This is a genomic window from Hymenobacter coalescens, assembly GCF_054783195.1.
Genome location: NZ_BAAGRA010000018.1, coordinates 57,672 through 115,342, shown reverse-complemented (window position 1 = coordinate 115,342; position 57,671 = coordinate 57,672). Strand labels below are relative to the sequence as shown.

The 57,671-nt window shown below is 57.8% G+C and carries 39 protein-coding genes (2 of these 39 cut by a window edge); 22 read left to right on the top strand and 17 right to left on the bottom strand.

Annotation, left to right across the window (positions count from 1 at the left end):
* The 9 genes from ACYVKQ_RS16500 to ACYVKQ_RS16460 all read left to right on the top strand — a co-directional run.
* Positions 1-1,448, top strand: partial view of a hypothetical protein gene (locus ACYVKQ_RS16500; protein WP_460676448.1) — the final stretch only. 2,020 nt of this gene lie to the left of the window's left edge; only the last 1,448 of its 3,468 coding nucleotides appear in the window; its start codon lies off the left edge, out of view; its stop codon occupies positions 1,446-1,448.
* 17 nt (positions 1,449-1,465) lie between these two features.
* The gene (locus ACYVKQ_RS16495) at positions 1,466-3,814 is read left to right on the top strand and encodes a sensor histidine kinase (protein WP_460676447.1); all 2,349 of its coding nucleotides are present in this window, start codon (positions 1,466-1,468) and stop codon (positions 3,812-3,814) included.
* A 15-nt stretch (positions 3,815-3,829) separates the two neighbouring features.
* The gene (locus ACYVKQ_RS16490; protein ID WP_460676446.1) at positions 3,830-5,812 is read left to right on the top strand and encodes a hypothetical protein; all 1,983 of its coding nucleotides are present in this window, start codon (positions 3,830-3,832) and stop codon (positions 5,810-5,812) included.
* Positions 5,802-6,635 carry a phosphoadenosine phosphosulfate reductase family protein gene (locus ACYVKQ_RS16485; RefSeq protein WP_460676445.1) on the top strand — a complete coding sequence of 278 codons (834 nt, stop codon included), beginning with the start codon at positions 5,802-5,804 and terminating at the stop codon, positions 6,633-6,635. Before ACYVKQ_RS16490 ends, ACYVKQ_RS16485 begins: the two co-directional genes overlap by 11 nt.
* 105 nt (positions 6,636-6,740) lie before the next feature.
* Positions 6,741-8,576 carry a hypothetical protein gene (locus ACYVKQ_RS16480; protein WP_460676444.1) on the top strand — a complete coding sequence of 612 codons (1,836 nt, stop codon included), beginning with the start codon at positions 6,741-6,743 and terminating at the stop codon, positions 8,574-8,576.
* A gap of 62 nt (positions 8,577-8,638) precedes the next feature.
* Positions 8,639-10,207: a hypothetical protein gene (locus ACYVKQ_RS16475; protein WP_460676443.1), complete on the top strand. Its 1,569-nt coding sequence runs from the start codon at positions 8,639-8,641 to the stop codon at positions 10,205-10,207.
* 12 nt (positions 10,208-10,219) lie between these two features.
* On the top strand, positions 10,220-15,535 hold the full coding sequence (locus ACYVKQ_RS16470) for an FtsK/SpoIIIE domain-containing protein (protein ID WP_460676442.1): 5,316 nt from the start codon (positions 10,220-10,222) through the stop codon (positions 15,533-15,535).
* A gap of 148 nt (positions 15,536-15,683) precedes the next feature.
* Positions 15,684-16,934, top strand: a complete 1,251-nt coding sequence (locus tag ACYVKQ_RS16465) for a phospholipase D-like domain-containing protein (protein ID WP_460676441.1) — start codon at positions 15,684-15,686, stop codon at positions 16,932-16,934.
* 235 nt (positions 16,935-17,169) lie between these two features.
* A complete protein-coding gene (locus ACYVKQ_RS16460; protein ID WP_460676440.1) occupies positions 17,170-18,123 on the top strand; it encodes an HNH endonuclease in 954 nt (317 codons plus the stop codon).
* Here the strand turns inward: ACYVKQ_RS16460 and ACYVKQ_RS16455 are convergent.
* Together ACYVKQ_RS16455 and ACYVKQ_RS16450 are read right to left on the bottom strand one after the other, a co-directional pair.
* Positions 18,056-18,436 (bottom strand): hypothetical protein, encoded by a 381-nt coding sequence (locus ACYVKQ_RS16455; protein WP_460676439.1) that lies wholly within the window; start codon positions 18,434-18,436, stop codon positions 18,056-18,058. The two genes, ACYVKQ_RS16460 and ACYVKQ_RS16455, sit on opposite strands and share 68 nt — an antisense overlap.
* A gap of 13 nt (positions 18,437-18,449) precedes the next feature.
* On the bottom strand, positions 18,450-19,034 hold the full coding sequence (locus ACYVKQ_RS16450) for a recombinase family protein (protein ID WP_460676438.1): 585 nt from the start codon (positions 19,032-19,034) through the stop codon (positions 18,450-18,452).
* A gap of 156 nt (positions 19,035-19,190) precedes the next feature.
* On the opposite strand from ACYVKQ_RS16450, the gene ACYVKQ_RS16445 reads away from it, so the two are divergent.
* Positions 19,191-22,217 (top strand): Tn3 family transposase, encoded by a 3,027-nt coding sequence (locus tag ACYVKQ_RS16445; RefSeq protein ID WP_460676437.1) that lies wholly within the window; start codon positions 19,191-19,193, stop codon positions 22,215-22,217.
* Between the two features lie 565 nt (positions 22,218-22,782).
* Here the strand turns inward: ACYVKQ_RS16445 and ACYVKQ_RS16440 are convergent.
* Together ACYVKQ_RS16440 and ACYVKQ_RS16435 are read right to left on the bottom strand one after the other, a co-directional pair.
* Entirely contained in the window at positions 22,783-23,640 is an 858-nt protein-coding gene (locus tag ACYVKQ_RS16440; RefSeq protein ID WP_460676436.1) for a hypothetical protein, read from the bottom strand.
* Between the two features lie 23 nt (positions 23,641-23,663).
* On the bottom strand, positions 23,664-25,664 hold the full coding sequence (locus ACYVKQ_RS16435) for a hypothetical protein (protein ID WP_460676435.1): 2,001 nt from the start codon (positions 25,662-25,664) through the stop codon (positions 23,664-23,666).
* Positions 25,665-25,819: 155 nt separating this feature from the next.
* On the opposite strand from ACYVKQ_RS16435, the gene ACYVKQ_RS16430 reads away from it, so the two are divergent.
* The 3 genes from ACYVKQ_RS16430 to ACYVKQ_RS16420 are packed head-to-tail and all read left to right on the top strand — an operon-like array spanning position 25,820 to position 34,626.
* On the top strand, positions 25,820-29,989 hold the full coding sequence (locus ACYVKQ_RS16430) for a DEAD/DEAH box helicase (RefSeq protein ID WP_460676452.1): 4,170 nt from the start codon (positions 25,820-25,822) through the stop codon (positions 29,987-29,989).
* A complete protein-coding gene (locus tag ACYVKQ_RS16425) occupies positions 29,989-33,858 on the top strand; it encodes a UvrD-helicase domain-containing protein (RefSeq protein ID WP_460676434.1) in 3,870 nt (1,289 codons plus the stop codon). Before ACYVKQ_RS16430 ends, ACYVKQ_RS16425 begins: the two co-directional genes overlap by 1 nt.
* 57 nt (positions 33,859-33,915) lie before the next feature.
* Positions 33,916-34,626 carry a hypothetical protein gene (locus ACYVKQ_RS16420; RefSeq protein WP_460676433.1) on the top strand — a complete coding sequence of 237 codons (711 nt, stop codon included), beginning with the start codon at positions 33,916-33,918 and terminating at the stop codon, positions 34,624-34,626.
* A gap of 82 nt (positions 34,627-34,708) precedes the next feature.
* Here ACYVKQ_RS16420 and ACYVKQ_RS16415 read toward each other — a convergent pair whose 3' ends face one another.
* The 5 genes from ACYVKQ_RS16415 to ACYVKQ_RS16395 all read right to left on the bottom strand — a co-directional run bounded on the left by ACYVKQ_RS16415 (position 34,709) and on the right by ACYVKQ_RS16395 (position 40,327).
* Positions 34,709-36,088, bottom strand: a complete 1,380-nt coding sequence (locus ACYVKQ_RS16415; RefSeq protein WP_460676432.1) for a Fic/DOC family protein — start codon at positions 36,086-36,088, stop codon at positions 34,709-34,711.
* Positions 36,088-36,360: an antitoxin VbhA family protein gene (locus ACYVKQ_RS16410; RefSeq protein ID WP_460676431.1), complete on the bottom strand. Its 273-nt coding sequence runs from the start codon at positions 36,358-36,360 to the stop codon at positions 36,088-36,090. The genes ACYVKQ_RS16415 and ACYVKQ_RS16410 overlap by 1 nt, the downstream gene beginning before the upstream one ends.
* A gap of 79 nt (positions 36,361-36,439) precedes the next feature.
* Positions 36,440-38,695: a TraM recognition domain-containing protein gene (locus tag ACYVKQ_RS16405; protein WP_460676430.1), complete on the bottom strand. Its 2,256-nt coding sequence runs from the start codon at positions 38,693-38,695 to the stop codon at positions 36,440-36,442.
* Positions 38,696-38,727: 32 nt separating this feature from the next.
* A complete protein-coding gene (locus ACYVKQ_RS16400; RefSeq protein ID WP_460676429.1) occupies positions 38,728-39,762 on the bottom strand; it encodes a DUF5712 family protein in 1,035 nt (344 codons plus the stop codon).
* 49 nt (positions 39,763-39,811) lie between these two features.
* Entirely contained in the window at positions 39,812-40,327 is a 516-nt protein-coding gene (locus ACYVKQ_RS16395) for a BfmA/BtgA family mobilization protein (RefSeq protein WP_460676428.1), read from the bottom strand.
* 880 nt (positions 40,328-41,207) lie between these two features.
* Here ACYVKQ_RS16395 and ACYVKQ_RS16390 point away from each other — a divergent pair.
* The 5 genes from ACYVKQ_RS16390 to ACYVKQ_RS16370 all read left to right on the top strand — a co-directional run bounded on the left by ACYVKQ_RS16390 (position 41,208) and on the right by ACYVKQ_RS16370 (position 46,111).
* Positions 41,208-41,975, top strand: a complete 768-nt coding sequence (locus ACYVKQ_RS16390; RefSeq protein ID WP_111480663.1) for a ParA family protein — start codon at positions 41,208-41,210, stop codon at positions 41,973-41,975.
* Between the two features lie 344 nt (positions 41,976-42,319).
* The gene (locus ACYVKQ_RS16385) at positions 42,320-42,463 is read left to right on the top strand and encodes a hypothetical protein (RefSeq protein WP_165822279.1); all 144 of its coding nucleotides are present in this window, start codon (positions 42,320-42,322) and stop codon (positions 42,461-42,463) included.
* A gap of 911 nt (positions 42,464-43,374) precedes the next feature.
* On the top strand, positions 43,375-44,325 hold the full coding sequence (locus ACYVKQ_RS16380; RefSeq protein ID WP_460676427.1) for a RepB family plasmid replication initiator protein: 951 nt from the start codon (positions 43,375-43,377) through the stop codon (positions 44,323-44,325).
* Between the two features lie 213 nt (positions 44,326-44,538).
* Complete coding sequence (locus ACYVKQ_RS16375; RefSeq protein ID WP_243636100.1) at positions 44,539-44,829, top strand: helix-turn-helix domain-containing protein; 291 nt, start codon at positions 44,539-44,541, stop codon at positions 44,827-44,829.
* 4 nt (positions 44,830-44,833) lie between these two features.
* Positions 44,834-46,111: a type II toxin-antitoxin system HipA family toxin gene (locus ACYVKQ_RS16370; protein WP_460676426.1), complete on the top strand. Its 1,278-nt coding sequence runs from the start codon at positions 44,834-44,836 to the stop codon at positions 46,109-46,111.
* 73 nt (positions 46,112-46,184) lie between these two features.
* On the opposite strand, the gene ACYVKQ_RS16365 is transcribed toward ACYVKQ_RS16370, so the two are convergent.
* Complete coding sequence (locus tag ACYVKQ_RS16365; protein ID WP_111480659.1) at positions 46,185-46,460, bottom strand: hypothetical protein; 276 nt, start codon at positions 46,458-46,460, stop codon at positions 46,185-46,187.
* Positions 46,461-46,827: 367 nt separating this feature from the next.
* Here ACYVKQ_RS16365 and ACYVKQ_RS16360 point away from each other — a divergent pair, with 367 nt between their 5' ends.
* Positions 46,828-48,162: a hypothetical protein gene (locus ACYVKQ_RS16360; protein WP_460676425.1), complete on the top strand. Its 1,335-nt coding sequence runs from the start codon at positions 46,828-46,830 to the stop codon at positions 48,160-48,162.
* A gap of 755 nt (positions 48,163-48,917) precedes the next feature.
* On the opposite strand, the gene ACYVKQ_RS16355 is transcribed toward ACYVKQ_RS16360, so the two are convergent.
* The 6 genes from ACYVKQ_RS16355 to ACYVKQ_RS16330 all read right to left on the bottom strand — a co-directional run bounded on the left by ACYVKQ_RS16355 (position 48,918) and on the right by ACYVKQ_RS16330 (position 55,234).
* Complete coding sequence (locus ACYVKQ_RS16355) at positions 48,918-49,169, bottom strand: hypothetical protein (RefSeq protein ID WP_460676424.1); 252 nt, start codon at positions 49,167-49,169, stop codon at positions 48,918-48,920.
* A 4-nt stretch (positions 49,170-49,173) separates the two neighbouring features.
* Positions 49,174-49,383, bottom strand: a complete 210-nt coding sequence (locus tag ACYVKQ_RS16350; RefSeq protein ID WP_460676423.1) for an IS3 family transposase — start codon at positions 49,381-49,383, stop codon at positions 49,174-49,176.
* Positions 49,343-52,411 carry a Tn3 family transposase gene (locus ACYVKQ_RS16345; RefSeq protein WP_460676422.1) on the bottom strand — a complete coding sequence of 1,023 codons (3,069 nt, stop codon included), beginning with the start codon at positions 52,409-52,411 and terminating at the stop codon, positions 49,343-49,345. The genes ACYVKQ_RS16350 and ACYVKQ_RS16345 overlap by 41 nt, the downstream gene beginning before the upstream one ends.
* Before the next feature lie 4 nt (positions 52,412-52,415).
* Entirely contained in the window at positions 52,416-52,970 is a 555-nt protein-coding gene (locus ACYVKQ_RS16340) for a recombinase family protein (RefSeq protein ID WP_460676421.1), read from the bottom strand.
* Between the two features lie 1,167 nt (positions 52,971-54,137).
* Positions 54,138-54,542 carry a hypothetical protein gene (locus ACYVKQ_RS16335; protein WP_460676420.1) on the bottom strand — a complete coding sequence of 135 codons (405 nt, stop codon included), beginning with the start codon at positions 54,540-54,542 and terminating at the stop codon, positions 54,138-54,140.
* Positions 54,543-54,925: 383 nt separating this feature from the next.
* Positions 54,926-55,234, bottom strand: a complete 309-nt coding sequence (locus tag ACYVKQ_RS16330) for a winged helix-turn-helix transcriptional regulator (RefSeq protein WP_345226607.1) — start codon at positions 55,232-55,234, stop codon at positions 54,926-54,928.
* A gap of 394 nt (positions 55,235-55,628) precedes the next feature.
* On the opposite strand from ACYVKQ_RS16330, the gene ACYVKQ_RS16325 reads away from it, so the two are divergent.
* Both ACYVKQ_RS16325 and ACYVKQ_RS16320 read left to right on the top strand, forming a co-directional pair.
* Positions 55,629-56,285 (top strand): carboxypeptidase-like regulatory domain-containing protein, encoded by a 657-nt coding sequence (locus tag ACYVKQ_RS16325; RefSeq protein ID WP_460676419.1) that lies wholly within the window; start codon positions 55,629-55,631, stop codon positions 56,283-56,285.
* Positions 56,286-56,409: 124 nt separating this feature from the next.
* Complete coding sequence (locus tag ACYVKQ_RS16320) at positions 56,410-56,790, top strand: hypothetical protein (protein ID WP_345226611.1); 381 nt, start codon at positions 56,410-56,412, stop codon at positions 56,788-56,790.
* 99 nt (positions 56,791-56,889) lie between these two features.
* On the opposite strand, the gene ACYVKQ_RS16315 is transcribed toward ACYVKQ_RS16320, so the two are convergent.
* Entirely contained in the window at positions 56,890-57,204 is a 315-nt protein-coding gene (locus ACYVKQ_RS16315) for a hypothetical protein (RefSeq protein ID WP_460676418.1), read from the bottom strand.
* A 353-nt stretch (positions 57,205-57,557) separates the two neighbouring features.
* On the opposite strand from ACYVKQ_RS16315, the gene ACYVKQ_RS16310 reads away from it, so the two are divergent.
* A protein-coding gene (locus tag ACYVKQ_RS16310) for a hypothetical protein (protein WP_345226614.1) crosses the window boundary here: on the top strand, positions 57,558-57,671 show its 5' portion. Its footprint extends 252 nt past the window's final position; 114 of the gene's 366 nt are visible here — the first part of the coding sequence; its start codon is at positions 57,558-57,560; its stop codon lies off the right edge, out of view.

The following is a 57,671-nucleotide window of genomic DNA, read 5'->3' as shown; positions in this document are numbered from 1 at the left end:
GCGACGAAGTTTTCAACGAATCTCCCCGCGTTCATAATGAGTTAATTAATCGCCGGATACTGTCTTCAGCTGGGGCAGCGGCGCGTTTGCGTCTAAGCGAGAAGCTGTTCGAATCAGCCAACCGGCCATTGCTTGGGATGGACCCTGAAAAGCACCCCCCGGAAATGTCCATGTACTTGTCGGTGCTCCAGGAAGCGGGGCTACACCGGCAAGTCGAGGGCGAAAATCGGTGGGTGGTTACTCTACCCGACCAGCAATACGATGATGAACACTGCCGGGTATTGCCGGCAATGCACCGCATTCACGAGGTGTTGCTGGAGGAACCTGACGCCCGCGTGCCAGTTACCGTAGTATTCGATGCGCTACGCCAAGCTCCCTACGGGGTGCGAGATGGATTAAGCCCACTTCTGTTGGCCGTGTTTGCGGTTATCCACGAACAGGAATTGGCCTTTTACGAGGATGGTTCTTTCATTCCGCGGGTCACGGGCACCAACTTCCTGCGCCTAATAAAAGCGCCAGAGACATTCGAAGTACAGTATCATCCCATCACGGGAGTGCGCAACGACTTGTTCCAACGATTGATTCAGGAGCTGGGCCTGCGCACGACAGACAGCGATCGGGTGGACTTGCTTGATGTCGTAAAACCACTGTTAGTATTCACCGCTACTCTGCCGGATTACGCCCTTAAAACGACACACCTGCTGCCCAAAACTCGTGCAATCCGATCCATTCTCGTGGTCACGGGTGACCCGGCAAAGCTAGTTTTCCATGACTTGCCTAAAGCGTGCGGACTGCCACCCATAGATGCGCACGCCACCAATGACGACCCGACGCAGTTCGCTCGCATCGAGCAGTTTGCTACTGCGTTGAAAGGAGCAGTCGACGAGCTACGAGCGGCCTATCCTAACTTACTGGAAACTCTTCGGAGGCAGTTGCTGAAGGGATTGCAGCAAAGCGTTAGCTTTGAACAGGTCCGGCCGGCGCTGGCCAAGCGAGCCAAGGCGTTGGCTAATTTTGTTACGGAGCCACGGTTGAAGAGCTTCTGCTTGCGCTTGGCCGACACGAGCTTGGCGGAAACGCAATGGTTGGAGTCATTGGGCAACCTTGTGTGCGCGGTGCCGCCGGCCAAATGGCGTGATGCCGATGAGTACAAGTTTGAACAAGAAATTCATAAGCTCAGCGCGCAGTTTCTACGAGTAGAGGCCGTCGTGTTCAACGAATTGGGCCCGCTGCAGGACGGAGAATCGGTTCGTGTGGCGCTGACCCACCCCGATGGAGAGGAACGCGACCAGGTAATCCACCTTGCTCCTGAACAAATAACCGAAATGCAAGGCTTGCAAGAGCAATTGCGCGACTTACTGGCGAACCACGGTCAGGTGGGTATGGCAGCGGCTAGCCACGTGCTATGGGAAATGATGACCCCAGTCGTGGCCACCCCGCAAGTATAGTCTGTTAATCAACTGTAATGTCATTTAAAATTACCGCACGGACACTATTACACCTCGGAGCTGAGTTAATCAGCTCCGATGCCGTTGCATTCTACGAGTTGATTAAAAACGCCTTTGACGCGCGCTCCCCGCGGGTTGATGTGTACGCATATATCCACTTTGCACCGGAGGAACTGTTCAAGGCCCTGACCAAAATAACCGCGCTGCAGAGTAAAAAAGGTTCTGTCGAGCAAGCCGCGTCCATCCAGCAAGAGATGCTAGCCAGCTTGCAGTATACCACGACCCAAGCCACGGCATTAGCTTCCGCTATTCGTAACGCAGAGTCTCTGGAACAGTTGTACTCGACTCTTGAACAGGCCAACTATCTCGAGTTTCGCGACCGGGGAGAGGGCATGTCCCTGGAAGAGCTGTCCGAGGTGTATTTAACCATCGGTACCCGTTCGCGGCGTCGCCAGCGCGAATTCCCTCCGGAACTGAATGCCGAAGGCGCTCCCCGGCCCATTCTCGGGGAGAAAGGCTTGGGTCGACTGTCCGTGATGCGCTTAGGCGAAGGGCTCCTTGTGGAAACTAGCAAGCGCGGTGAAGTTCATTACAATGAATTGGCCATCGACTGGGGTCGGTTTTCGCATGACTCTGATGCGCTCTTGGATTCAATTGACATAGAACCAACTATTGGCAAACCCAAGCCCGACCCAACACAGTCTGGTACGACTATTAAGGTTTACAAGCTACACGCCACATGGACCCGGGAGAAATTGGAAGCTATTGCCCGGGAAGAACTAAGTAAGTTTCTGGACCCGTTTTCGAAACAAAACCGCACATTCATCAAGCTGTGGTTTAACGACGGAGCGATTGTCATTCCAAACATCGAACGGATTCTGTTTGAAAAGGCGCATGCGTATGTAGAAGCCAATTTTTCCTTCACTGAAGGAGAAGCCCGTTTGACAGGCTCCATTGATTACCGTCTGGCAAACAAGCAAAAGAATTTCGCCTTGACGGGGACTCACTTGCTTTCGGCCACTGGCACCACCCCAGAAGAGCTAACGGCGCTGGGCCCATTTGCCATTAGCTTTCACTGGTACAATCGGGCGGTGGTGGAAGCCATGGACGGCATTGGCACCGTGACGGACGTCCGCAACCTTATTCGCCGGTGGGCAGGTGGTTTGATGGTATTTCGCGATGGATTCCGGGTTAATCCCTACGGGGGGCCCGATGACGACTGGCTGCGCCTGGACCAGAAGGCGCTGGGGGCTCAGGGTTACAAAGTCAACCGGCGCCAGATAATTGGCAAGGTAGATATTTCTGCGTTTGATAATCCGGCCTTGCTGGACCAAACCAACCGGGAGGGCTTGCGTGACTGTCCCGAGAAAAGCACCTTGATACGGCTACTTCAGTACATCATGTGGTCCGAATTCAAAGCCTTTTTGGACAAGGTGGACAAAGACCGTTTGACAAATGAGCCGCTTAACCTGAGTGATTTGGAAGTGCGCCTGGAGGCAAGTGAGCGTAAGTTGACTGAGAACCTGCAATTGCTGGTTCACAAGCACCCGGAAATCAAGGACGAAGAGGGTACACTACAAGCCATTCGGGAAGCTTTTGGTAAAAGCCGCCGCTTGTTTAGCGACGCTCGAACCGTATTCGAATCCTATGAGCAGCGTCGTGATGAAACGTTGCACTTGGCCGCACTCGGCCTCATGGTCGACATCATTGCCCATGAACTCAACCGGTCGACGGAGCACGCGCTGACCACACTTGGCACCTTCGATAAAAACGACTTGCCGGCCCGGGCCAGTGCCTTAGTAAAAACCTTGCAGTTGCAGCTAAAGACACTGCAAACACGCTTGAAAGTACTGGACCCACTGGGACCAACAGGGCGAAACCGCAAAGACAAATTTGACCTGCGCCAACTAGTTCACGACACGGTTTCGGCTCACGAAGCACAGTTTACCCGCCACCACATTCAATGGGCTGTCGAAGCAGATTTTAATGGTCCCTGGACCATCAAAGCCGTGCCAGGCATGTTTGTTCAGATTTTGGAAAACTGCATTGCCAACTCGGTTTACTGGCTCAGCATGGAGCAAAAACTACGTCCCGCCTTCTCGGCGCAGCTAACCGTCAGGCTAGACAAGTCATCCAACTCTTTACTGTTCACGGATAATGGGCCGGGTATTCCCAAAGACAAGCAAGAGGAGATTTTTTGGCCTTTTTTCACAACCAAACCCCCAGGTGACGGCAAAGGACTAGGCCTGTACATCTCGCGCGAAATTGCCCGCTACCATGGAGTCACCTTTTCCCTATCTCCCAAGTTTGGTGCACATGAGGACCGATTGAACACCTTCCAGCTTGATATATCGTCCTTGAACTAAGTCCGCTAGTTTTCCATGACCCCTTCCGCTACTCAACCAAACAACTTTATCGCCGGGTTATTGGCGACTAATAAAATGACGCTGGCCGCCGTCATTGATGACGCCTTTGACCCTATTCAAGACGACGAAATAACAGAAGATCAGATTCGGGAATTTCACCAAAACAACGACGCGGACGAAACGTTTGACGAGCTTCTGATAAAACTCAATATTACCAAACCCGACGACGACGAACTGCAAGACAAAAAACGCAGGACCGCCTACCTCAACGATTTGTGGAAGGCCCGCACTGGGTCCCCACAGCTACGGGAAATGCTTGGAAGTCTGCTTCAGGTCCGCCTGCAAAAGGACCTGGATTTGACTCTTATCTGTGAAAACTTAACCAAACTAGGTATCAAAGTTTCCTGCTTCGGCTCGGACGTAACTGCCGAGGACCTTGTTACAGGAGAGGAAAGGTTCTTTGATTTTGTTTTCATCGACTACTTCCTCGGCACGGACGATTCACAGGAGGCCATCCGATTGGCAGAAGAGAAAATTCGGGAGGTACACACTTGTTGTACAACAGCTCGCAAACCCGTCACAGTACTCATGTCATCGAGCCCCGACGCGGCCAAGCACAAGGACGGGTTTCGTAAAAATGCGGAATTGGTAGAAGGGGTTTTTCGCTTTTCAGCCAAATCCGAACTGAAGGATGAGCACATCCTTTCCTTAGTAGTAGGAGCATTGGCTAAGGAGTTTGCCCATAGCCACGAGATTCAAGCCTATGTAACGGCGCTGTGCAGCGCGGCCGAAAATGCTCTCGTTCGGTTTAGGGAAGACGTGCGCTCCTTGAGTGTAGAAGATTATGTATTCATTCAAAACCTTGGTTTAGAGAAAGATGAGCAACCTTTGGGCGATTATGTGACATGGCTTTATAGTTCTTACTGGGAACAATCGCTGATGCGGGACCAAAACCTGCAGATGCAGCAGAAGAAATTAAATTCTGTTTTTCAGTCAAATTATCCCATCCTGCACGGTCAGCCATCGCCCAAGTTAGCCGACGTGTACATGAGCACGATTTTTGAAGAGCACACGGATTTGGTGAACAACGCACGTGTGATTGCTCAAGCAAAGAAGGCGTTTGAGGCGGCCGAAAGCCTAGAGAATCAGGAAATAGTGCAGAGTCATCTGAACGCGTCGCTGGTTCTTAGCTTAGGTGATGTGTTTGAAAAATCCGCGGCAGACCCCGTCTGGATGGTAATCAATGCTCAGTGCGACCTAGCTCGTGCCTACAAGGTGCCCACGCAAAGCGTCCTGCTGGTGCCCGGCAAGTTGACTCCTTGGAGTGCTGTTTTTGAAAGAGATGAAGAAGTTGTCCGAACTGAATTCTTCAGAATTGATAATAATGCCTACCGAATTGTGTGGGACGTGAAAAGCGTGATGTCCCTGCCATTCAATCAAGTATGGAGTTGGAAAAGAAAAGAAGGTTATAGCCGGCGCTTGCGGCTGAAATTACCTTTCGCCCTTGACGTACAACGAGCGTTTGCAACAAAGCTCACCCGGATTGGCTTACCAGTCCCGCCCCCGCTGACCAGCGCCGTAAACATCGAGGTATACCACCGAATTAAGCGCGGTACACCTTACTTGGTGGTACCTACCAGTACTGCGTATGCGTCGCAAGTAGGTATTCGAGGTCCTTACAATGCCATTGAGAGCAAGCTGTTGTTTACATTGCCTTTTGCCCAGCAACTAGGAGCGGCAGTTCGAGACTTGGCAACCACCCTGGGACCTGGCTTCACACCCACGGCTACTCAGCTAAAGCATCCCATGGTATCTCTGGCAGAAAATTTTGAAGAATGGTTTTTTACTTTAGCTGGCAAGCCCCAGGCATTGCCAAAATCTGGCAAGTCATTGCCACTCGGGGAAAACGTGCTGTTGACGCTCGACTGGGACTGGTCCACACAGCTGGATTGGAACAAAACATCTCTGATCATAAATGTATTGAGTAGTGGCAAATAAAATAACCGACCAAAAACCCCGGCATATTCTCAGCTTATCCGGCGGAAAAGACAGCGCCGCCTTGGCGTTCTACATGCGCGACCGAATTCCAGATATGGAATACGTCTTTCATGATACCGGCAAAGAATTGCCCGAGACCATTGCTTATTTGGCACGCCTAGAAGCATTTCTGGGCAAGCCTATTCACAAAAGCACCGTTGAAAACGGGGATTTTATTGGTTTTGACCAGTTGCTGAAAATTTACGGCGGGATGCTGCCTTCTAGCCACCGCCGTTGGTGCACCCGCATGATGAAGCTTGTGCCCTTTGAGCGCTTCATTGGTGATGATTTTTGCTACAACTACGTGGGCTTGCGGGCCGATGAGAAGCGCGATGGCTACATCAGCCACAAGCCTAACATTGTCCCTGTATACCCCTTTCGGGAGGATGGGCTTGTAAAAGCTGACATAGAACGCATCCTGGAAGAATCGGGCTTGGGCATGCCCCCCTACACTGAATGGGGCCGGACTCGCTCGGGTTGCTTCTTTTGTTTCTACCAGCAAAAGATTGAGTGGGTGCGTTTAAAAGCGGCGCATCCGGACTTATTCGAGCAAGCCAAAGCGTATGAGAAACCAGGTAAAAAAGCTGCCGATACCTTCTATTGGTGTGGGAACGAACCTTTAGCTGAACTGGAAAAACCCGAGCGTATGGAGCAAATCCGCCGGGAGCATGCGGCTGCGCAGGAACGTGCACGTCGCAATGCACCCAACAAAACGCTGCTGAATATTTTAGGTGGAGTAGATGACTACGAGGAAAAAACAGGGTGCCTTATTTGTCAACTATAGTTTCCAAATCTTTCTATTATTCAGGTGGCTAATCCGATTTCCAGCGCATCAGGCACTGTAATAACCAGTAGATCTAAGGACTCCGCTATCAACTGGGTCCGTTTTGTGCGCAAATACGGTCCGATTCCAGCAAACGACTCCGCATTTGAAGAGCATACTGGTCGCGCTGCCAAGCGGGCGGGTGTCACTCCCATCTCCTTTCCCCACCCCCGCTTTGCCGAGGTGCTCTCTTGCCTAACCGGGGAGTTGCTGGTCTCCGTGATTTTAACCGGTACGGCCGGTGACGGTAAAACGCACCTGTGCAGTAAGATCTGGGAACACCTGCAGGGCGAAGCAGGCGTGTGGGCTTCCAACAACCCCTATATCAACCTGACGCTCCCATCGGGCACTACGTTGCACGTGATTAGGGATTTGAGTGCTTGGGTTCCGCCCCAGGGAGCTGAGTGGGAGCCCGAAGCTAGAAACCTGTTGGAGCAGTTTTCGGATGGCCTGTTCTCGGCCCAGACGTCCGACTACTTCCTCATCGCCGCCAACGACGGCCAGTTGATTGAAACCTGGCGCCGGTTACCGGATTCACCCGCCGTCAGCAGAGCCCGCGCTTTGTTTGAGCAGCTGCTTGTGGAAGATCAGGAGGAGCAGCCCGGCGTGGGCCTCCGGTTTTTCAACTTGTCGCGCGGATCCTCTGCGCAGCTCTTTGACTGTGCCGTAGATGCATTCTTGAATCACCCAGGCTGGAAGCTGTGCTTTGAGGGGGAGAACGGTGAATCCGTAGCGTTCGGACCGAAATCACCCATTCGGCGCAACTACGAGTTGCTGCAAACTCCGCTGCTGCAGCAGCGCCTGCGGGACTTGCTGGAACTCTGTGACTACAATGACTTGCACATTCCCATCCGGGAGATTCTAGCGTTGCTGGTGAACGCCGTGCTGGGTCATTCGGGGAACACGTGCAAAGACCATCTGATGGTGCCGGCGGATGTGACCCGCATCATTGCGGAGGGTTCGGTGGCCAAGGCCAGCATCTACAACAACTTGATTGGCGGCAACCTGCGCGAAAGCCGCCGGGAAAGCATCGGTGTCTTCAACTACCTGGACCGCTTCCGACTGGGGCATGAGACGACCAACCGCATCGACTCCATTCTGATCTTCGGGGAAGCCGATGAGGCACTCCAGCCCTACTACGATCAATACCTAGGCAGCGACACCTTCTACGGGGCGGATGCCAGTTACCGCAAGGCCCAAAGCGACTACGTGGAGTCGGCCGATGAGGACCTGAGCAACAGTCGTTTTCTGGAGATGCTAGTGGTGCAGCGTCGCGCCCTATTCTTTAAAATACCCGCCAACGAGGCCACTGACCTGCACCTGTGGGACCTGACGGTCTTCCGCTTCGCGGGCGAATACTTGGAGAAAGTTGTGCGCACCGTTCACCCCAGCCTCAAAGGGCGGGTGGACCGGCACATCGTCAGCCGGTTGGTCCGGGGCTTGAACCGTGTGATTGTAGGCATGCTCATCAACGATGACCGCAAGCTATGCCTGGGCACGAGCCTGCAGTCCACTGGTGCCAAAGTATCTCGGATTTACGAAGACTCCATCTCCGTAGTTCCCAGCAAGGGCGAACGGGTGGAAATTGTCTGGAAGGGAAATAAGCCCGCGCTGCAGGTCACGCTTAGTGAGCAAATCAGCGAAGTGTTTCCCTTGAATTTGGTGCGCTACGAGTTCCTCTCCCGGGTGGCGGAGGGGGCCCTGCCCAGCAGCTTTTCAAAGGAATGCTACGAGGACGTTCTCTCATTCAAAAGTCGCCTGCTTACGGCCCTCAAAAAGCGCCGCAAAGCGGAAGCGGTGGAAGGGGATGAGTTCATTCTTAGCTTCCAGCGACTGCGGCTGGACGAGAACGGCAACCCGGAGCACCGCACCATCCAGCTGAACCTGCCGGCCACTACCTAGCCATTTTATCAGCCCTCGAGTCTCTCCGTTCGGGGCACTATGCCCCTCTCTCGTTACTGCCTATGCCCTTACCTCTCCTCTCCGATTCTGACTTGCTGGTTGCCCGACCGCCCAAAGGGCATTACACCCGCATGCTGTTCTGGCTGGATGAACAGATCTGGGGGCACCGCGTGTACCCGCAAACGCCCTGGCTTATGTTCCTGGAGTGTCTAACGGTCGCGGAGTATTTTTTCCGGGAGGGCAGCTTACTGCAGGAGCCGAACTCCTACCCCGCGTTGGTATACCAGCCACGCCGGCGCATGCGGCTGCGCAACATTCTCTGGAACAACGAGCTGATTAAAAGCCTGGAAGACGAGAAGCTGGATTCCAACACTACGTGGAACAAATGGCTGGAGTGGATGAAAGAAAACGCGATGCACGTGACCGATACCGACTTTTCGTATTTGAAAGGCCGCTTCGAGCGCTTCAGCGACTTCGCCTTTTTAGTGGGCATGCTGCGGGACGCCTCGGTGGAAAGCGAGAGCAACAAGCGGTGGACGTCCCGGTTTCTCTTTCCCTTTGGAGCCAACGCTATCTACGAGGACCAGGACCTAAAAGGAGACCGGGATTTCAACAACTTCACCCGAACTGGGGAGTTGCTTTACCTGATGCTGTGCCGCAGCGAAGTCGCTGACTCCCTACGGTCTTACCTGCACGACTTCCTGAAGGGTGACAACGAGTGGAACCGGCTGCTGACGGTGCTGGAGCGCGAACCGGAAAAAGGCGATGAAGAGCGCAAACACAGCTATTTGCCTTACAAGAAGCATCCGTGCTTCGACGCACTGGGTCAGGACTGGCTTAACCTTTTCCAGCTGGGGTTACCCAACTTTGATGTGCTCAACCACCTGGTCACCCTAGGGGCTTTTCACGTGCTGTTGTACCAGTTGCACGTAGCCGCTGAGTGGACCGGCAAAGCCGAACGCCTCACGTTTCTGTGTGAGGTAGTCGCGCCTAAAAAAACGCTCGTTCGGGAGGTTTCCATCATTAATTTCCAGGAAAACAACGGGCTGTCCGGCGACGCGGTCCAGGCCTACATCACCCGCATTCAGCAGTCGGAGGCCTGGCAGCAAGCCTTGCAACTGCATACGCCGGCGGATGTGTTTGACGCTTGCCAGCAGGTACTTCAAAAAGAGATTTGGTGGGACGATGCGGCCGATTACGACCGCAGCCACGACCCGGATGAACTTCTGGATTACTTGCGGGAAAAGGCGCAGGTTCGCCATCAGCAGCACGCCGGAGAAGTTCACCGCACCCTGGGACGCCTGATTGGCTTAGTATCGCGGCGTGGCACCAATAAATACCGCTACGCCCCAACCGACGGCCTACTCAAGACCTTGATTTTCGCCAACGTGCCGCATCGCATGGAGCTTAAGGAATTCTTCCAGGTCCTTTACTCGCGCTACGGCCTCGTCTTCAGTGAGCGGGAAGCGGCGCTGGTGATTGCCGAAGAGGAATACGATCCGAAGCCCTTCGCCGCGAATGCTGCCCGCTTGGAATCGCGCTTAAATAGTTTGGGCCTGTTGCGCCGCTTGTCGGACGGTTGCGCCTACGTGATTAATCCCAATGGCCACGTATCCCAGGGCCACGCCTAATTAGTACGTATTATGGAAACGAGTACGCTGAGCGCCGGTCCGTCGGAAGCAACCACCTTTACGACGGCTACCCTCATCGGCCTGGTGGCAACCCTTTACCTGGCCCAACGCATTCAGGGCAGTGAAGGAGAAACGGGCACCGCGCGTTTTATTCTGGATCAGCTAAAGGGGGAGCAGATGGCCGCCATTGCCCGGGCAATTTTGGACAATGAGCAGCTGGTCGACCTGGTGGAAATTCAGCTTCCGCAGGCGCAATTGCTGCCTTACGTAGCCGAATACAACTTACCTGAGCACATTCTCACCACGCAGCGGGCCACCTATCTCCGCAATGCGGATTGTGAGCGGCCCGCGCTGCTATTAGCCAATACCGGGGACGACGAAGCGCAGTCCCTTAATCTCATTGAGCCCATCGGCTCGGCCGTCCTATTGGCGCAACCGGAACTGTGGGTACAAGTAGCGGCCACCGGCCTGGAGCTGGCCGACGAGCAAATCGACGTGTGGGGCCGGGTGCTGCGGGCCCTCATGGAGCTCAGCATTCGTTCTCTACCCCACGTGGCCGAGTACGTGCTGCGCACCCGACGCGAAGTGGAAGAGGGAGCCCCGCTGCTAGCGGCCCTGGGTGCGGCTTTGCCCGCGCTGGCCATGCCGCGCGACACTAGCATGTTTATCGGGCTGCCCGAAAAATTCCACCGGCATGTTTCCCGGTGGAAGCTCTTCTTTCTGGACGCGCACAAGAAACGTGCTCCCTATCTCCGCAAACAGACCCCGGCCCAGACCCTGCTCACCTCGGCGAACCTGCGTGCCGCCTTTGCAAAAGTCCGCGAAGGCATGCCCGAGGCGCATTACCCGGTGATTGAGGCTTTCATCGCGGCCGATAGCCAGTGGAATGAAGCGGCAAAAGCGTTGGCTGAAATTGAATGGGAGCAGGTAAGGCCCCTCTTCGATGGCCTGCGCCGCGAAAAACTCAATCTGGGCAAGCTCACGCAAAATTTCTTCGACGACAAAGACGACGACCTGCTCTCCAACGATGAGCGGGAGTACCTGAAAGGGCTCGCGGAGCGCAATCCTTCCACGGCCACCGACGAAGACCGGCTTTTCTACGACCTGCACCGGCATCAAATTGGCGAAAACCGCCATTTGAAAGCCGGGTGGGACAAGTTCGCCTTCGGACGGCCCCACGAAAACGAGGACTTCCTAACGGGGTTGGCGCTGTGCTTGGAGCGTCTTACCGTGGAAGACTACAGCACCAACCGCCGGTTGAAAATTCGGCTGGATGCCAAAAGCAAGGGCGACCTGAAGAAGCTGAATACCGAGGCCGGCCTATACTTTGCGACCCGCTACAACGGCCTGCGGGAGCTGCTGGGCAGCCAAGTGGAATGGGAAGTTGGCGAGCTGCTGAACTTCCCAGCCCTGCTGGAAGAATGGCGCAAATCCCCCAAGTATTCCCGTAACCGCTCGGAGGCAAAAGCGGCCTTGCAACTCAAGTTTACGCTGGAGCTGCAAATGGACTCGGTGACCCAAGGCCAAGCCAGCGGTTCCACGGCATCCGCCACGCAGCTAATCTGGACTTTCAATCCCATCAAAGTCACGCGGGAGTTTGCCGCGGACTGGGGGCGTCTGCGGGAGCACCCCCTGGTCCTATGCACCGCGTGGCGGGAAGCCGTTAGCGCCAAAGGCCGCTTTCAATCGGTCAACATCAACGACGTGCGCACCCTGGTGCCCGCGTTTGGGCAAAACCGGGGTTCCTTCGTGGGCACTTACAAAGCCGCCAACAACCTTGCCACCCGCTGGGAAGCCAACTTGAAGCTGGCCCTGGCCGAAGAGCTGGTATCGTCAGCGGTCGAAAAAGAGCTTAAAGGGCTGTGGTTCAGCTTTAAAACGGCTTACACGGAGGCTATCGAAGGGTTCCTCAAGCAAGGGCTCGCCACCGAAGCCCTACGCGAACAAGCAGAACGGTACGCCGAATTGCTGCTGGCAGTGTGTGAGAAAGCCGTCGGTGACCGTAACCGCACCCTGCTGCTGCAACCCCTGCTGCGCATCGGTTCCGTTTCCGTAGCGGGCGACGCCCCCACCGAAATCATCACGCCCTGGCACCCCTTGCGAATGGTTTCCCTGTACGTGAAAGCCCGCCGGGTACGCGACCTGCTCAAAGCTTATCTGACGGAAGAAGAAGTTCGATTTGGCGATGCCGGGCGGCTATTTTTCAAAGATCTGCGCGAGGAACTGGCCCACCCGTTTTACCCGGAGGTAGTGCTGGGGCGGTACGACAGCAAGCCCGAATTACTAGCCCTGAGTGATACCTGCGGCGACTACACCCTGCATGAGTCCCCCGTGGCCACGGACACCGAGACGAGTGACAACCCGACCGAGTCGTCGAAGCGGGTAGCTGAGCTGGTGGCTCGCTACCTTGCCCTGCAACCGCACGAGAGCGCCAATTTATCGGTGGTACTCTACGATTGCGATTCCGCGCGCTTACCTCAAGCGGTGGTGGATCGCATCGGTGCCATGCATGAGGAAGAGGAAGACGTGCGATGCCAAATCGTATTACGCCACCACGACCCCAAGAAGCTGCATCCCCTCTACGAACGCATCGTCGAGGCCTCCGACTCCGACCCGGACGCGTACAGCACCAGCGAAGCCACTCGTGACTTCATGGCGCGCCTGCGCATTGGCATCTCGGCCGACCAAGCGCCTGCTCCCAACGAGCACGAAGGGCCGCCCAACGACATTGTGTTCCTGCAGGACGTCATTGCCCGCCACGCCACGGTCGACTGGTACATGGAAAATGCGCACGTGGTGCCGCTAATGGAGCTAGTCCCGGCTCACTGGTCACGCCGCCGGCCGGCCCCCACAGGAGACATGAAGTCCGTGGTGTACTTATGCTGTCCGGCTCAGACTCGAGAGGGCTGGGCTTACCTAACGGCCATCACTACGTTCGTGAAGGGAAACTGGGACCAGGATACCACCCGGCGTTTGCTGCCCGCGCGCCAACTGGATTTCCAGGACCAGAAGATGAGCCACATTTTCGAGGAAACGCATAACCTAGGGCACTGGGTCGTTAATTACGATGAGTTGCTGGACCGCCGCCAGTTGGTCGACCGCAAGGTGCGCGTTATCCGCTACAAGCAGTCGTCTACCCAGGGACGCAGCCTGATCGTGTCCTCGACGGCCTCCCTAGGGTTGTTGCAGTCCATGGTGCAACGACGCATCGCTAGCCTGGATTTAGGCTTGGATAAGCCGGCCCAACAGAGCTTGACGGAACGCTTCATTGCCGAAGCCAACAAGATTTCCGGTGACATCGTGCTGCGGGCCGCCCGCCGCGGACGCAGCGCCAGTGAACTGATGGGCGTAGTGCTTAGCTGCTTTTTGATTCGCCAGGAAATGCACACCTACCTGGGTGGCGAAAAAGGCCACTTCGGCTGGTATTTCCTTGATGACTACGCCGAATGGTTGGGTCAGCGCGAAGAGCAACTCGCCGACATCCTTATGCTCAGTCCCAGCCGGGGTGAAAACGGGGAGTTGCGCTTGACCATTATCGTCGGTGAAGCCAAGTTTATCGACCGGGGCGGCTTGATAGCCGGGGCACGCACTTCCCGCAACCAGCTGCGGGACACCCTTAAACGCATTAACGAGGCCTTGTTCGGCGCCCCAGAGCGGTTGGACCGAGCACTATGGCTGGCCCGCTTATCCGATCTGATACTGGACGGGGTGCAGTTTCCCGCCGGCGCAGGGATCAACCTTGCGGACTGGCGCTTGGCTATTCGCCAAGGCAAGTGCCATATCAGCGTCCGGGGGTATTCGCACGTCTTCATCTCAGGCCCGGAGAATGAGCCGAGCGATGCTGATTTCAGCCAGATTACCGAAGCGGAAAACGCCTATCAGGAAATCTTCTCGCTTGACCAAGTGCGAGAGCTGGTCCATTGTTACCGCACGGAACAAGACCCCATGCCCGTGCGTGCGGCCAACGGGGATGCCAGCATTTGGGCCAGCCAAACGTTTGCGCAGCCCGCAGCCGGTGCTCCTTCGGTAACGGTTACTGCAGCCTCGGGTGGTAGTGAGGCATCGTTATCGGGAAATGGTACGTCCTCTCCTCCTCAAGTTCCTGCTCCGCCCGCCGTGCCACCGACGGTTATCAGTGCGCCCACTGATGTAGTTGTTTTGTTGACTGCGAATCCGCGCTGGGCTTACCCAGCCATTGAGCAGCTACTCCCCCAATCCGACCAAGTGCAGCCCGAAGCCCTGGCTGATTTGGAATGGCTGAACGCAACCGCACTGCGCACGAAGGCCGCCTTGCAGGGTTTTAACCTGCATGCGAAGCTGCAGCAAAGCAAACTCACGCCGAATGCCGCACTGCTTACTTTCCAGGGCAACGCCAACCTTACGGTTGACCAAGTGGTGAAGCGGCAGGTAGAGTTTAAAACCACGTACGGCCTGAGCGTCGTATCCGTGCGCCCGGAGTCTGGGGCCATTTCGCTTGCCATTGAGCGGCCCCAGCGCCAAGTGGTTCGACTGGAGGATATCTGGAGCCGGTGGCACCCGGACTCTGCTCATGGCAACCAAACGCTTGCCATTGCCATCCGGGAAGACAATGGTGAAATTCTAACCCTCTCTCCTCAGCGCAACGCCCCGCACACGCTGATCGCTGGCACCACCGGCAGTGGCAAGTCCGTGCTGGTGCAGAACATCATCCTGTGTATTGCGGCCACCAACACGCCCGAGCAAGCGCAGATGATCATCATCGACCCAAAGCTGGGGGTGGACTATTTTGCCTTGGAGCCACTACCTCACATCAAGGGAGGCAGTATCATCGTTGAGCAGGAACAAGCGTTAGAAGAGCTGCTAGCGCTGGTTGACGAAATGGAAGCCCGCTACAAACTGTTTCGGGAGGCTCGCGCAGCGAACATTACCGCCTATAACAAGAAGGTAGAAGAAGGAAAGCGCTTGCCAGTCATCTGGCTCATTCACGACGAGTTCGCCGATTGGATGCAGGTGGATGAATACAAGCAGCAAGTAACCAGCGTGGTATCTCGCCTGGGGGTAAAAGCCCGGGCGGCAGGCATCTATCTGGTATTTGCCGCGCAACGTCCCGATGCGAATGTGATGCCTATGCAGTTGCGCACGAACTTGGGGAACCGGCTAATTCTGAAAGTCGACTCGGAAGGCACTTCCGAGATTGCCTTGAGCCAGAAAGGGGCAGAGCGCCTATTAGGCAAGGGACATTTGCTAGCTAAGCTGGAAGGAGAACCCGATTTGGTGTTCGGCCAAGTACCTTTTATTCAGGAAGAAGTGATTGACCAAATAGTTGGTTTTACAAACGCACCGAGTTGATCACTTGGTTTAGACCTGACGATAGAGCAACGGAACCTTTTTGCTACATCAACTAACAATAGTTGCTCAACTCGCCTTTTGCCCAAACCAGTTCTTTTTTTCAGCAAACCTTACTTAACCGGCCTCTCCAAACACTTGGCAATTGCTTATGGATTTAGAGATCAGACGCACACTAGACGTTGTAAAATGCCCTAATAAAAAATGTTCGTCTCGGCTAATCCGGATAACGGAAGGGCATTACGTCGGTGGCATTAACGACAAGGGAGGAATTGTAGTAGAGTGTGATAACTGTGGTACGCAGTTTGGGTATTATATACAGAACCCACAGGACCTTTCACGTGTCAGTCAGGGAGGCAAGGTGGTTGGTACCTGGGATGGTGATCTGCCTGAACATATCCAAACAACCTTTGGAATCAGCAGTGCCTCAATTGCAGCCTTAGAAAGGGTGAGTACTCAAGGACTTGATGAGGAAACGCCAAGGCCGGAGTGGCATCCCGCCCAAAAGCCTGTTTTCGAAGAGAACGGAGTTAACTTGGAAATGACAGCGCAAGCAGCGCTGAAAAAACATATCAAGCGCATTAATAAAGAATACCATAGTTATTATCAGCTGTACGTAAAGGGCAGCTATGATGCTAGTAAGTCATTTGTGGTTATTGATTATAAGCATAACACGAAAGTCTATCGAGCCGTTTTTGCTAAGCAGCTTAAAAACAATGATGATTTCACTGCAGATAATTTGTACCTGATTTATCACTCTGGCACTGATCTGGAAGTGCAGGTGGATGGCATCTATAAACGAGATGAGATTTTAGTATTTCTGGGGCATCTTCTAAACAGGTGGCAGTATACGGCTGATGAAACCCTGCTAGTAGTCCCCTTCATCGGTGTACCTTATCCAGGCGCAGAGAAAGAGATGCAGCGGTTATGGGATTGGGTTGCTCAAAATGTAGATAGCTCTAGATGCCGTCTCATAACTAGAAGGGGCACTTTCAACATGTTAAAAAATGCCCAGATCAAAGCAGGCATTCCATTCGACCTTCTGGTAGAATGGGGGTTGATTGAACCCTTAGTCGCAGGAGTAAGCAAACGTGGAGCAACCTTTCAGCCATCGCATGCCAAGTACTATGTAGGAATTTTTGAGGATTACGTAGAAGTACTAGTTGGCTCATTTAACATTCATGCAGGCGAATATTTTGAAAATATATCTTTCAAGAGATATAGTAAAGATTTTTTTGAGCGTCGATATTTACACATGCTTCCCAAATATACTTACCCAACTACTACTTCAAATGAGCAAGTGCATTATATGATGATTGATACAGATAGAGACACAAATTGGGTAACCTCTTTGGGTGAACTGTTGACAATAGCACGTACAGTTCCTCAACAGGAACTGTAGGTATCGGCTCAGCTGATGCAATAACAACATGCCCGCCCAGCCTTGGCACCAAGGCTGGGCGGGCATGTTGTTATTACTTATCAAGGTGGTACTAGAAGATAACCTGAAACGCACCCGCCTAGCGCAAATTTTGCACTGGTGCAATGGCACATATTCTTACTACCACCATGGAGATTATATAATAGTAGGTCATTATCTGAAATTATCACACCCATCTTACGCCTGACTCAACCTGATGTCTGCTTCTGAACCGCGCGCTGATGCTGTAGGCTTTGCTCAGCTTTTGAAAAGAATCAAGCTGCCTGATTATCTGCGAATTGGCAAGTTCTTGTTACCGGGTACTCGTGGGGTCACGGACAGGATTCAATATAATCAGGGTAATATAGACCTGCTCGACAACAAGCACGAGTATTCCTTTCCGCTGCTGCAGGGGGTGTTGCAAGTTTCCATGCAGCTCTACATGAACTCAGCGGATCACTACCGTCTGTTTTGCTATACACGCGTGGGTAATACCCAGGGAATGGTGTTCTCCTTGAACCTGACCACGGAGAAAGAGAGCGGGGGAGTGATTTATCTGACCCAGAAGATCCGGTTTGCTGAGCAGTACCAGGGTAGCCCCCGGCTGGCCCAGGCCCACCGCCGGCAAAAGCAGGCCGTCTTCTGCCAGCAGCTGCGCAGAATCGGATACGATGTAACCGAAAACAACGATCTGCTGCTCGGCATCTATGACCCGGTCCGGAAAAAACTGGTGAACACCACTGCTCAGGATCTGCTCAACGACTTTTTGGTAGTTTCCGTGCTTAAAGGCCACTACCAGGGCAATAAGGGCTATCAACTGGAAATTCTTCCTTCTTTCCAGCTTTCTGAAGACCCTGTTGCCAGCCAGGACAACGAGTTGATGAACATGCCGCCACGGGTTGCGGCAAATAAGAGCAAACGGGCGATTCCCTTGGGCATGCGCTACTGGGTACTAAAGGCAGACGGCTTCAGGTGCGTGGCGTGCGGTAACGGACCGGCTGAGGGGGCCAAATTACAGATCGACCACAAAGTGCCGTACTCGCTGGGAGGCTTGACAGAGTTACGTAATCGGGGTTCTCGTTACAACGGGGCGAAAAATTACGCTAAGCAGATTCGTCGTCTTGTTGCTGCCAGAAGGCCCAGTCCTCGGCCGAGAGCAATTGCTGCATGAAGGCCGCGTAGCCGAGGTCGCGGCGTTCGAGCACGTGTCGTCGAAAAGCCCAGTTGCTACTGGCGGCCGCGAAGCCAGCGGTGGCCATCGCCTGGCGCATCCGGGGCGGTAGCCCGGCCAGCCAGTGCTGAAAATCAGCTTCCGTGAGCTGGCCATCCGACAGCTGGTGATAGCGGTACGCCGCGTTGCCCACGCGCAGCAGCTGGGCCTGCTCCGCGCGTTCCGTTTCCGGCAGCTGCTGCAACGACGCGACCTGCTGCTCGTGCAGTCGTGGGAGGGGATGACGCGGGACTAACAGGTCGTCAATATTCATCAGGGAGGCTTGGTTACGCGGTCTGGTTGCCGGTGGGCACCTGCAGGTGGGCGAGGTAGCGGTAAATGGTGGCGCGGCCCACGCCGAGCAGCTGGCCGATTTCGGCCACGGTCTTGTCCTGCTGCAGGTAGAGGGTCTTCGCCGCCTGGGCTTTGGAGAGGGCCTCCTTGGACAGCCCCTTGGGCCGGCCGCCCTGGCGGCCGCGGGCCCGGGCCGCCGTCAGGCCGGCGTTGGTGCGTTCGCGGATGATGTCGCGCTCGAACTCGGCCAGCGAGGCAAACAGGTTAAACATGAGCCGGCCCTGGGCGGTGGTCGTGTCCAGGTGGTCGTGCAGGCTCACGAAGTGAATGCCCTTCTCCTGAAAGCCCGTCACCAGCAGCACCAGGTCTTTTAAGGAGCGGCCCAGCCGGTCGAGTTTCCAGACCACGAGCGTGTCGCCGGCCCGCAGGCGGGTCAGCAGCTGCTGGAGCTGCGGCCGGTCTTTGGAAGAGGACGCTTTTTCCTGCACGATGTCGGCGCAGCCCGCGGCCTGCAGGGCGTCGACCTGCAGGTGCAGCTGCTGGTCTTGGGTACTCACGCGGGCGTAGCCGACTTTCATGGGCAGTTGTCTTATAAAGTCACGGCGGCGAAGATACGCGAACATAGTTTCATGAGACAAGGAAATAAGACGCTCAGCCGGTAGCTTGGCCCTGCGTTTCGACGGGGTCGGCTTGTCGCCGGAAAACGTCCGTTTTTCGAGACGCCCCGTTCGCCCATGCCCCTTGACTTTCTGACCCAGGCCGAGCGCCAGCGTTACCAGCGCATGCCGGCTGCCATTGCCGAGCGCGACCTGCGCCAGCACTTTCACCTGAGCGAAGCGGACCGGGCCTTCGTGGCCACGTTTCGCGGGGCTACAAGTCGGCTGGGCGTGGCCCTGCACCTGGGCCTGCTGCGCTACCTGGGCTACCTGCCCGATGAGTGGGTGGGGCACGTGCCCGCCGAGCTGCGGGCCTTTGTGGCCGGGCAGCTGGCTGACGGCGCGCTCGTGGACCTGGCCGGGTACGGGAGTCGGGAGGCCACGCGCACCGCTCACCTGCAAGCGGCCCTCAAGCATTTGGGCTGGAGCAAGTGGACGCCCCTGGAACAAGGCTGGTTGGAACCGTGGCTGCTCGAGCGGGCCCTGGAACACGACAACGAACGGTTGTTGCTGGACCTGGCCTGCCAGAAGCTGCGCCAGCACCGGTTGCTGCGCCCGGCCATCGGCACGCTGGAGCGACTGGTGGGCAGCCTGGCCGAGCAGGCGCACCGCGAATCGTTTCGCCGCCTGCGGCCGCTGCTCGACCAGCCCGGTCTGCTGGCCACGCTCGACGCGCTGCTGGTGCCCGACGACACCCCCGCCGCTCGCACCCGGCACCGCTGGCTGTGCCAGGCCGCGACCACGGCCAGCCCCCGCGCGCTGGCGCAGGCCTTGGCCAAACTCGCTTTCCTGCAGCAGTTGGGTGTGCCGGCCTGGGACACCAGTAGCCTGCACATCAACCGGCAAAAGCGCTTAGCCCGGCTGGTGCGGGCCCGGCGCAACAGTTACCTGCAGCGCCTGGGCCCGGAAAAGCGCTACCCCGCCCTGGTGGCGTTTCTGCGCGAGAGCCTGCTGGCGCTGACCGACGCGGTGGTCGAGTTATTCGACCAGTACTGGGAAGGGGCCACGGCCAAAGCGCGCCGCGACCTGGATGCCTACCAGCAGCGCATGGCCGCCGCCAAAGACCAGGCCCTGCTGACCCTGGGCGAAGCGGCCCGCCTGGTCGTGGCCGAGGAGGACGTGCCGGGGCCGGACCTGCGGGCCACGATTTACGAAGCCCTCTCCCGCGAGGCGCTGCTGACGGCTCTGGAAGTGAGCCAGGCGCTTTTGCAGCCCAGCCGCCATTCCCACCTCGCGTTTCTGGCCGGGCGCTACAGCAGCGTCAAGCAGTTTTCCGGCCAGCTGCTCGCGCAGCTGCACTTTGCCCATGCCTACCAGGGGGACGATTTCGCCCAAGCGCTCTCGCTGGTAGCCGACTTGCAAGCGGGCCGGCGGCGCAAGCTGCCCGAAGACCTGCCGCAGGCCTTTATGACGCCCACCTGGACCCGGTTTGTGCGGGCCGCCGAAACGGCGGAGGCTCCCAGTGGCCACCGCCAGGCCTACGAGCTGGGCGTGCTCACAACACTACGGGAGCGGCTGCGCTCGGGGGACGTGTACCTGCCCGACTCCCGCCAGTACGCGCCGCTGGAAAGCTACCTGCTGCCCGCCGACACGTGGGCGGGTGTGCGGGCCGAGGCCTGCCAGCAACTCAACCTGCCCGCAGCACCCGTGGAGCGGATTGCCCAGCGCATTGCCGAGTTGCAGGAACTGCTGCCCCAGGTGGAAGCCCTGCTCGGCAGTGGCCACGACAGCTACCTCGACGAAGCCGCTGGCCGCCTGGTCGTGCCCCGCCTGCAGGCGGAAGAGTTGCCGGCTTCCGTGACGGCCTTGCAGGAGGAAATCACGCGCCGCCTGCCCCGCGTTGAACTTACGGACCTGCTGGTGGAAGTCGACGGCTGGACCCAGTTTGCCGCTCAGTTGCAGCCCTTGGAGGGACAGCTCCCGCGTCAGCCGCAGCACGCCACGTTGCGCTACGCCAGCCTGCTGGCCCTGGGCTGCACGATTCCGCTCACCGACATGGCCCAAAGCACGGGCCTCGACTACCAGGCGCTGTGGTGGACGGCGCGCAGCTGCCTGCGGGAGGAAACGCTGCGGCCGGCGACCACCCAACTGGTCAACTACCAGCACCGGCAGTGGCTGGCCGCTTCCTGGGGCAACGGCACCTTGTCCTCCTCCGACGGCCAGCGCTTCCCCGTCAGCGGGGCCGTGCGCAACGCCCGGGCCCTGCCCAAGTACTTCGGATACGGCCGCGGCGTCACGTTTTACACCCACACGGCCGACCAGTACGCGCAGTACGGCAGCCGGGTCATCGCCGCCACCGAGCGCGACGCCACCTACGTGCTGGACGAAATCCTGGGCAACGAAACGGAGCTCGAAATCCTGGAGCACACCACCGACACGGCCGGCTACACCGACCTGGTCTTTGCCCTCTTCGACTTACTGGGGCTCGAATTCACGCCCCGCCTGCGCGACATCGGCGACCAGAAGCTAAGCAAAGTCAAGGGCCTGGACGTGGCCTACCCGGCCCTCAAGTTCACCGGGCAGGTCAACCCCGAGTACCTGGCCCGCCACTGGGAAGAGCTGGTGCGCGTCGCCGGCTCGCTGAAGCTGGGCTACGTGACGGCCTCGCTGTTTATCCGCAAGCTCCAGGCCTACCCCCGGCAGCACCAGCTCACCTACGGCTTGCAGGAATACGGGCGGCTGGTCAAGACCATTTTCATCCTGCGTTACCTGCTGAACCAGCCCCTGCGCCGCAAAATCAACACCCAACTTAATAAAGGCGAGCAGCTGCACGCGCTGCGCAGCTGGCTCTGGTTCGGGGGCGACGGGGTGCTGCGCCGTAAGCAGGAAGAGGCCCAGCAGGAGGTCGTGGGCTGCCTGAACCTGCTCACCAACGCCGTGGTCGTCTGGAACACGGTCTACATGCAAGAGGTCATTGCCCAGCTGCGGGCCGAAGGCTACCCCGTACAGGACGAGGACCTGACCCATCTCTCCCCCGCCCGCTTCGAGCACATCAACCGGCTGGGCAAATACACCTTTGCCGAGCAGGAAATCTTGTTGCGCAACGGCCTACGCCCCTTGCGCCAACCCGCACAGGCGGTCGCGCCGACGGCTGCGACGGCTTAGCGTAATTTTTCGCCCCGTTGTAACGAAAACCCCTAATCTGCAGACCCTGTGCGCAGATTGCAACCTGAGCAAGAGCAACAAATTCCGGGATTGAGATTCACAAAAAGTAGATACGGCTGCCTGTTAAGACCGGAAATGCCTGCCTGACTCTACTACACGAGGATCAGCGCTTTGCCCAGGCGCAGCTATGTGCGTCACCTCGACCTGTGCCTAGCAGGGTTACAAATCGGGTAAAACCTCCGACCCGGGGTTTAAAAGCCAATGCTCAACTTTGTAAGCCCTGCTCCTACCCTGACGTGCTAATAGGTAGCCCACAGGGACAGCCACCTCGCAACGGGATAGCACTAGAGTTCGAACGGAAATTCACGCTAAGGGAATCGGAGCGAATCAGCATCTCGCAAAACGTCCGTTTCGGACTATCTGAGATACGTCATAAAAAGCCTCGTTAATACGACTCTCGTTAACACGTTGCTAGCTAAATTTTTATAAAACAGGGTGAATGCTTTGCACAAAGCATGAGTGATAATACCCAACTCTGGGTATTATCACTCATACGTGAGTATACTTAAGGTTTAACTGCCGTAGGCTCACTTAGCGGAGTTATGACCGTCCAATCTTCAAAATCATCACTGGCACCCAATACGCCAGCGCCTGGCTGCTTTTTAATAAGACGGGCAACGATAACAGGATGACTCACTTTGAAAGTGAATTCTCCTTCAGAAGTCTTCTCAACGCTAACTGTTAAGGATGCATCCTGGAAAATTTTCGCAGCTACAGTTGTCCCTGCTACGCCCAATTTAGCATCCAACTTGGAACCAACTTTGCCCTTAGACTTTATTGTTACTGTTAAATCATTGACAACACAATCAGAAACGGCAATCACAAGGGTGCCATTTGTAAATGCTTGCTTAATCAATTTAGTGTCATCTTGTGAATTGATGAATGTGATCATTTGCTGCTTCAGCAGCTTTCTCATTTGTGCACTGCTAAAACTCAATGTTGTCGTAACATCACTTTCGAACGAAGCATCCGCTCCAATACCCACGACATCATATATTTTAGGCAGAATAGCCTTGAGTGCCAGTTGTTTTTTTTGGTTTTTGGTAAAGGAGATTGCTCCACCGCTTCCAACAGCAGCGAAGCCGTTAACGTTAAGCCAAGCAGCTTTATCATTCGCAGGTGGAGTAGTTACGTTAAGACAGTTCCAGGTATCGCACAAAAAGTTTCCATCATCTGCAGTTGATGTATAAGAGGTTACGATACCGAAATTATCGGTTGGATAGCTAAATGATTGGTAACCTTTAAGGTCTGAGCCAATAGCTTTCTTTATTGCCTTTACCATGATTTTTGAATAGTTATTCTGAGCTATTGCAGCAGAATGTATTATCAGCAAAAGGCCTAAGGAGATGTAAATTTTTTTCATGGGGAGTGTTTTGGTTTGGAGTGTTACAGATTTTTGAGGGAAACTACCTGTTTGAAACGTGTTTTGAAATCATCTATATTGTCTATAATAATTTTTTCACTATCAATTGTAATTAATAAATGGATACTATTCATATTCACTTTTGTCCAAGCTGAATTCGAACTCAAATATACATAAAATTCGTTATTTGAAAAATATATACCGCCAATTCCGGTTTTTCCGTGGAACGCTGACTGCGTAATTTGATTGTACTTTGCATATGAACCATCTTCAATTTTGGCATTTTTAATGCTCCCCGTTATAGTTTCACAATAGCCATTACTTGCTTGCATTAATTTTCTTAAATTCAGGACACCTGCGGAGGCAAATCTGCCTGCATACGCGGTGTCAATATCAGTTGCAAGCACGACCCTATGACGCGTTTTTAAAGCGCTAACTGGCTTTTCTAAAACAGATTTCCAATAAGCTTTTGCAATTAGAACCTTCGTTCCAACATCTGGAGTGGCAAAGCTTGCGCCGATATCATTGCTCTGTATACACTTCCCAACCCATCCATACCCTTTACCAAGTGTGGTTACATAGTCACCTCCCTGAGAATACATACCACGAAATTTAGGCTTTTGACCCTCAGCTGCGCATCCCACGATAATGCTGCCCGATTTTTCGTAAGCCATAAAATATGCAAACAATGGTTCGGGCTTTCCAATTGTTGCCCCTTTGCTTATTTTGGGGTCTGTTTTTTTGAGAAAAGACTCTATATAAGTTCCATTATCATTTAAACATGCAGTAATCACAGATGTATTACCATCTTCAAATGGTAATAATGCGCTTGAGCCATAGCACCTACTGAAAAAGGAAGATGCTAAAACATCAGGCTCTTGACCATAACATGCCCTTATACAGGCAATTAAGTATAATTCAGGTATAATCTCTGGATTTCGCTTCTTTAACTCTTCGTATTTTGTCTTATTCTTTTTTAGTTTTATCAAAGACTGTAGACCTGCTTGTCCAGTTACTTTAAAAGTAGCTATTTCAGGGCTATCATCTGGCGAAAGTGTAAATAGTTTTTTCATTAACTCCAAGCACTTCTCCTCATTCTTGAAATAATTTACTGGAACCGGAATTAAAGATAGATCATTGGGATTCAATCCATAATGCTCTAGGTTTAGCCGCATAACGTCGAAAACTTTTTCACCATGCTTACAATCACCATCATTAAAAAAGTCCATATAAATATACTTCCCAAAATATTTTTTATCAATATTTTTTATCAAATTAATTAAATCAGTATCATCGTTTGTACTCTGCGGTGTTGTAACGGGAAAGTCTATGTTTGATGCAGGAAAATCTACTGCAACGAATTCAGGGTCATTAACTTCAGCATACGCAATGCCATTCTTTTGCTCTGTTAATGACTTCGGCAGAAATTTTTTAAAAAAAACCAAATTCAAAGAATCCAGTCGAATCACTGTAAAAGCAGGCTGATATGCAAATTGACTTAGAGGAGCTGCATTTAAGTCGCTCTTTATAAATGAGGCTGTTGTAAAGAATTTATTTAATCCCTTTTCAGGGTCAACGAATTGGGTGTAGTTTACGCTTTTTATTAATTCTGACTTCTTTGGCAAAACAGGAAGTTTTAATGTATCACCTACCTGAATTTTCTTCTCATTCGATATTTTGTTAATTGATTTAATTTCATATAAAACTTGTTTATATGCATGGTTATTAATATTTTCCTTTATATTGTATTCACTCAATATAAGCTTATCAAGCGTTGTATTGGGTTTGGAAATAACATCTTTTAAGCTCTCACTTTTCTTACTTAAATAAGTTAATGCTTTCAGAACAGCCGCATCTTCTGATGGGCTGAGTAAAATCTGATTTATATAAATAGATACTGAATCAGCTCTAGAGCTAGGTGTTACTGCTGTTGTATTTGCTGATTGCGCGAAGACTTCATTTGAACCAACACATAGTGCGGTCACTAATAAAAATGCAATTTTTATTAATTTATTCACATTCATGGCTCAGTCTGCTATTTCACCTGCCAATATATAAGATGTTCCAGTTTGTTTGTTAATATGGCATGTTGAGGTAGCCTAGCTAAGCTGGACATAACTTCCCATCCTGGCTAAAACAGTACTCGAAAACAACTTACCTTGGTTCTCTTTGGCACTTGGTGCATTTCAACCCGGGCAATCTTGTTATGCAGCTTGCAAAAATCTATCAATACTACAAGATCAGCCCCAAGCAGCTGGAAGATATTCTGGGTAAGCATGGGATAAAAGCGCAGCTGAAGTTCGTAAAGACGGCACCGCCTGCCTGGCTGACTATATTGAGTGATGAGCTAGGTATTCCCCACCCAGATGACATTGCCCCGCTGGAGACTACGGAGCAGACCTCGGAAGAGCCCCAGTCTCCCCGCAACAATCACACTATTAGCCTTGAGCTGCTCGCAGAGACGCAAAGCCTGTTAAGTACAACACCGGCTGCAGGCGAAAAAGAGCCTTCGCCGGCAGCCCAAGCCGCCCAGCAGCCCAAAGCGGGAGGTCAGAATCGCGGTACCAGATCTAAGCCTTCCGCGGCAAAGCAACCCGCGGATGATGAGCTGTATCTGGGGCAGGTAGTTGACGTGATTGGAGAGCGGGGCTTTGGCTTTCTCCTGAAAAGAGGGGCGAGTGAAAAGCTGTTTTGGCATTTTTCCGCCTTTGGAACCTTGCCCGAGCTAAAGGACTGGGTGCTGTTTGCCGAAGGCCCCAGCAGGAAGAAACCGGGCACCCTGGAGGTTCGTTGGGCGCGTCCCCTCAGCCAGAACCTGGCGTTGCTTCACAGGGTGCAGCAGCACGTGGACGTGGACACACTTCTGACTCTGCTACGCGTACTACCCGAAGAAGCACGGGCCGAAACCGTCCTGGAACTACTAAGCCGCATCCGCCCGGTAACGGACACCGAGTCGTGGAGTCCGGCCATACAGGCGCTGACAGAAATCAGCCAGCATCTGCCTGGTTTACTTGCCGAGTCGGTGCAAACGGTTCTCAATCGATCGACACCATTTTATGCCTGGCAGCTATGGCTGTACTACCAGTCGCCCCTGGCTGGCAACTTGGCCGTAGCGACTCCACTAGCTCACCTGCTGGCCGCGTCCGAAGCCGCTGTGACGTGGTGGACTAGTACGCCGCACCGTACCTTGTCCGGGCTCTGTCTGGCCTGCCTGCCCCAGCAGGACGGTGAACAGCTGCACACCGACCTAGCCAAGCTTAAGGGACTTCTGGCCAAGGTGCACCCCGAGGTTTACAACGAGGTAGTCGCACTGTGGCTGCAACAGGCCGGCACCACCACTGAGGTCGAGGTTTTCCGTCAGCGCCGCCGTATTGCCCGAATGGCCATTGCGGATGCCGCGCAGGAACTCGAAAAACAGCTTTTTGAAGCACTTCCCGCCTCCGCACACTTGGAAGTCTGGTTGGAAGAGGAGCAGCCTCATGCTTTTCCGCGGGAGACGGCACTCGCCCAGTTCAACGTCCTGCCACCAACGGCTCAGGATAAGGTAGCGGCGCAGCTGACAGATGAAGAGCTGCTTGCGGTGAGTCAGTGGTTAACGCCGGCTAACAGCCCTCTGCTGCTAAACAGGGTGCGGGCCGGCCGAGATCAGCAGCTCCTTGCTGCTTTTTCCGCTTTGGGCCTCGATCTGGAGAGCGACCGGGAAGTCATTCACGAAATTGCCTGGGGCCGGCCGGGCGCGTGGCATACGGGCCAGGGAGATACCGCCGTGGAAGAGCGGGTGCAGCAGCTTCGGATCCGAGTGGCCGACAGCGCTCCGTACCTGCTGGTGGGACATAACCTAACCGATTTCGACGCACCGGTGCTGGCGGAGCATGATGTGGAGCTGCGAGCGGACTGCCTTTGGGACACGCTTACAGTTGAGATGGCACTAAGCGTGGACTGGCAGGTGCTAGCTCTGCGCACTGCCCACCAGGCGCAGGCGGATGCTGAGATTGCACTAAAGCTTTTCCTGACCCAGGTAAGACGGGTGCTTTTACTTTCCCCGGCGGAGTGGGAAGAGCTATCACCCCTGTTTGGAGCGGCAGTGGTGGACACCCTGACCCGGTTGCGGACGCAGCAGCAGGAAGCATGGCTAACCGCGGCCGATTTGCGACACGAAGCTGCTGGCTACCTGCGGCCGCAGCTGCAGCCCTCCTCGCGACAGCGGTTGCTGCGGGAGCAGCTGCAGCAGAGCACCTCCCCGCGCACACTCGTGCTGGCTCCCACCGAGCTATGGAACGAGTTGCGAACTGAGTCCTTCATGAGCTTCTGGGATTCAGACAACACGCCAGCTCTTTATCGGCAGGTGCTCCAGGAGCCGGTATTGGAACAGCTGGTGGACCACCCGGCTGAGCGCGTTATCGCGGGACGCTACTTCCGGTATTGCCGGCAAGCCCAGATTCCCACTGTGCCGGCCAATATGGCTCCGGCTTTCCGGCACCGCCTGCAGGCAATCGTGGACTTTAGCAGGTGTCATCACGCCCCGACGACACTATTGTGGCAGGATGGGCTGCGAATCTGCCTGAGTGCGGAGCAGCTGCTGGCGCACCTGACGCAGCTACAGGACCAGCCGGATCTGGAAGTGATCGTTCTGGAGCCTGACCTCATCACGTTAGGCCGCAAGCTGCTGTTGCGGGAGCTGGCTACCGCCGATCTGCTGGCGAGCCCGGCCACCCGGCCCGCATGGATCAAATTTTCTGGTGGCCAGAGCTTCGTAGCGCTCCGCCGTGATCAGGCGGCGGAGCTTGGGGCGCAGGTTCCTGCCGCCTATACCAATCTGTGGTTGGAAAAGCATCTGTACGGACAGTTTCGCATCTGGGGAAGCTTTGACTGGGAGACACTCCTTACCTCACTGGCGCCGTCGCGAGTGCACGTAGTGAGTGGAGCGGAGCGCCCATTTCCTCGTCAGCAGGTAACATGGCTGGGATTAGCCCAGCTGCCGCTGCAGCGACGGCTGGGCATTACGCCTTTCAACCCGGAAACCATCTACCGTTCCCGCTATTGGCTGCTCCAAGCCCTTCTGGTTAAGGAAATCCTGGAGCGCAGCAGCTTCTCTCCTCTAATACTGCTCCTACAGCGGTTGGAGGAAGTAGAGCCCTTGGAGGCCTATTTCCGGGGTCAGGGATTCTTCATACCGCGGCGGGAGGCCGCGCTGGGTCGTCGCTTGGAGCTATTGCACCAGTACGGATCGGGCCGCCGGCTCCTGATTGTGCCGATCAGTCAGGCAACGGCCGTGGTGGAAGCTAATTACCTGGGCCCGGTTCAGTTTGTGCTGGAAAGCTTCAACCTACTCGAAAACTACTTTCTGGCCCGGGGCTCCCAGCTATTCGATCGGGCAAGGCTACAGTCCCGGGACGTGGAGGCAAGCGAATCAGCTGGTTCTTTAGAGTATAGTTCTGTTGAGGGCAGCAGCGTGGAGAACGTGCTCGAGCGTGACCTGTTTTTCCTGCTGAAGCTGCAGCAGCCACTGGTGCAGCAGCTGCGCTCCCGGTTACTGGACAACCACGATGACAATCATCTTTGGCTGCTGGACCCCCGCTTGGGTGACTTTCCTGCTCTGGAGCAGTCCTGGCAGATGCAGAAGTACTTCACGGATGCTCCCTGGGCCACCGAGGAGGAATACCTCACTGCCGCGCATATGATCGACCAAGTGCTACTGAGTGCCCGGCCGGAACAGGAGTTTACCCTGGACCTGGAGGAAGCCAAGACCTTGCTGAGCAAAGTTTTCCTGGAAGGCCATCCCTGGTACGATCACCAGCAGCCCTATCTCAATAAAATCCTTCCCGCTCAGACGGACTTACTGGTATCGCTGCCCACGGGCGGGGGCAAATCCCTGCTGTTCCAGGCCCCGGCCCTGTACCGCAGCGCCTTTACCAACCGGTTGACCATTGTCGTCACGCCCCTCAAGGCCTTGATGGAAGACCAGGTAAATGCCCTGTGGAAGCTTGGTTTTTACAGCAGCGTGGAATACATCAACCAGGATAAGCGGGATGAGTTGCCGCAGATTTACCGCCGGCTGGCGGGCGGGGAAATTTCCCTGTTATTCATAACCCCGGAGCGCTTCCGGAGCGGAGCTTTTACCAAGGCCTTTCTGCAGCGCTTCAATAACGACCAAGGCTTGGAGTACGCGGTGTACGATGAAGCACATTGCATTTCGCAATGGGGGCATGAGTTCCGGCCCGACTACCTGTATTCCGGGAAGGCCGTTCAGCGCTTCCGGGAAGGAAGCTCCCGCCGTTTCCCGGTGCTCCTATTTTCGGCCACCGTCTCAGAAAAGATCTATCAGGAGTTTACGCAGCTATTCGTGTAATGGAGCGCATAGGAGAATTAGCTTATAATCCGGTGCGGGAGCACATCCGCATGAGCTTTGAGCGGGTCAAGGAAGAAGTCCAGCAGGCGGAAACCGTCGTGCGGAACCTGCAGGAGAAGACCTTCGATGCAAGTGTGAGCCGGGTACTTATTTTCGTGCGGACCCGCCGCCGGGCCGAAGAAGCAGTTCAACAGCTTAGTGAGCTGGCCACCGAAGCGGGGCTGCCCTGGGCCGAGCAGATTGACTACTTCCATGCCGGGCTGGATGGCTTTGACCGGGAGCGCAAGTACGCCGCGTATCAGACGGGTGAAACGGTGGTGCTGGTGGCAACCAAGGCCTTCGGCATGGGAATGGATATCAAAAACATCCATTACGTATACCACCTGGGACCCTCTTCCGCCTTTGAGGATTTCCTGCAGGAGGTAGGCCGGGCGGGCCGTAACCGGGCTGCGCTGGAGGCAGCCGGATTCTCTGAAGCCCATCCTATCCAGGCCGTTTGTGTAATGGCTAGCCGGGATTTTCAGGTGCTGCGCGACCTGCAGCACAAATCCGCTCTGAGCTGGGAGTACGTGCTGAAGACGCAACAGCTGATTCACCAGTATGCGCAGAAGTACCGGGAGCTGGATACACTGGTGCATGAGCCCTTGGCACTGCCGCTGGATTTGTGGCAGCGGGATGCCGATGAGAAAGAAGAGGACGATGTCCGGTTCCGCCTGGCGCTGCACTGGCTGGAACTGCTGGGTCGTATTCGCCTCGGGCTATTTACCCCCTCGTTTCTACCTCTGCTGCTACTGGAGAAGCCCAGCTATCTGAAAATCAAAGACGATACGGAGCGGGCGCAGATGCAGCAGTTTATTGCCCAGCTGCATGCATCGAAGTATCGCGAAGCCACCGCTGTGAGCATGCCCATGGAAGAGCTCAAAGCGCTATCGGGTAAAAGCCGACACGCCGAGCTGTTCCGGTTTCTGTTTCTGGCCCAGAAGATCAAGGCCATATCCATTGACCGGAAACTGCATCTGGAGCTGACGCAGCTGCGGGAAGCAGAGCTCAAAGCCTGGCAGGAATCCCGCTGGAACAAACGGGACTTGCCGCTGGTGGAGTCGGTGTTTCTGCTGGCGGAGCGTCTCCTGGCCCCAATAGCTCCCCAGACACAGCGCAGCTTGGACGGCAATGAGCTGGACCGGCTGGTGAGGGAAGTGGCGGCTGAACAACTTCAGCCGGACCACATCTATTGGACACCGCTCAAAAAAGGGAAGCCGGTTGACAAGAAGACAACCGCTAAGGATCTGGCAGCGGACTGGCGGGAGAAGCGGGCTAAATTCGCCCTGAAGCTGGTACGGCTGCTGCCTAACACGCGGCTGCAATCCGTCATGAACGTGCGCGACCGCAGTGAGCCGGGCGTAACGCAGCTGATTTATAACGGTAACCGCCACGACTCTCTCTGGAGCAAGCCCCTGGCCGAATTAAAAAAACGGCTCCTGGCGTTGCTACAGTATGTGACTGCTCAGACGCTCACGGGAGAGTACACCTTCAACTACGCCGACATGGTGGTGGCGCTGGAACTGGAAGAAGCGGGGGTAGATTATTTAGATAACCTGCTGTTTCTCGCGCGGGCGCTGGGCTACCTCAAAGGGGGCGGCAGCTTTATGCCCATGGGCATTGAGCTGTTCCTGCTGGATCAAACCGTCCCGGACTACGAGGACCAGTCTTCGCGGGATTACCAGACCCATCAGCAGTTTTTAGAAGGAACGGAGCTTAAAAAGCTTCGGCTGCTGGCTCTGGAATGCCTGGCCGCGATGCCCCACCAAAAACAGGACGCCTTTATCAAGCAGTACTTTGCCTGTGAGGGTAGCGCTGACCTGGTAGGCTTGCTGGCAGATCACCTGGGCGCTGACCATGCCATGCTGCGGGCCTTTCGGCAGGAGGCGCTTAAGGATGCCGAGGAAAAGCTCAGTGCGGAGCAGCGACAAGTCTATGATGCGCCGCTAAGCGATAACCTGCAGGTGATTGCCGGGCCCGGCAGCGGCAAGACGCACACCCTGACGCTACGCGTCGCTCGCCTGATCCAGAAGAACAATATCCCACCAGACCAGATCCTGGTACTGGCGTACAACCGGGCCGTGGTAGTTGAGCTCAAGGACCGGTTGAGCACGCTGTTTCGGGCCTTGGGTTACGGGCAGCTCATTAAGCGACTGCACGTGTACACCTTCCATGGATTATGCCGGCGCTGCCTGCAAGGAGAGTTGGAGGGCATAGAGTTCAGCCAGTGGGTACCGCAGCTGGCCCGGGCGCTGGCCCATAATCCGCGGCTGATTCGCCAGCAGTTGGGGCCAGTTGAATACGTGTTCGTGGACGAGTTTCAGGACATAACGGGTGAGCGCTTGGCCATGCTCAAAACCATTGCTCCCGTTGACTCGGCCAAGCTCTGCGTTATTGGCGATCCTAATCAGAGCATTTACGGGTATGAGCGCGTAACGGAGGGAGGTGAGGTTGACCCATATCCCTATTATGCGGAGTTTGAGGAGCTGTATCAGCCCCAAAAGCATTACCTAAGCAATAACTACCGCTCCTACCCTGGCATCCTGCAGGCGGCGGCCCGGCTGCTGGCCAATAACCCGGACCGGTTTTCAATTCCACCCCTGCAGCCCGTTCGAAAGCCTGCGCGAAATATGGGCTATTGCGAGCTGCTGTCTTTCCGGGAAACCAAGACTGACTGGAAAGTGAAGCTCGATGAGCTGTTAACAGAAACCGAATACGAGCCGGGCAAGCGCTACCAGCAGGTTGCCGTCATGCTGCGCTCCAACGATGAGGTGTTCCGCGCTTTCAACGAGCTGCAGTCCCGAACCCTTCCGCCCGATGTGGCCCTGCGTATCCAAGGGGCCTCCAGCTCGCCGGTAACCTCGCGCGAATTTCAGCACCTGCTTCAGCCCTACCAGCAAAATCCGGAAGCGCCCCTTAGCCCTAACTACCTGCAGGAGTTTGCTCGCGCTAAACAGCAGACGTTGCAAAGCTTTGCCGGCGTGTGGGACGAGTACCTGATCCATCTGGTACATTGCCTGGTACGGGAGTTCAGGGTTGAGCAGGAAGACGACGCCACAAATCAGGACCTGCTGGACTTCATTGATGACATGGCCCGACGTGATGATGGCCATTTCATGAAGCTCTACGAGAAGCACATGCCGGAGCTGGTGCCGGGCCACTCGCGGCGGGAAGTAGTGCTCACGACCATGCACAAGGTGAAAGGGCTGGAGTTTGACGCCGTGCTCATTCCGCCATCCTTTGCCGATTTCGCTACCGATTGGGACGGGAGGCCAGTACTCAACCTGCGCCAGGTGGCGGAAGAAGAGCGGCGGCTGCTGTACGTGGCATATACCCGGGCCCGGTATCGCTTGGCCGTCATCCAATACGACCGGGAAGCGGCCGTGCAGGAAGGGCGGACGTACCAGTTGGCCAATAAAGAGCAACGCCTGGGCCGGATCGTCAAGCCCGGGCTAGACAAGCTGTTTATTTCCTGGGGTGCTCGGGAAGATCGAACGTATGAGTTCATTCGTCACAAGATCAAGATTGGTGACCCCGTGAAGCTTATAAAGGTTCAGAAGGCATTCAACGGAAAATCCTGGGCTGAATGGCAGCTATGGTGCAACGGTTGGCAGGTTGGACAATTACGAACGGGGGCATTCAAGCAGGAGCCGCGGGTAGACGAGCTGCTGGGGCTGGCGGTCTCCGGCGTTAGCTATTACACCTACCAGGATTCGCAACAGTATGATGAGAAACACAATACCGATTACACGCTGAAGAATTGGCGGCAGAATGCCGCTACCCGAGGGCATATCTATCTGGTTGACTTCGCTGGCTACTACAAAGAGTAAAGCAGACGGAGTTAGCCTGTGGTTTGCTAATCCTTCCACTCCTAACTCCGCTTTGCCATGCCTAAATCCTATCAGCCGGAAGAAACGCCCCCGATGAAGTCGGAAGAGATGACGCGTGACTTGGTAACAGTGCCCAAAGTGCTGCGCCGCCTTGCTGAGCAGAATGCGGAGTGGCAGCCCCTGGCGAAAGTCTTGTTCACTCTTGATAGCGACGCGAAGGTTCCCACGGGCAAAAAGCTACAGCAGGACCTAGGTATTTCCCCTTCCAAATACCGCCGCTGGCTTGACGCATTATATGCGGCCTACCTGCACCTGCTGGAAAGCGATGCCGATGCCGTACCCTTCAAGCAGGTAGAGCACCAACTTATCTTAACCGGCCAGCGGGCATCACAGACATTCAGCTGCCGCCTACCCATCACACCCCGGGTTGGCGAACAGCTACAGCTGGATTTCCTGCGGGCCGTGACCGGAGAATACATGTTCTATGTGGAGAACATCATTCACGATTTGACCGATGGACGCTACTCAGTGCTCGTATATCTCAAACACGGGTATTACAATGCATATCAGCACCAGCTAAAGGAGCGTTCCCGCTTTGAGGAGACCATTGGTCTCGATGTTTTTTTTCATGCGCCGGATTTTCTGCTGGATGACCTGCTACGCGAGCGGTATCCACCACCTGCGGAGTCGTCCAAAGTAGAAGAAGCGCTTGACAAGGCGGAGGCCCGCTACGGGAGACGCTCCTTGTTTGGAAGAAGGAGAAGATGACCACCCAGTCCCTGGTTGTTACGCGCTGATGGCTTTTGTTAGCGGAACTTGCTTGCCCAGCCTTGACTAGCTGCAGGCAAATTTATCGCTGCAACTGGTCGGCACCCCGAACGGTTAGATCAGGGCTGGCAGATTGTCGCTCGGTCGCCTGGACAGGAAGCTGCAATACCGTTGCGGCATTGCGCAACTCCTCCAGCGAACGAATATTGTTGAGCGCGGGTAGCTTTTCAGCCGTTGCTATTGCCCGGTCGACATTCTCGCGGTTTAATCCCCCCAGGTACGGGTTGCGATCCACGTGGCGGATTGTTTCCTGCAGGCGAGCGGCGGCCAGCGGCTCTCCGTGCTCGCGTAAGACCCGGGCCAGCTGCGTGGCTGCCACACCAAATGCGGCCTGGGCTTGCTCATGAGTAGATGATTCCCCTCCAACCTCTTGCCGAGTCTGCTGACCAACGCTGTGCTGCCGGGCAATTGTGCTTACCTGTCCGGCCGCTTCCCGAAACCGCCTGGCATCCGTCTGGTCCTGGCGGGCATCGGGTCCCTGCAGCGCGGGATGCTTGGCAATCTTCTCTGCTGCCTGCTGAAACTGGACTAGGTGCGTCTGAACAGCCGCTGGATTCAGGTTTGTCGCCTCTACCCCCTTCCCCACCGCTACGCCCTTCTCGTAATTGCCAGCGCCGGGCATGTTGGCCACAATGTCCATCACCCGGTACCCGGTCACCTCCAGCTCGCGCCGGGCATCCATCGCCTGCATCTGCGTTGACAAGGCCGCCAGTGGCCGCGCCTGGCTAGGGTCACGTAGCTTTTCTGCTTCAAGCCCTGGGGCCGGACTGATTACCTGCTCAAACATAGCCTTCAAGGCCTGCAAGTTCTTACCTGCCTCCTCGGGCGCGTGCGGACGCACTATAGCCAGATCGCGGGCCCGGTTGAGCGTGGCCGGGTCGATGCGGGCAAAGTCAACCTGGTAGCCGGCTTCCTTGCCCAGCTGCACAAACGTAGCCTGCAGCGTGCGTCCGTTGCCATCCCGAAAGGCATGGGTGTGGTTGTACTGGTCAAGGTAGTAGGCGGCCCGCTCAGCGAACTTCTCCGCCGGTAGCCCCTTCAGGTAGTTCTCCTGACCCAGCTGCTCACCAATAGCGTTCAGGCGCTGCTCAATCTCCTTGTAGGGCGCGTAGGTCATCGTCTCCTTGAAGCCGGTGACGTAAGTGGGCTTGTGCCCCTGAAACTCCCGGTCGGCCCGGGTTTCGCCGGCCCACTGGTAGACGCCTTCAAACAGCTTCTGGTGCACCTGCTTGAGGTGGGCGTGGTCGTAGCGCCCGCCGGGGATGCCGCCCTGCAGGTTAAGCCGCTGCAGGCGCAGCAGCGAGGAGTCGGTTTCGGCCTGGGCCAGCTGCTGGGGATCGGTAATGCCCAGCCGGTTTATCCGTACTCCGTTTTCGTCGCTGAATCGGTCGCCGGCTACCATCAACGTGCAGCTTGGTCCTCAGGGCTGGCCGGGGCCGCACCCGGCTGGTAGCGCGCCAGCAGCATCGCGTCGTTGAGTTCAATGGCCTCGTCGATGCTCAGCTCGCCGTCCACGTAGCGCTGCATGATGGCCACGCTCTCCGGGCTCGGCGCCGGGCCGTTGCTCATCAGGATGGCAATGGAGTTGTTGGCGCCGCGCTCCCGCTCCTGGCGGGCGGCGAGCTGCTCGGGGTCCAGGCCGGCCGGGGCGGGCGTAAAAAAGCTCTTCATCATAGGGATTGTAGTCTAGGTGCTGGGTACTTACTCAACACCAAAAAGGGGCTAATTGTCGTTTTCTGCGGGGTTTTCGAGGCTATTCGACCTCATTTTTTGTGGCTCCTGCTAAGGTGTTTGCGTGCAGGGCCAGGGTTTCTTTTACCTGCTGGCTGACCCGCCGGTAATTCTCCTGCACCACCACCGCGAGCATCGCGGCACTATCCGCTTCGCTGTCGCCGAAGGTGGCCACCGGGTGCAGCGGGAAGCGCTCCGGGGTAGCGTCGGCCCGAGAGATGACGGCCTGGAAGAAGGTGCGCTCGGTTTCCACGGTCTGGCCGATAAACTCGCCCTGCTGCAGGCTGATGGCGTCCTGCACCCGCACCAGGTTGCGCTCCTGGTAGCTGGTGCTCAGGTTGGAGCTGTGGCTGCCGTGGCTGCCGGCCCCGCCCTGGCTCTTGCCGGTGCTGATGCTGACCATCTGCTTGTCCTCCCGGCCCACAAGCTCGGAAATGAACTTGGCTGTGTCGAGCGAGTTGACCTTGCCGAAAAACTGGTTGTTGAGGTTGGAGACCATAACCTTCATCTTTTCAGGCCCATAGGCATCGGTCATTTGAGCCAAATCCTGGGTCATGTAAATAGTTGCCACCTTATTGCTGCGGGCTGTGGCCGGCAGCAGCTCCAGGCCCGGCACGTACACCGTGGCGGCCTCGTCGAGGAAGACGTAGCTGCGGTGCTTGTGCTGCTGGTTCATGAGCTTGATGGCAACCGTGATGATGCAGCTGACCACTGGCGAGAAGGTTTCCTTCAGCGTCGGGTCGTTGCCGATGCAGAGCAGCGCCGGCTGCTTCGGGTCGTTCAGGTTAAGCGAGAACCCCTCCCCTTTCTCCTCGTCGGGCGTGAGCACCCACACGATTTCCGGGGAGTTGATGCGGTTCAGAATCACCTGCAGCGTGCCCACGACGGCGGCTACCTGCTTTTCGGCCCGCTGCTCCACGGCCGTCACGATGCTGCGCACCATGCCGGCGCACTCGGGGTCGGTTTCCAGCATCGAGAGCACGTGCTTGAAGTCCTTGTGGATGGCCGTGGCCACCACGTGGGGAATGGTGCAGTAGCGCGGGAAGTGCTTTTTGTAAAACCAGATGATGCCCGTCAGGTAAGCCACCGCGCTGATGTCGAAGAACTCCATCTTGCGGATGCTGGCCGGGTTGAGGTTGTTGATGATGGCCCGCGAGTACTCCTCGGCAAAGGCCACCACCGGCATGTCCGCGGCCCGCAAGGGGTTCACCCGCTCGCTGCGCTGCAGGTCGCGGAAGTTGATGACGTGCAGCACCACCGCCGGCTCGGGTTCCCCGTTGGGCAGCAGCCGCGGCGGATCCGGCCGGCGCCCGGCCAGCTCCATCGCCTTCTGCGCCGTCTCGGCCAGCACCGGAAATTTGAAGTCGTAGATGAGGCCGGCAAAGTTCTTGGCCGCCAGCTGCTCAATCACCGGCTCCCCGATGGAGTAGGTTTTGCCCGCGCCGGCACCGCCTAATACCAGCACGCCCCGGTACGGATTGGGTACGTTTACCCAACCACCTCCTTCCGTGGGCAAACTGAACCCATCGGGTGTATCCACCCTCTTGCGCTCCACGCTCAGCCCAAAGTCCGGGCTCTTGGTCAGGGCCCGCAGCAGCCCCACTACGAAGCCGCTGACCAGTACCAGCGTTGCCGCGACGGGGTAACCCACCCGGATAAGGCCGACCGAATACGAGGTAATGCCCAGCAGCACGTAGGCACCGAGCAGGAACAGTCCCGCACAGCTGGCCACCACGAGGCGCACAGCCTGGGGCCGCAGGGGCTTGCGGCGGGCCTGCCCGGGTTTGCGCTCCGGCGCGGACGGCAGAAAAACCAACGCCGCGGCTACCAGCAGCAACAGCGTCCGCAGGTACCCGCCCGCCGCGTCGTAGAACCGGCCGGCCTTGACCAGCAGCTTGCCTTTGAACCCCTGCCCGGCGCTGGCTACGCGCACCGCTGCTGCCCCTCCCCTGTTCACCACCTCGTCGCCGGCCCGGCTCGTCCGGGTCGCCAGCTCGGCGGCCGGCTTCCCCACCACGGGCGCCGCCTGCCGCTGCAGCCGCGCCCGCCGCGCTTCGGCCCGCTGCTGGTTGAGGACGGCCAGCCGGGCCGCCAGGCGCTGGGCGGGAGTTAGCCGGGGCGCCTGCTGGGCCTGGTTCTGCGCGGCACGGGCGGCGGCCAGCTCCGCCGGGTGCTGGAGCACGTACCACTCGCCTGCCAGCAGGCCCAGCAACACCAGGCCAATAACCAGCGCAAAAGTTTGAGAAGAGGCCGCCGGCCGGGGTGGATAATTGGTCATAGGGTATTGGTGATAATGGAGGATATGCGGGCTTACATTTCAATGTCGAGCTCCGCGCCGCGGCGGCCGCGCTTCTCGGCCACGTGCTCGGTGCGCTCCGGCTGGTCGGCCTGCGTGCTGCGCACCAGGTGCTGCACCGCGTACAGGGCCGTGGCCGCCTGGCGCTGCGGGGCCGGGGCCTGTTCGCGCCCCGTGCTCAGCAGCTGCAGGGCGTTGTCGATGGGACGGCCGTCGCGGGCACGTTCTTCTACCCGGCTCAGCATCCGGTAAAAGGTCTTATCGAACGTGCGGGCCACAGCTATGCCTTGCACCCGCTCCGGAGCCAGGCGCTGCTCCCGGGGCACCAACAGGTTAATGCCGGCTACGCGCTCGGCAATCTTCTGTAACCGGCCAGCATCGCGGGCGGGGTCGCGCGGCCGGGTAGGCTTAGGCCGCAGCTTTTCGTGGGCTTGCGCCTCGTAGCCGAACTGCCGCTCAAACTGCCGGCCCGCCGCGGCTTGCCAGCGCATCAGGTCAAACCGCTGCCGGCGCCCGCCCGGGTTGAGGGTAATCTGTTGCTGCCGGTCGCGGGCGCTGACGATGATGTGCACGTGGGCCTGCAGGCCCGCCCGCTTGGTACCGGCTTTGGCCGTACCGGCCACCACCTCGGGGTCCGTGCCCCGGTGGGTACGGTCCTGGTGCAGGACGGCGCCCCAGACCAGGTCTTGGCCGCCGAGCTGCCGGCCGCCGGGCAGGGCGAAGTTCTGCGCGTACTGGCGCATCACCTCGCGGGTGTAGTCCCGGAGCTTGCCGGCGTCGCTGCCGATGTGGGCCAGCTCCTGCTCGCTCGGGCTCAGCACCAGGGAGTAGAATTTGGCTTCCGTGGCCCGCAGTCCTTTGACGTTGCAGTCGATGCTGTGCAGCAGCTGTGCGGCGTTGAGCTCGTCGGAATCACCGTTAAAAAACGCGGCTTCCTGCCCCTCCCCTACCGCTTCGTGCTGTAAGTAATTCAACGTTTGCGCGCAGCTACCGGTGTTGGTATACGCCGCTTTGCCGTGCGTCTTTGGGTTAATTAGCTTGGCGTACATGAGCAATAAGGAGTGAGTTTAGGCTTGCAGTAACACACATTTTTCCTCCCTACTGCCCCTGCCCTACCGGGCTTTCGGGTGTGCTCCGACGCTTGCCCGGCCCGTTTTGCTGGGCCGCTTGCAATGCTTCCCGCACCTGCTTTTCTACCGCTTCCTCATTACGCTGACGCAGCAGTTGCAGCGCCTGTTGCTGCCGTTGCAGCTGCGCTTCGCTGAGCGTTTCCAGCTGCGCGTTCAGGTTGCCCACCAGGATTTCGTTCATGCGCAGCACCCGGTCAAGCGTGATGCGGGTGCGCAGCATTTCCTCCAACATGGCCGTGAGCAGCGTGCGCTCCTGCTCCTGCAGAAAGCTGAACACCCGGTCGCCGAGCTTCTTTATCTGCTGCATGATGAGCTGCCCTTCGCGTGCTTCTGTTTCGCGGGGATCCAGGCCACGGGTGGCAAAATAGTCCACCGCTGCACTGGCGTAGGCCCCGAAACTGGCGCCCACTTCGGCCGCGGCCGCTTCGCCTTTCCGGTAGGCAATGTTATCCAGGGTGACCCTCCTGCGTAGCTCCGTGCTCATAGTGTTGGTTTCCTGTTACGCCCCAGTGGGCCATTTTTAGCGCTTTAAATCAGTTACTTAGACCTTCTCTGGCCACACAATCAGCTCTGCTGATTGCTAAATCACTCAAGAATAGAGCGTTAGCACTAGGATTGCAGTGTTCTTCTTGCTAAGGCTACTATACACTTAGCAAAAAGTTAGTAAGAAGCTAGTACGCGCCTTTCCTGCTTCGTGTTTATGTGCATCCTTATTTCCCCACGGTGTGGCGTTGTGCACTGGGTCCTATTCCTGCTACCAGTTCTCTTAAAGGTTCCGGCCGGTGCCCACCAACCGACGTTTAACCATGCGCTTTGCCCGGTAAGCCCTTCCTGGGACCAGCAGGGCCGGTTTTCATTCTGTGGGCTTTGCTTCTGCAGTTCTACAATTCTGCATTTCTGTTATCGCGGCACTTGAACTAAGATGTAAACTCGGCTGGCCCGTAGCCGTCATTCTGCCTTTCTGTTGTTCTACATTTCTGCAGTTTGTGCACTCCTATGTGCTCAGGCATTAACTGAGCGCTTTATCTGTTTTTATGCAATTCTGTTGTTTTGTATTTCTGTTACCCGAGCGAAAGATACCTATTATGCTGGCTACGGAACTGCGTTTCTGCAAATCTTTACTTCTGCAGAATCTCATTTCTGTTAAAGTAATTTTTAACTGATTTACATTTCTGTTTTCCTGTTGTTTTGCAATTCAGTTTGACAACAGAAGTACAAAACCACTCTTCTGAGTAACAACATTTCTGCTTTTCCGCAAAAGTGCGGTTCTGCGCTTCTGCCTTTCTGCTTTTCTATTACTTTTGGCTTACTATTGCGCTGGCCTCTGTGCCACCGCTCTTCCACGCCTTTACCCCGCACCTACTATGTCCAAGGTTATCAGCTTTGCCACCCAGAAGGGTGGCTCCGGTAAATCCACGCTGGCCCTCGTGCTTGCTGCTCCGTTGGCGACCGAATACGGGCTGCGCATCGCCGTCCTAGACTGCGACTACCAGCAGAGCATCGTCAAGACCCGCGAGCAGGTCGACGCGGCCAACTTCGCCAAGCTTCGCGAAACCAATCCCGACGCCCAGTATCCCTACGACGTGTACCCCTGGCAGCTGAACCAGATTTTTGATTTCATCGACAATCCCGAGCACAACTACGACCTGATTATCATCGACGTGCCCGGCCGGGCCGATGGCGACGACGTGTTCAACGCCTTGACGGCCTGCGACGCAGTGATTGTGCCCCTGGTATCGGACTACCTGGACCGGGCCTCTACGGCCGAGTTTATGACGATTCTGGAGGCCATCAAGAAAGCGGCCGACGACGCCCAGATTGACTTCCAGTACTACGGCCTGCCCACCAAGCGCGTGGCGGGGCAGCGGGAGGAAAAGGAGATGGACGACTACATCGACGGGCTGGGCCTAGCGCGCTTCAACTCGTACCTGGGCCACCGCAAGGCCTACACCCGGGCCTCGACCCTTTATAGCCTGCTCAACCCGGCCTGGTCGCGCTACGCCGGCGGCTCCAAGGACACGAGCGAGGAAATCCGCCGCGTCTGCGAGGAGCTCATCGAGCGCCTGGGCCTGCCCGACCGCCGCACCGCCGCGGCGGCCACTGTATCCACCACTTCAACCTCCGCGAAATAATGGGCTTCGAGAAACCACAAATCACGCCGCGCCGCCGCATTGAAGTACCCGAAGAAGCCCGCCAGCAGGCCCGGGCCGGGATGGGAGGGGAGGCCACCCGCACGGCCACCACGCCGCCGGCACCGGTGGAGCCCATAGCACCACCCGCTGCAGTTGCTGCTCCGGCGGCGCCTGCCCCCGAACCCGCACCGGTATCCGCGCCTTCTGCGGCTGCGTCTTCAGCGTCAGCAGCCCCAGCGGCTGCACCCGTTCGCGCTTCTACGCGGGGCCGTAAGCCCGGCGCGGCAGCTGCGCCCGCTCCGGAGGGCGAAGTACCGCTGCACACGGTCCAAATCGCCAAATCCGTGGTGCAGGAGATTAAGATGAGCCTGCTGCTGGCCACGCCCGGTCCGGACACGCCCACCACCATCAAGAATTACCTGGAGGCTGCCCACCGGCACTACGATGCACACCTACGCAAAACCGGCAAGCTGCCGCCGGCTAAGTAGGGGAGGGGTAGCAGGCCGTTGCCTTGGGAAAGCCGGTCCTTACGAGGACTGGCTTTCCTTTTTTGGGCAGTAGGGGAGGAGAAGGCTGTAGCCATGGTGAAGGCAGTGCCGGCCAGGCGCTGTATCTCTCACATTTTATAAGCTTTGTTCCCACCGCTTCCCACTGGAGCAGGTATGCTTACAGGAAACCATTACGGGGCAGAAAGTCCAATTATGCCCGATTTCAAAGCCTAGAACGGCGTTTTGGCTAGGCAAAAGGGTGGGTGTACTGTTGTTGTCGAGTCTGGGTTTCGCTTATAAAACGTGCTAGTTCGGGCAGTAGGGGAGGATAGACACTTATAAAACGTGGTAATTCATTGTTAGTCATAAGTTAGTATAAAGTTAGTAATGACCGTTCTTCTGCCGAAAAAAGTCATGGTGGCTTATAAAAAGTGGTGGTAAGGGGTGGATAGCCCAGGGTTCAGTAGTTCCTGCAGTTGCTTATAAAAAGTGGTTTTAAGTGGCTAATGTTATGGGTTTGCTTAGAAAAGTGCAATCCCTTTGTTCGTCAGGGTTTTCTGATTTTCTTGTTGCTTTCTTGTTTGTTTGGTCTGGGTTTTGGACCATCACCCTAAAAAGCTATCCGGATTCGGCATCAACAACCTTTGTGAGTTTATTTGTTAGTCATTGTCTATTTGTAGGGCTCATAAGTGCCTGATATTCAGTAGTATATAATGGTATAAAACCACTTTTTATAAGCGAAAAACCACTTTTTATACCTTTTATTACCACCTTTTATAAGTGAACTCTCACCTTTTATAAGCCTATTCACCACGTTTCATAAGCGAAAAACCACGCTCAACTACCACTGTGGTTTTTTATCGGCTGGACGCTTACATTTGCCTCATCCCTGCGTCCTTATGTCCTAGTTTATGAAGCCCGAAGATACCTCCGTTGTAGTTGTCGACCCGGCTCCGGTTCCCGTCGTTCGTCAGCACAACGCCATCACCCAGGCCCGCTACGACTACACCGCTTGTCAGCTGGATATTTTCTTTTACCTACTCTCTCGGCTGCGCCGGGATGACACGCCGGACCAAGAGTATACCATCTACGTGAAGGACGTGGAAGCCCTTACCGGGCGGCAGTGGAACTACCAGCAGTTGCGCGAGGCGACGGCCGACATGGGCTCGCGCATGTTTGAGGTGGAGAACGAGCGCACGTACCAGCAGCTGTGGATGTTTCAGCGGGTAGAGTACATCAAGGGCAAGGGGTGCCTGCAGATTCAGCTTGCTGCGCCCATCCGACCTTTCCTGTTCAACCTCAAGGAAAACTTCACCTCTTACCAGCTGCATTCGGCCCTGAAGCTGAGCAGCAAGTATGCCAAGCGCATCTACCAGCTGGTGAGCCAGTGGAAGGATAAGACGTCGACGCGAACCTACCCGCTGGACGAGTTCAAGCAGATGCTGCACCTGAAAGACCCCAAGGGCAAGGAGCCGGAGCTGTTTCAGAACATCAGCCAGCTCAAGGCCCGCGTACTCGACATCGCCGTGCGCCAAGTCAGCGAGCACACCGACCTCAAAATTGACTACGAGCTGGTGAAGAAAGGGCGGGCCTACGACGCCGTGCGTTTTACCATCGCCCGCCAGCAGCCCCAGCAGCTGCCCATTCCCTTTGAGCAGCCGGCGGAGGATGCCCGCGCGCACGCGGCCCGCCAGCACCTGGAGGCCCTCGGCATCAATCAGCCGCAACTAGTGGCCACCATCCTCGGCGACCCTAAGCACCTGGACCAGCTCTTCAAGTTCACGTACCAGCTGAAAACCGATAAGGTAAAGGCGACCAAAAATCCGGGAGGGCTGTTTTTGAAGATTTGCGGGCTACGCTGAGCTTCTAACTAGGTCGGTACGCTGTTGCCAATTACAGACGCCGGAGCAGGCAGGGCAACAGTTCAGGTTTTATACCATTATCAGCACAACTGCCCACTAGGCACAGACATATGCGGCGTGCCAGATAATGCGCAATAAATTGAGCTAATCTCTGTATTTTTGCTCATCATATTGAGCATTATGTCCAAAGACCCAGTCGTCCTTTTACCGCGTTTGCAGCAGTTGCTAACGCAGGCGGGGGAAAACATCCGCCTGGCCCGCCTGCGCCGAAAGCTCAGCGCAGCCCGCGTGGCCGAGCGCGCTGCCATCAGCCGCAACACCCTGCACGCCATCGAGCAGGGCGCTTCCACGGTGAGCATGGGCGCCTACCTGCAGGTGCTGTTTGTCCTAGGCCTGGAAAAGACCTTGCTCCAGTTGGCGGCCGATGACGTGCTGGGCCGCAAGCTGCAGGATGCCGACCTGGTGGTTAGCGCGCGGGCCCCTAAACAATCTTCCAGCGAGTAATTCCATGGCCAAAACTGCTGAACGCCGCCAGCTCTACGTGTACGCCGACTGGCAGGGCCTGGCCGATGGACCGCAGCTGATGGGCACGCTCTCGGCCGTGCCGGTGCGGGGCAAAGAAGTGTTTTCCTTTGCCTACGACGCGCAGTGGCTGGCCCTGCCGCAGGCCCAGGTGCTGGACCCGGCGCTGCACCTGTTTGCCGGCCCGCAGTACCTGCCGGAAGACCAGGCCAACTTCGGCCTCTTCCTGGATTCGTCGCCCGACCGCTGGGGACGGCTGCTCATGCGCCGGCGCGAAGCTGCCCTGGCCCGGCAGGAGGAGCGCCGCGAGCGGCCGCTGCTCGAATCGGACTATCTGCTGGGGGTCTTTGATGGCCACCGCATGGGCGGGCTACGCTTCAAAACTGACCCGGCGGGCCCCTTCCTCAACGATAACCGGGCCATGGCGGCCCCGCCGTGGACCTCGCTGCGGGAGCTGGAGCACGCCAGCCTGCAGCTGGAACGGGTGGACGCGCCCCAGGACCCGGATTACCTCAAGTGGCTGTTTATGCTGGTGGCACCCGGCTCCTCGCTGGGCGGCGCGCGGCCCAAGGCCAGCGTGGTGGACGAGCACGGGCAGCTCTGGATTGCCAAGTTCCCCAGCGGGCAGGACGAGCACGACGTCGGCGCCTGGGAAGCCGTGGTGAACGAACTGGCCCGCGCCGCCGGCCTGCAGGTGGCCACCGGCCGGGCCCAGCGCTTCAACAGCCGCCACCACACCTTCCTCTCCCAGCGCTTTGACCGCACGGCCGCCGGCGAGCGGCTGCACTTCGCTTCAGCCATGACCCTGCTCGGGTACCAGGACGGCACGGACCACCAGGACGGGGCCAGCTACCTGGAGTTGGCGGGCTTGCTCATCCAACAGGGTGCCCAAGTGGCCGAGGACCTGACGGAGCTCTGGCGGCGCATCGTGTTCAACATCTGCGTCTCGAACACCGACGACCACCTGCGCAACCACGGCTTTCTGCTCACGCCCCAGGGCTGGCGCCTCTCCCCAGCGTTCGACCTAAATCCCATTCGCTACGGGCAGGGCCTCAAGCTCAACATTTCCGAAACCGACAACGCGCTAGACCTCGACCTGGCCCGGGAGGTGGCTCCTTACTTCCGCCTGTCGGGCGCACAGGCCGAAGTGGTGCTCGCGCAGGTCGTGGCCGCGGTGCGGCAATGGCCGGACGTGGCCAGCCGGTACCAGCTCTCGCGCACCGAGCAGGAGTTGATGGCGGGGGCTTTTGAGGCGGCACAGTAGCCGGCGGAACAGCCCACAGGCCATTTACAGGCACCGGGCACACCTTATGTTTTGTAACGCTACCTGACGCCCACTACTCTGCGGCCGCTTCGGCGCGCACGACGGCAAAGAGTTCTTCCTCGGAAACGTGGAGCACCCGCGCCAGCTGCTGCAGTTCGCCGACGGTGCAGGTGCCGGGGCTGCGCTTGCGGGTGTCGTAGGTGCGGGCCGACACGCCCCAGGCTTCCACAATACGCTTGCGTGTGCCGGCTACTTCCAGCAGTTCCGCCAGCGTGGCGGGGTGGTGTACGCGCGGCGGGCTGGTCAAGGGCTCGGTAAAAGCAACGGTGGGGGCAGGCACTTTGGGCATGGAAGGAAGGCTAAAAAGGCACAGAATAAAGCGCGAAAGGTAGTCCGTTTACGCGCTGGCCGCTCCCTTGACTAAAAATCACCTTTCCTGTCTGCCTTCTGAGGGTGTCGTTAAACAAATGAGGGAAAACCTCCGACTCACCGGGAAGCGACAGCAAATAGGGATGGTGGACGACTCTGTATACTTTTCTGGCTACCTCTCAACGAAAGACACCGCACTCACAAGGGAATCAATGACCAGAGGGCGTTATGCGCAACAACGGAGCGCAACTCCTGACAGCCCAGAAACCGCCTAACAATAGGCAAAATCCTGCTACTGATTAGCGTAACTTGTCGCCCAATTTTGGCGAAAATCTGTATCAAACGTTATGCGCTCAACTTTTGCTTCCTACCGGCCCAGTCAGTTTGCTCTTGATGTATCTAATCTTGGGCTTAGCACTGAACCTGGTATACAGCATATTCAGAACGAAGTGCTTCCGGCATTCGTGCACGAATACTGTCATTACTTACAAGATGTAACTACTATATCAGGCATTTTTGGATTTTACCTGTGGATGTGTGATGTAGTCGGGTTGACCCAGGTATTTTCCCAGGGTGAAAAAGAGGTTAAATTTATCCCTCTTGATTCCTCTTATGGGGAAATGAGGTCGTTTTATCTCATTTACTGCGGTACTGGGCAATTAGAATTAAACTTACCCATTGGCCAAGCGCAGATTGAGAAGATTGAATTTGCGGTAGAGTCGGTACCACTAAAAAGTGGTGCGAGGGAGATTGCTCGTAATACCATTACTTTCACTAGCAAGCTTGTCCCTGAATACCATTTCGGGCTGATGCCGCTACAAGAAATTCATTCTTTCTATGCCCAACAATACAGGGAGGGAATGTTGCCTGGTGTGACATTTCAGATGCCTACCTCCTCCATGATGACGTTGCCCTATCATTTGGGTGACATATTGTTTGCCCACTATAGGATTCAGGCAGATATAGCCACAAAATTCTTGCTGACTGGATTGGCACTTGATTCCATCCAGGCCCCTACCGTTTTTCTAAAAACGCTAGAAGCGCTAGCTGGCCGCGTTCTGTCTTGGGAAATAGACGGAACACTGATACAAGACACCATTAAGCAGGTAGATGCCAAAAACTCTCACGATAAAGAGGCCTTTCTTCAGGAGATGGCAGCTGATATAGCTGTGTGGAGTCAAGATACTCAGCGTACCTACCTTGCGAAGGCCTTAACCTGGTATCTAAAGACCATCATATTAGCTGATGTATCAAAAGACGTAAGCCCTGTTGTTTTCTTTTACTCACTGCTAATGCAACCAGCCGCATTGGCGCAGTTGATTGCATTAGCGCCGCCTCCTATTTTGCTTAATAATGGTGTAGAAGTGAGCTATCATGACGAAGCCAATGTGACGAAAGACCAAAAATACGAGGAAGCATTCCAGGCTGCTACTACTATTAGAAGCCACTGGATGCTTTATAATCTACTGACGGCTAAAACGATTGCTAAAATTAAGGAGCAGTGCAGTTGTCCTCTCTACGACGGATGCACATTCCGACAGAAAATTAACCAAGACTACTTTTGTAGCACTGCACCCTGGCAAGTAGTGAAAGAGAGTACGGATATTGTGTGCCCCTACGGAATGGCTACCCACTCTTTTGGGCTATGGCAGAATGAGTTAGAGGTAAGAATGGATGATTAGTGGGTGTTGTTAAACAAATAGTCAAAACCTTTGACTTGGCTCCTTAAGCCGATGCGTTCCGGCTCGGCTGCCGCTGTAGTTTGGCTAAGTAGTTTTTCAGGGAGAGTTACTTGCTGTACTTCAGCTGCCCGTCAACGATGGTAGCTGAAACCTGCATGCGCTTTCTGATGAACGCATTCATCTGCTGAAGCTACCTGCATCCCTCCCGGCACTTGCCCTGGCTTCCGCACGAACAGCAGGCCGCCACGCTGGCCACGCTCTTGCCATACTCCCTGCTCTTCTACCGCCACCTGAATCTGCATGCATGGTGAGTACGACTTCTCCGACCAGCCCCTGCTGGCCGGAGCCCCGTTTGACATGAACCTGGTTTCCGCTTGGCAACCGCCGAGCAAACCCGCCTGGGCCCGAGTCGGAGGTTTTCCCCTATTTGTTTAACAACACCCTTCTGACGCTAACGTCTGCACCTCCCAGCATCCGCACTCGGCAACGGCCAAGGTCAGCCACCGCTCCAGTCGGGCAGCATCGGTGCACCGGCCTATAAACGCTTCGGCTGCCTGCCGGCGTGCCGGCACAATGGCCGGGTGCTGCAGGATGCAGCGCAGCTCCGCGCGCAGGGCCTCCAGCCGAGCGCAGCGGCTGGCAGCGGAGGCAGGGGGTATGTTCGAGAAAACGGGCATCGGCGGTAGGCGGTGGGGAATGAAACGGGCAAGCACACCGGCAGCCGCTCCGATACCGAAGCGACTGCCGGCCTGGGCTTAGCGAAGCAAGGCAGACTTCATAAGCAGCACCGTCCCGGCCACCACGTCGACGGGCGAGTAGTGTTCCAGCGGATAGGTTTCGTACCACGCGGCGGTGGCCAGTGGGTTGATAGGGCGCCGGCGGTCTTTGCCCTCGTCGTCAAACACGAGAATATAGCCCTCGTAAGGCCCGTGCTGCGGGCAATGCACGCCGATGTAGTTGGCCTCCAGCAAGGCGTACAGCTGGGGTGGTCTAGTCGTGGCGGACACGGCGCTAAGGTAGGCGATTGGCGAGGTCGGCTTCAAACTGGTGGGGCGAGCGGTAACCCAGGGCCGAGTGGCGGCGGTCGAGGTTGAAGTACGTGTCGAGGTAGTAGGCTACTTCCAGGCGCGCCTCGTCCAGGTCGGCAAAAGCGGCCTTGGTTAAAAGTTTGGTACAAAGGTTAAACGAGCGGGGCCGCTGGAGACTCCCAGTCGAAGGCAAAAAGTGCCTCCACGTCGAAGCGGAGGGAATCTTTCAGGGCGTCTTCCGAGAAATCGAACTCGCCGTGCAGGTTGACGTGCTGCCAGCTCACGGGCGAGCTGGCGGCGATGGCATCGGCCACGGCCTGGCGCTCGGCCGCCGGGGCCTGGAGTAGGTATTGGTTGAGGTAGAGGCAATTCCAGCACACAATCACGTTTTGCACGAGCCGTTTGCAGGCATCGGCCAGCTGCTGCTCCTCTTTGCCGGCGTAGGGAATCTGCCCGTTTTGCCCGTAGAACACGGCCCGCGCGAACGAATGGGTGCTTTCGAGCTTGTCCAGCTGGTCGTCGATGCGCTTGCGCAGGTCCTGGTCGTCCATGTAGCGCAGCAGAAACTCAGTGCGCACCGCCCGGCCCAACTCGCGCAGGGCCAGGTACACGGGGTGGTGCTGGGAGTAGGAATTGAGCCGCCGCAGCACGGTGGAGGCCGTCACATGCTTTTGCTTGAGGCTCACCACCAGCCGCACGAGCGTGTCCCACTGCGCTTCAATCAAGGCCCGGTCCAGGCGCTTGACCGGGGCCAGGCCGTAGGCGGCCAGGTCGGGCACGTCCATCCCGGCAAAGGCGTAGAGCTGCTGGTCCTGGAAGGACTGGATGCGCGGGGCAAAGGCCACGCGAATCAGGTAGGTCACGGCAAAGTTGACTTCGGTAAAGCCGTGCGTATCGGTCGAATGAATGGTGGACTCGACCACGTCGTTGTGCAGGATGCCGTCCACCAGGTAGGCCGCCTCGCGCTCCGAGGCGCTGATGGTGACGGAGTGAAACAACCGGTGCCGGTCGTCGAGGAAGCCGTAGGAAACAATCCCTTTTTCCTGCCCGAAGTATTTATAGGAGTGCGTGGCGTGAATGGAATCGACGGCCACGTAGTACTTCTGGCCATCGGAGGACGTGTGGGTCTGGCCCGGGTCGCGCTGGAACAAGCGGCTCACGGGCAGCTTGCCCATGAGGGCTATCACCGCGTCGTTGGCCCGGCGCAGGTTCTCGAGCGAGAAGTACCAGTTGACGGTGTTTTCCAGCGTGGATTGGGCCACGTGCTTGGTGGCGTGGGCCATGCGCGTCAGGCCCAGGTTGCAGCCGTAGGCCATGATGCCGGCAAAGAAGACCCGTTCGGCGGGACGGGGCGGGCGGTGGCGGGGGCTCCAGTGCTGCAGGCACTCGGTAAAGCGGCACGCCTGGTTGACCGTGTGCAGCACCTCGTGCAACGAAATAAGCCCTGGCCCGGGGAACAGCGGCCGGGGCGGCGGCGCCTCCTCGTCCGCAGGCCGGGCGGGCGTGAGGAAGCGGGGCCGGCCGCCCCCAGGCCGCGTCTTCACGCCGGGGTTGGTGCCGGCCGCCAGCCGGTCGAAGGTGCCGGCAAACGCGGTGGCCAGCTTTGCCTGCAGCGCGTCGAGCCAGGGGCCGGCCGCGCGCAGTTCCAGCAGGTTGGTTTGCTGCAGCAACGCGTCCCGCTGCCGCTCCCACGTCGCCCCGTCCAACAAGTACGTGTCGAAGGGGCGGTAGCGCAACGAGTGCAGCAGGTTGAGCTTGCCCGCTTTCAGGTGGTCGGCCACGTGGCCCGCCAACAGGGCCTTGTAGAGCGACACGGGGCTGGCCGCTTCGCCGAGCGCCGCGCGTTCGGCCGGTTTCAGAAAGCCCGTCGGCGGGTGGCTGCCTAGCTGCCCGTCGCGCGCCCGGTAGTGGGCCAGGGCGTGCGCCAGGGGGCTGTCGGCCGCGCCCTCGTAGGCCACGCGGCGCAGAATCTCGCCTAGCCGTCGCTGCAGGGCGCGGGAGCGCTCCTCGACGACTTGGTAGTAGGGTCCGCTGGCACTGCCCCCGCCGGTTTTGCGCAGCTGCTGGGCCGTGCGGCGCAGCTGCCCGAAGGCCGTCACCTCCGGGGTTTGGAGCCAGGCCAGCAGCGCGGCTACTTTCTCCTCGTTGGTGCGGGCAAACGAAAAGGCCACGTCTTCCAGCTGGGCCAGGGCCGTGCCGTGGCGCACCACCCCGTCGAGCAGTTCCCGCAGCTGGCCGGCCGTGTCCTGCTGCTGGCGGTAGACGCGCTCCTGGGTTTCCCGTTGGGCGGCGTTGCGGTGGGTCTGCACGGCCTGCTGCAACGTTTCGGTCAACAGGTCGCCCACCTGGTAGTACTGGTAGACCAGGAAGCAGAGCACCATCAGGTACTTTTTGTCGGCCTGCTGCCGCACCTGGAAGACCTGCGCCCGTTCGACGTAGCGGGCGTAGTAGCGCACGACCTCCTCCGATAAGTCCAGGGCCTGCACCACGGGGTACACCTGCGTAAAAAGGGGCTGCAGCACGGCGTAATCCTGCACGTTGGCGCGGATGGCGCTCGGCCGCATCAGCTCCAGGCTGCGCTTGAGGGTGGTGAGCCGGTAGGGCCGGTGGGGATGAGCGGTCTCCTCCGCGTCGGTGGTAAACAAGGCATCCAGCTGCTGGCGCACGGCGGGTGTGAGCAACGCGGCCAACTGCGTGGTCAGCTGCTGCTCGACCGTGCGGAAGGCCTCGGTCACGACGCCGGCCAGCGCGGCGTACGTGGGCACTTCCCAGCGGCGGGCCCGCAGCGTATCCACGGCCGAGCGAAATACGGCCACGGGGTTCATCTGCTGGCGCGCGAAGTGGGCCACCTGCGCGCGCACGGCGGCTTCGACCTGTTCGAAGGGGGCCACGCCGAACTGCTGCAGAATCAGCCGGCGGTGGTGAAAGCGGGTGGCCTTGTCGTAGCGCGCCCACTCGACCGCGCCTAAGCGGTAGCGCTGCTGCACGTACGCGCCGTCGGCGGCCCGAAACCGGTCGGTGGAGAAGAAGCGGCCGGTGGCCTGAAAATAGCTCACCTGCAGCACGAAACCGCCCCGGCTGTGGGGCGTCACCAGGCTGCCGAGCACCTGGGCGGCCCAGTCGGGCACACTGCAGTAGAGCTTGCGCTGGGCCGCGGTCCACTTGGGCGGGTGGTCGAACGCCCGCCGCTGGGCGTCGTCGAGCAGGGGAAGGTAGCGCACGGACTTACGGGGCCAGCTGGCGCCGGTAGCGCTTGACGCTCGACTCGCTGACGCCCGTGGCGGCCACGGTCTGGTGCACCGACATGCCGGCGGCCAGGCAGGCCTGCACCTTGGCCAGCTTCGCGGCGTCCACCCCCGGGCGGCGGCCCAGGTGCTTGCCCTGTGCTTTGGCCAGGGCGATGCCCGCGGTGGCCCGCTCGCGGATGCTCTCGCGGTCGTACTCGGCCAGCGCGGCGAAGATGCCCAGCACCAGCCGCCCGGCCGGGGTGGCCGTGTCGATGCCCAGGTCCAGGGCGACGAAGCGCACCTGGCGGGCGTGCAGGTCGGCCACCACCTGCATGATGTGGGCGCTGTTGCGGCCCAGCCGGTTGAGCCGGGCCACGGTCACTGTGTCGCCAGCGCGCAGGGTGGCCAGCAGTTCGGTGAGCACCGGCCGCTGCGTGGTGGCACCGCTGACTTTTTCCTGAAACACGCGGTCGACGCCGGCGGCCGTGAGCTGGTCGAGTTGGGTGTCGAGGTGTTGGTCTTTGGCCGAGACGCGGGCATAGCCGAAATGCATACAAACGGGTCAACAAGGTGGGGCCACGAAGGTAGTAAGGTGAACCCACTTTCTGGCCCCAGCTTGGCCTATCCCGCAGTCATCAATTAGTGGGGGCCGGCAAGGTGTACCTTTCGGGCTCCTTTCTCCGCGCACTAGGGCGCGTTGACACGCCCGCCCAGTGGCCGCTCGCGGAGTCTCGGTACAAAACTTTCAACCAAGGCCAGGTTCGTTTTCCGGACGGGAGTTCGGAATGGATAAAACTTCCCCTGGCTGACTCGTGCCCACGCGGCCAGCCCCCGTGGCGTGCCTTGGGTCCGGGGCCTTCCGCTTTCGGAATCCTGAAAGGAAGGGGCGCAATAAAGCACTACCCGGAAAGTCGGTTCCTACGTCAGGCGTCGGGCAATGACACGCAAGTAGCGGTGCACCATGGAACCAATCCACGCCCATTTCGTAGCGGGGCTGAACCAGCAGCCCCGACTTGGCCCCCTGCGCGGGCTCCACTCGAATCAGTTTGTTTCCATTTCTTACGACCTGGCGAATGATTGGCTGTACGTGGATTGGAAAGCCGAGCAAACCGAGCAGCCGGTGCGCGACAACTGCTTGGTGCTTCTGGAACTGGTCAAACGGCACTTGGTCCGCCGGGTCCTCAACGACAACCGCCAGGTGCAAACCATGTGGGCGGCTGCCGCCGAGTGGGGCGGAACGGTGTGGTTCCCGGCGCTGGCCGACGCCGGCGTCGACTACTTTGCCTGGATCTACTCCCCGCACCTGTACAGCCGCCTGTCCACCGATCAAACCCTGGCGTACACCCAGCGGCCCGTGGTCTTGACTTTCGAAGAATACGAAACGGCCCAGCGGTGGCTCCAGGCGATGTCCCCCCCGTGCTGCGGGTTGTGCCGTGTCGGCGCCATGCATTGGCCAAGCCCCGGTTTCGGTCGCCCATGCAGCCGGCGTTTCTGGGCCGAACTGCTTCGCTCGAGGTGCGGGCTTTGTGTATCCTCGGAAGGGAGTGCGTCAACCGGCTGGCTTGGCGCAAGCCCGTCGTCCACCACGCATGGCGCCGGGGCGTGTGCAGGCCGGTTTTCACGGGTAATTCGGAGCCGCGCTCCGGCGCGAGAGGGAGACCGAACCGCGCTTCGCTTTGGGAGCGGCTGTGCACCCAAGCATTGGTACAGGATGCAAAACCTAATCGAGTGCCCATTCCCGGGCCTGTGCGACGTCGTCGAACAGGCCTAACTCCAGCAGCGAGTGCGGTTTGGAGTACTTGGCGAGGTACGGCCGGAATTGCTCGCGGTTGGGGGCCAAATCCGAGAGCAGCAGCGCGAAGCGGTCCAGGCCCAGATCCCGGTGCATGCTTTCCAGCATCTGGTCGGCCCAGTACAGGTCCGCGACGTTTAGTTTCCCGATCGACTGGTCGTTGGCAATCCAGGCGTTGACGTGGTGACGGCGGGCCAGCATGGCCGCGTGCACCGACGCTTGTTGCAGCTCCTCGCCGCTGCACCGGTTCAGCCATGTGACTTCCAAGGCAGCGCGGTACCCGTTCTCGTGCAGTCGGATCTGCACGTACGCGTCGGAATAAAGCAACATCATGGAAAAAGCAGAGGCGTAGCCTGGGTGGGCTACCGGGTGTGGTGGAACAGCGGACAGGGAAAGTCGTTTCCGGGTCTGAGGCGGCTAGCCGATTGGAAGCAAAGCGCTGTGTATCGCAAAACTAGGGTAAATAGTTGCTTAAATTATACTTAAAAATGACCTGCTGTTGCATTGGCCAAACCGCAGGCGTCGCTTGCAGCTCCAACGAGTCCGGAAGAATCCAAGGCGGCCGCTTCGGCAAGCGGCCGGCGCCTGCGCACCGCTCCGCAGGGCATGCCAGGCATGCGAAGGCGGGCGCCCCTGCGCCTTGGTACGCCGCCGGGAGCCACCCCAATACAACGACCCGCAACTGGCTCCGGCAGTCCCTGGCCTGGCAACTCGCCTTACTGCGAGCCGGCCGTTTGCAAGGCGGTGGTGTAGCCGAGGCCGAAACGCAGCAAGGCCTCCAGCACCGGCAGGGCCTGCCGGCCCCCTTCGGTCAGGGCGTAGTCACCGCGGGCTGCCGTTTCGCCAAATGCGCCGCGCACGACCAAGCCGGCCTCGGTCAGGTTGCGCAGTTCCTGCGCCAGCACCTTTTCGCTGATGTCGGGCAGCGCTCGTCTGAATTGCCCGTAGCGGCACTGCCCCAAGGCTATTTGTTGGAGCAGCAGCAGGCGCCATTTGCCGCCTAGCAAGTCCAAAGCGGTGCGCACGGGGCAGCGGGGGGTGATGGGAGTGCAGGTCGAAGGCATACTAACCTGAAGGTAGGTTGTTTTGACAACCGCGGATCGGGCCGCGTGGTTTACGTGGCCATGACCTTTCCCACGCTGTCCTGGGGCCCAGCCCCTGATCCGCCGTTTGCTTCGCTTGCACCGCGTAGAAATGGACCGGGTAGCACGCTTACCAAACCGCTTGCTCCCCCAGGCGGCTGCCCCGCCGGGGGGAGCAAGCCACCGCTCCCAGAGCCCGGGGCGTCGTTCAGCGAGCCGGGGAGCGTGTTGGGCGAGACCACGCGGTTTCATTCTGGTATCCGGCATAACGTTGCCTTTAGTTAAGCCTGCGACATCCGCTTCTTCCTAAACCACCACCTTTTTTACACCCTTTGCTATGAGCTTGACTGCTTCTCCTTTCGACCCCGCAACCGGCCGCTTGCTGCCGGTGTACCGCGACGCTTACCTGCGCGGTGATTTGTCCGACGCCAACACGCGGGCCGTGGACGCTTACCTGAAAGCCCGCCGCGGTTCGGGCGACGAAACCCTGCGCCGCTTTTACGAAATGAAGCAGGAAGGCGAGCAGGTACGCCCCGTCGGCTGGGTGCAGCGCCAATTTGACCTGGTGCGCACCGCCCCCCAACGCCTGCGCCGCCGGGTGGCCGGACTCGTGGCCGCGGTGGTGTTGGTCGCCGGCGCCGTGCTGGCCGGCAACGCCCCAGAGGTCGAAGTTGCGGCCGAACGAAGCCTGGCGGCCGAAGCCAGCGGCCGCGGCATGAGCGTGGTGAAAGGCCGCATCCTGGATGAAAACGGCCACCCGCTGGTCGGAGCCACGGTGCTGGTGCGCGGCAGCCAGCGCGGCGTGAGCACCAATGCGCAGGGCGAATACGCCTTGCTGGTGCCGGCGCAGGGCCTGACCACCCTGGCCTACGGCTACGCGGGCTACGAGGGAGAAGAAGTCGATGTGCGCGGCGGCCGGACCGAGTCCGTCACCTTGCTGCCCCGGGAAAAAGCCAAGCCCGTCCGCCCGGCCAAACGTTGGTGGTTGTTTTAACCGGCCCATGGCAACGCGCCACTCCCTCTTTTCCATGCACGGCCTGGCGGACCGCCGCGCCGCCCGCCGCCCAAGCGCTTACCCGGTTTCAACCTCCAAAAAAATACCCTCTTCCGCTCCTTCCATGGCGTACTCTACCAACAATGCCGCCGGCCAAGCCGTGCAAAACATCATCAACGAGTTGCCGCAACTGCTGGCGGTGGCCATCGTGGACACGACCTCGGGCATGACCCTGGCCTCCCACACCAACTCCCCCGCGCTCAATCCCGACACGGCGGCGGCTTACAACACGGAGGTCGTGAAGCAAAAGCAAAAGGCCATGGCGGCCCTGAAGCTGCAGGGCGAGCAAATCGACGACATCCTCATCACGCTCACCAACCAATTGCACCTGATCAACCTCATCGACGGGGGCAAGAAATTCATCTACTTGGCCGTTAACGCCCGCGACACGAACCTGGCCATCGCCCGCGACGTGCTCCGCCAGCAGGTGGACCTGTTGAAATAAGCTTATTCAGCAACCCGCTGCGCGCCACCCGGCTGCCCCACCACCGGGGCAGCCGGGTGGCCGTTTTTTATGCTACGGCAGCGGGGGGCGCCAGCCGGATCAGCGGGCCGGTTGGGCGGGCGGCACAGACTCCTCTTCATCACCCGGCGTTGGAGGCGGGAACGGAACGGGGGCCGGGGCTGGCGGCAGCGGTTGGGCAGCGGGCAGGGGAGCGCCGCCGCCCAGCATCACGGTTAGGTTTTCCACCAGCTGACGCAGGTATTGAATCTCCGAATGCAAGGTGGAGTCGGCCGCGGCCGGTACCTGCAACTGTTGTAGGACCAACGCCGCCACGTCTTCGCTCAGGTACTGCCCCAGCGTTTTGCCGGCCTGCGCCGCGCCGCGCTCGAGCACGGCCCGGGCGTCCCGGCTCACCCCGCGCACCGACCACGTAACGGGGGCGGCCGAGGAGCGCGGCGGCCGGCCCGGGCGCTTGGGGGCAAGGCCGGTGGCCCGGGCCGCGGCGGCACCGTTAGTTTCTGTAATACTTTCAGCTATTTTTGTATTACCGAAACCCTGCGGGGCCGGTGCACCGGGGGGGGGGCTGTCTGGTAAACCCGCCTCGGCTGGTACGGCTGACTCAGGGGGACGGTCACCTGGAATCGGACTCATAGCAAGTACGGTTTGGGGTACACAATTTATGTCTTACGCAAAAACGCGGGTTTCGGCTGCCGGAATTCTCCTGCTCCAGTCCAAGTAACGCTCCATTGTCTAACCAGTACCCCGCCGTGACGGATCCACCTACGTTGTTTGACGCGCACTTGCCGAGCTTGACCGCGGGCGAGTTGCACGGCCTGTGGCACACGACTTGCTTGCGCCCCGCGCCCACGGGCGACTCGCGG

Excerpts from the sequence above, each read along its gene's own strand:
- ACYVKQ_RS16495 (WP_460676447.1), top strand. The coding sequence starts at position 1,466 with ATGTCATTTAAAATTACCGCACGGACACTATTACACCTCGGAGCTGAG.
- ACYVKQ_RS16490 (WP_460676446.1), top strand. The coding sequence starts at position 3,830 with ATGACCCCTTCCGCTACTCAACCAAACAACTTTATCGCCGGGTTATTG.
- ACYVKQ_RS16475 (WP_460676443.1), top strand. The coding sequence starts at position 8,639 with ATGCCCTTACCTCTCCTCTCCGATTCTGACTTGCTGGTTGCCCGACCG.
- ACYVKQ_RS16470 (WP_460676442.1), top strand. The coding sequence starts at position 10,220 with ATGGAAACGAGTACGCTGAGCGCCGGTCCGTCGGAAGCAACCACCTTT.
- ACYVKQ_RS16465 (WP_460676441.1), top strand. The coding sequence starts at position 15,684 with ATGGATTTAGAGATCAGACGCACACTAGACGTTGTAAAATGCCCTAAT.
- ACYVKQ_RS16460 (WP_460676440.1), top strand. The coding sequence starts at position 17,170 with ATGTCTGCTTCTGAACCGCGCGCTGATGCTGTAGGCTTTGCTCAGCTT.
- ACYVKQ_RS16455 (WP_460676439.1), bottom strand. The coding sequence starts at position 18,436 with ATGAATATTGACGACCTGTTAGTCCCGCGTCATCCCCTCCCACGACTG.
- ACYVKQ_RS16450 (WP_460676438.1), bottom strand. The coding sequence starts at position 19,034 with ATGAAAGTCGGCTACGCCCGCGTGAGTACCCAAGACCAGCAGCTGCAC.
- ACYVKQ_RS16445 (WP_460676437.1), top strand. The coding sequence starts at position 19,191 with ATGCCCCTTGACTTTCTGACCCAGGCCGAGCGCCAGCGTTACCAGCGC.
- ACYVKQ_RS16440 (WP_460676436.1), bottom strand. The coding sequence starts at position 23,640 with ATGAAAAAAATTTACATCTCCTTAGGCCTTTTGCTGATAATACATTCT.
- ACYVKQ_RS16435 (WP_460676435.1), bottom strand. The coding sequence starts at position 25,664 with ATGAATGTGAATAAATTAATAAAAATTGCATTTTTATTAGTGACCGCA.
- ACYVKQ_RS16425 (WP_460676434.1), top strand. The coding sequence starts at position 29,989 with ATGGAGCGCATAGGAGAATTAGCTTATAATCCGGTGCGGGAGCACATC.
- ACYVKQ_RS16420 (WP_460676433.1), top strand. The coding sequence starts at position 33,916 with ATGCCTAAATCCTATCAGCCGGAAGAAACGCCCCCGATGAAGTCGGAA.
- ACYVKQ_RS16415 (WP_460676432.1), bottom strand. The coding sequence starts at position 36,088 with ATGGTAGCCGGCGACCGATTCAGCGACGAAAACGGAGTACGGATAAAC.
- ACYVKQ_RS16410 (WP_460676431.1), bottom strand. The coding sequence starts at position 36,360 with ATGATGAAGAGCTTTTTTACGCCCGCCCCGGCCGGCCTGGACCCCGAG.
- ACYVKQ_RS16405 (WP_460676430.1), bottom strand. The coding sequence starts at position 38,695 with ATGACCAATTATCCACCCCGGCCGGCGGCCTCTTCTCAAACTTTTGCG.
- ACYVKQ_RS16400 (WP_460676429.1), bottom strand. The coding sequence starts at position 39,762 with ATGTACGCCAAGCTAATTAACCCAAAGACGCACGGCAAAGCGGCGTAT.
- ACYVKQ_RS16395 (WP_460676428.1), bottom strand. The coding sequence starts at position 40,327 with ATGAGCACGGAGCTACGCAGGAGGGTCACCCTGGATAACATTGCCTAC.
- ACYVKQ_RS16390 (WP_111480663.1), top strand. The coding sequence starts at position 41,208 with ATGTCCAAGGTTATCAGCTTTGCCACCCAGAAGGGTGGCTCCGGTAAA.
- ACYVKQ_RS16380 (WP_460676427.1), top strand. The coding sequence starts at position 43,375 with ATGAAGCCCGAAGATACCTCCGTTGTAGTTGTCGACCCGGCTCCGGTT.
- ACYVKQ_RS16370 (WP_460676426.1), top strand. The coding sequence starts at position 44,834 with ATGGCCAAAACTGCTGAACGCCGCCAGCTCTACGTGTACGCCGACTGG.
- ACYVKQ_RS16365 (WP_111480659.1), bottom strand. The coding sequence starts at position 46,460 with ATGCCCAAAGTGCCTGCCCCCACCGTTGCTTTTACCGAGCCCTTGACC.
- ACYVKQ_RS16360 (WP_460676425.1), top strand. The coding sequence starts at position 46,828 with ATGCGCTCAACTTTTGCTTCCTACCGGCCCAGTCAGTTTGCTCTTGAT.
- ACYVKQ_RS16340 (WP_460676421.1), bottom strand. The coding sequence starts at position 52,970 with ATGCATTTCGGCTATGCCCGCGTCTCGGCCAAAGACCAACACCTCGAC.
- ACYVKQ_RS16335 (WP_460676420.1), bottom strand. The coding sequence starts at position 54,542 with ATGATGTTGCTTTATTCCGACGCGTACGTGCAGATCCGACTGCACGAG.
- ACYVKQ_RS16325 (WP_460676419.1), top strand. The coding sequence starts at position 55,629 with ATGAGCTTGACTGCTTCTCCTTTCGACCCCGCAACCGGCCGCTTGCTG.
- ACYVKQ_RS16320 (WP_345226611.1), top strand. The coding sequence starts at position 56,410 with ATGGCGTACTCTACCAACAATGCCGCCGGCCAAGCCGTGCAAAACATC.